57 protein-coding genes, 1 tRNA gene and 2 riboswitches (1 of these 60 running past the window's edge) are annotated in these 57671 nt (G+C 36.8%); of the genes, 8 read left to right on the top strand and 50 right to left on the bottom strand.

Features of this window, described 5'->3' with window-relative positions:
• From QE109_RS16295 to QE109_RS16285, 3 genes are all read right to left on the bottom strand, one after another.
• A protein-coding gene (locus QE109_RS16295; RefSeq protein ID WP_281095617.1) for a putative ABC transporter permease subunit crosses the window boundary here: on the bottom strand, positions 1–1558 show its 5' portion. The gene continues 50 nt to the left of window position 1, outside the view; the window shows 1558 of its 1608 coding nt (coding positions 1–1558); it begins with the start codon at positions 1556–1558; its stop codon lies off the left edge, out of view.
• Positions 1551–2270, bottom strand: coding sequence for an ABC transporter ATP-binding protein (locus tag QE109_RS16290; RefSeq protein WP_281095616.1), 720 nt, complete (start codon positions 2268–2270; stop codon positions 1551–1553). Before QE109_RS16290 ends, QE109_RS16295 begins: the two co-directional genes overlap by 8 nt.
• 142 nt (positions 2271–2412) lie before the next feature.
• On the bottom strand, positions 2413–2628 hold the full coding sequence (locus QE109_RS16285) for a DUF6465 family protein (RefSeq protein ID WP_281095615.1): 216 nt from the start codon (positions 2626–2628) through the stop codon (positions 2413–2415).
• Between the two features lie 203 nt (positions 2629–2831).
• On the opposite strand from QE109_RS16285, the gene QE109_RS16280 reads away from it, so the two are divergent.
• Both QE109_RS16280 and QE109_RS16275 read left to right on the top strand, forming a co-directional pair.
• Positions 2832–3326 carry a MarR family winged helix-turn-helix transcriptional regulator gene (locus QE109_RS16280; RefSeq protein ID WP_281095614.1) on the top strand — a complete coding sequence of 165 codons (495 nt, stop codon included), beginning with the start codon at positions 2832–2834 and terminating at the stop codon, positions 3324–3326.
• A 24-nt stretch (positions 3327–3350) separates the two neighbouring features.
• Positions 3351–4691, top strand: coding sequence for an MATE family efflux transporter (locus QE109_RS16275; RefSeq protein WP_281095613.1), 1341 nt, complete (start codon positions 3351–3353; stop codon positions 4689–4691).
• 112 nt (positions 4692–4803) lie between these two features.
• Here the strand turns inward: QE109_RS16275 and QE109_RS16270 are convergent, their stop codons facing one another.
• From QE109_RS16270 to QE109_RS16155, 24 genes are all read right to left on the bottom strand, one after another.
• Positions 4804–6030 (bottom strand): metallopeptidase TldD-related protein, encoded by a 1227-nt coding sequence (locus tag QE109_RS16270; protein WP_281095612.1) that lies wholly within the window; start codon positions 6028–6030, stop codon positions 4804–4806.
• Between the two features lie 24 nt (positions 6031–6054).
• Complete coding sequence (locus QE109_RS16265) at positions 6055–7389, bottom strand: TldD/PmbA family protein (RefSeq protein ID WP_281095611.1); 1335 nt, start codon at positions 7387–7389, stop codon at positions 6055–6057.
• Between the two features lie 265 nt (positions 7390–7654).
• Positions 7655–8950 carry a glutamate-1-semialdehyde 2,1-aminomutase gene (gene hemL / locus QE109_RS16260; protein WP_281095610.1) on the bottom strand — a complete coding sequence of 432 codons (1296 nt, stop codon included), beginning with the start codon at positions 8948–8950 and terminating at the stop codon, positions 7655–7657.
• A 51-nt stretch (positions 8951–9001) separates the two neighbouring features.
• Positions 9002–9961 (bottom strand): porphobilinogen synthase, encoded by a 960-nt coding sequence (hemB, locus tag QE109_RS16255; protein WP_281095609.1) that lies wholly within the window; start codon positions 9959–9961, stop codon positions 9002–9004.
• Positions 9948–12350 (bottom strand): hydroxymethylbilane synthase, encoded by a 2403-nt coding sequence (hemC, locus tag QE109_RS16250; protein WP_281095608.1) that lies wholly within the window; start codon positions 12348–12350, stop codon positions 9948–9950. Before hemC ends, hemB begins: the two co-directional genes overlap by 14 nt.
• Positions 12340–12888 (bottom strand): precorrin-2 dehydrogenase/sirohydrochlorin ferrochelatase family protein, encoded by a 549-nt coding sequence (locus QE109_RS16245; RefSeq protein WP_281095607.1) that lies wholly within the window; start codon positions 12886–12888, stop codon positions 12340–12342. The genes hemC and QE109_RS16245 overlap by 11 nt, the downstream gene beginning before the upstream one ends.
• Positions 12881–14113 carry a glutamyl-tRNA reductase gene (hemA, locus tag QE109_RS16240; RefSeq protein ID WP_281095606.1) on the bottom strand — a complete coding sequence of 411 codons (1233 nt, stop codon included), beginning with the start codon at positions 14111–14113 and terminating at the stop codon, positions 12881–12883. Before hemA ends, QE109_RS16245 begins: the two co-directional genes overlap by 8 nt.
• On the bottom strand, positions 14110–14934 hold the full coding sequence (locus QE109_RS16235) for an energy-coupling factor ABC transporter ATP-binding protein (RefSeq protein WP_281095605.1): 825 nt from the start codon (positions 14932–14934) through the stop codon (positions 14110–14112). Before QE109_RS16235 ends, hemA begins: the two co-directional genes overlap by 4 nt.
• The gene (locus QE109_RS16230; protein WP_281095604.1) at positions 14931–15614 is read right to left on the bottom strand and encodes a CbiQ family ECF transporter T component; all 684 of its coding nucleotides are present in this window, start codon (positions 15612–15614) and stop codon (positions 14931–14933) included. Before QE109_RS16230 ends, QE109_RS16235 begins: the two co-directional genes overlap by 4 nt.
• A gap of 49 nt (positions 15615–15663) precedes the next feature.
• On the bottom strand, positions 15664–15996 hold the full coding sequence (locus QE109_RS16225; protein ID WP_281095603.1) for an energy-coupling factor ABC transporter substrate-binding protein: 333 nt from the start codon (positions 15994–15996) through the stop codon (positions 15664–15666).
• 22 nt (positions 15997–16018) lie between these two features.
• On the bottom strand, positions 16019–16711 hold the full coding sequence (locus QE109_RS16220; RefSeq protein ID WP_281095602.1) for an energy-coupling factor ABC transporter permease: 693 nt from the start codon (positions 16709–16711) through the stop codon (positions 16019–16021).
• 41 nt (positions 16712–16752) lie between these two features.
• Positions 16753–17580, bottom strand: a complete 828-nt coding sequence (locus tag QE109_RS16215; protein WP_281095601.1) for a precorrin-6A/cobalt-precorrin-6A reductase — start codon at positions 17578–17580, stop codon at positions 16753–16755.
• A complete protein-coding gene (cobJ, locus tag QE109_RS16210; protein ID WP_281095600.1) occupies positions 17577–18293 on the bottom strand; it encodes a precorrin-3B C(17)-methyltransferase in 717 nt (238 codons plus the stop codon). The genes QE109_RS16215 and cobJ overlap by 4 nt, the downstream gene beginning before the upstream one ends.
• Complete coding sequence (locus QE109_RS16205) at positions 18290–19378, bottom strand: cobalamin biosynthesis protein (protein ID WP_281095599.1); 1089 nt, start codon at positions 19376–19378, stop codon at positions 18290–18292. The genes cobJ and QE109_RS16205 overlap by 4 nt, the downstream gene beginning before the upstream one ends.
• Positions 19362–20111: a precorrin-4 C(11)-methyltransferase gene (cobM, locus tag QE109_RS16200; RefSeq protein WP_281095598.1), complete on the bottom strand. Its 750-nt coding sequence runs from the start codon at positions 20109–20111 to the stop codon at positions 19362–19364. Before cobM ends, QE109_RS16205 begins: the two co-directional genes overlap by 17 nt.
• 1 nt (position 20112) lies before the next feature.
• A complete protein-coding gene (gene cobI / locus QE109_RS16195; protein ID WP_281095597.1) occupies positions 20113–20808 on the bottom strand; it encodes a precorrin-2 C(20)-methyltransferase in 696 nt (231 codons plus the stop codon).
• 36 nt (positions 20809–20844) lie between these two features.
• Positions 20845–21411, bottom strand: a complete 567-nt coding sequence (gene cbiT / locus QE109_RS16190; protein ID WP_281095596.1) for a precorrin-6Y C5,15-methyltransferase (decarboxylating) subunit CbiT — start codon at positions 21409–21411, stop codon at positions 20845–20847.
• Entirely contained in the window at positions 21401–22021 is a 621-nt protein-coding gene (cbiE, locus tag QE109_RS16185) for a precorrin-6y C5,15-methyltransferase (decarboxylating) subunit CbiE (protein WP_281095595.1), read from the bottom strand. The genes cbiT and cbiE overlap by 11 nt, the downstream gene beginning before the upstream one ends.
• Entirely contained in the window at positions 22018–23148 is a 1131-nt protein-coding gene (cbiD, locus tag QE109_RS16180; protein WP_281095594.1) for a cobalt-precorrin-5B (C(1))-methyltransferase CbiD, read from the bottom strand. The genes cbiE and cbiD overlap by 4 nt, the downstream gene beginning before the upstream one ends.
• Complete coding sequence (locus QE109_RS16175) at positions 23148–23801, bottom strand: precorrin-8X methylmutase (RefSeq protein ID WP_342637169.1); 654 nt, start codon at positions 23799–23801, stop codon at positions 23148–23150. The genes cbiD and QE109_RS16175 overlap by 1 nt, the downstream gene beginning before the upstream one ends.
• On the bottom strand, positions 23792–24178 hold the full coding sequence (locus QE109_RS16170) for a sirohydrochlorin chelatase (RefSeq protein WP_281095593.1): 387 nt from the start codon (positions 24176–24178) through the stop codon (positions 23792–23794). The genes QE109_RS16175 and QE109_RS16170 overlap by 10 nt, the downstream gene beginning before the upstream one ends.
• A 115-nt stretch (positions 24179–24293) precedes the next feature.
• Positions 24294–24474, bottom strand: a riboswitch (cobalamin riboswitch).
• A gap of 51 nt (positions 24475–24525) precedes the next feature.
• A complete protein-coding gene (locus QE109_RS16165) occupies positions 24526–25371 on the bottom strand; it encodes a mechanosensitive ion channel family protein (RefSeq protein WP_281095592.1) in 846 nt (281 codons plus the stop codon).
• An 18-nt stretch (positions 25372–25389) separates the two neighbouring features.
• Positions 25390–26091 carry an SDR family NAD(P)-dependent oxidoreductase gene (locus QE109_RS16160; protein WP_281095591.1) on the bottom strand — a complete coding sequence of 234 codons (702 nt, stop codon included), beginning with the start codon at positions 26089–26091 and terminating at the stop codon, positions 25390–25392.
• 92 nt (positions 26092–26183) lie between these two features.
• Positions 26184–29627: a pyruvate carboxylase gene (locus QE109_RS16155; protein WP_281095590.1), complete on the bottom strand. Its 3444-nt coding sequence runs from the start codon at positions 29625–29627 to the stop codon at positions 26184–26186.
• Positions 29628–29859: 232 nt separating this feature from the next.
• On the opposite strand from QE109_RS16155, the gene namA reads away from it, so the two are divergent.
• Positions 29860–30900 carry an NADPH dehydrogenase NamA gene (namA, locus tag QE109_RS16150; RefSeq protein ID WP_281095589.1) on the top strand — a complete coding sequence of 347 codons (1041 nt, stop codon included), beginning with the start codon at positions 29860–29862 and terminating at the stop codon, positions 30898–30900.
• 82 nt (positions 30901–30982) lie between these two features.
• Here the strand turns inward: namA and QE109_RS16145 are convergent, their stop codons facing one another.
• The 4 genes from QE109_RS16145 to QE109_RS16130 form a co-directional block, all read right to left on the bottom strand.
• The gene (locus tag QE109_RS16145) at positions 30983–31798 is read right to left on the bottom strand and encodes an alpha/beta fold hydrolase (protein WP_281095588.1); all 816 of its coding nucleotides are present in this window, start codon (positions 31796–31798) and stop codon (positions 30983–30985) included.
• A gap of 108 nt (positions 31799–31906) precedes the next feature.
• Positions 31907–33094, bottom strand: coding sequence for an MFS transporter (locus tag QE109_RS16140; RefSeq protein WP_281095587.1), 1188 nt, complete (start codon positions 33092–33094; stop codon positions 31907–31909).
• Complete coding sequence (locus tag QE109_RS16135) at positions 33094–34275, bottom strand: DUF3810 domain-containing protein (protein WP_281095586.1); 1182 nt, start codon at positions 34273–34275, stop codon at positions 33094–33096. Before QE109_RS16135 ends, QE109_RS16140 begins: the two co-directional genes overlap by 1 nt.
• Positions 34276–34278: 3 nt before the next feature.
• A complete protein-coding gene (locus QE109_RS16130; RefSeq protein WP_281095585.1) occupies positions 34279–34824 on the bottom strand; it encodes a GNAT family N-acetyltransferase in 546 nt (181 codons plus the stop codon).
• Between the two features lie 116 nt (positions 34825–34940).
• Here QE109_RS16130 and QE109_RS16125 point away from each other — a divergent pair, with 116 nt between their 5' ends.
• Entirely contained in the window at positions 34941–35990 is a 1050-nt protein-coding gene (locus QE109_RS16125; RefSeq protein WP_281095584.1) for a M42 family metallopeptidase, read from the top strand.
• Positions 35991–36054: 64 nt separating this feature from the next.
• Here the strand turns inward: QE109_RS16125 and QE109_RS16120 are convergent, their stop codons facing one another.
• The 8 genes from QE109_RS16120 to QE109_RS16085 all read right to left on the bottom strand — a co-directional run bounded on the left by QE109_RS16120 (position 36055) and on the right by QE109_RS16085 (position 42111).
• A complete protein-coding gene (locus QE109_RS16120) occupies positions 36055–37656 on the bottom strand; it encodes a MutS-related protein (protein WP_281095583.1) in 1602 nt (533 codons plus the stop codon).
• 121 nt (positions 37657–37777) lie between these two features.
• Positions 37778–38401 (bottom strand): copper homeostasis protein CutC, encoded by a 624-nt coding sequence (locus QE109_RS16115; protein ID WP_281095582.1) that lies wholly within the window; start codon positions 38399–38401, stop codon positions 37778–37780.
• A gap of 80 nt (positions 38402–38481) precedes the next feature.
• On the bottom strand, positions 38482–38736 hold the full coding sequence (locus QE109_RS16110; RefSeq protein ID WP_281095581.1) for an HPr family phosphocarrier protein: 255 nt from the start codon (positions 38734–38736) through the stop codon (positions 38482–38484).
• Positions 38737–38748: 12 nt separating this feature from the next.
• Complete coding sequence (locus QE109_RS16105; protein WP_281095580.1) at positions 38749–39222, bottom strand: PTS sugar transporter subunit IIA; 474 nt, start codon at positions 39220–39222, stop codon at positions 38749–38751.
• Between the two features lie 177 nt (positions 39223–39399).
• Positions 39400–39744, bottom strand: coding sequence for a glucose PTS transporter subunit EIIB (locus QE109_RS16100; RefSeq protein ID WP_281095579.1), 345 nt, complete (start codon positions 39742–39744; stop codon positions 39400–39402).
• 86 nt (positions 39745–39830) lie between these two features.
• Positions 39831–40673, bottom strand: coding sequence for a PRD domain-containing protein (locus tag QE109_RS16095; protein WP_281095578.1), 843 nt, complete (start codon positions 40671–40673; stop codon positions 39831–39833).
• A gap of 236 nt (positions 40674–40909) precedes the next feature.
• A complete protein-coding gene (locus QE109_RS16090) occupies positions 40910–41065 on the bottom strand; it encodes a hypothetical protein (RefSeq protein WP_281095577.1) in 156 nt (51 codons plus the stop codon).
• An 83-nt stretch (positions 41066–41148) separates the two neighbouring features.
• The gene (locus tag QE109_RS16085; RefSeq protein ID WP_281095576.1) at positions 41149–42111 is read right to left on the bottom strand and encodes a DUF4097 family beta strand repeat-containing protein; all 963 of its coding nucleotides are present in this window, start codon (positions 42109–42111) and stop codon (positions 41149–41151) included.
• 107 nt (positions 42112–42218) lie between these two features.
• Between QE109_RS16085 and QE109_RS16080 the strand changes: the two genes are divergently transcribed.
• The gene (locus QE109_RS16080; RefSeq protein ID WP_281095575.1) at positions 42219–43013 is read left to right on the top strand and encodes a C39 family peptidase; all 795 of its coding nucleotides are present in this window, start codon (positions 42219–42221) and stop codon (positions 43011–43013) included.
• On the opposite strand, the gene QE109_RS16075 is transcribed toward QE109_RS16080, so the two are convergent.
• From QE109_RS16075 to QE109_RS16055, 5 genes are all read right to left on the bottom strand, one after another.
• Positions 43003–43800 carry a M55 family metallopeptidase gene (locus tag QE109_RS16075; protein WP_281095574.1) on the bottom strand — a complete coding sequence of 266 codons (798 nt, stop codon included), beginning with the start codon at positions 43798–43800 and terminating at the stop codon, positions 43003–43005. The genes QE109_RS16080 and QE109_RS16075 overlap by 11 nt on opposite strands.
• On the bottom strand, positions 43778–44785 hold the full coding sequence (locus tag QE109_RS16070) for a putative ABC transporter permease (protein WP_281095573.1): 1008 nt from the start codon (positions 44783–44785) through the stop codon (positions 43778–43780). The genes QE109_RS16075 and QE109_RS16070 overlap by 23 nt, the downstream gene beginning before the upstream one ends.
• Positions 44786–44891: 106 nt before the next feature.
• Positions 44892–45395 carry a hypothetical protein gene (locus QE109_RS16065; protein ID WP_281095572.1) on the bottom strand — a complete coding sequence of 168 codons (504 nt, stop codon included), beginning with the start codon at positions 45393–45395 and terminating at the stop codon, positions 44892–44894.
• The gene (locus QE109_RS16060) at positions 45395–45790 is read right to left on the bottom strand and encodes a DUF4430 domain-containing protein (protein WP_281095571.1); all 396 of its coding nucleotides are present in this window, start codon (positions 45788–45790) and stop codon (positions 45395–45397) included. Before QE109_RS16060 ends, QE109_RS16065 begins: the two co-directional genes overlap by 1 nt.
• A gap of 103 nt (positions 45791–45893) precedes the next feature.
• Positions 45894–46065: riboswitch (cobalamin riboswitch) on the bottom strand.
• Positions 46066–46096: 31 nt separating this feature from the next.
• Positions 46097–46789: a B3/B4 domain-containing protein gene (locus tag QE109_RS16055; protein WP_281095570.1), complete on the bottom strand. Its 693-nt coding sequence runs from the start codon at positions 46787–46789 to the stop codon at positions 46097–46099.
• A gap of 151 nt (positions 46790–46940) precedes the next feature.
• Between QE109_RS16055 and QE109_RS16050 the strand changes: the two genes are divergently transcribed.
• Positions 46941–48272, top strand: a complete 1332-nt coding sequence (locus tag QE109_RS16050) for a Na+/H+ antiporter NhaC family protein (RefSeq protein WP_281095569.1) — start codon at positions 46941–46943, stop codon at positions 48270–48272.
• On the opposite strand, the gene QE109_RS16045 is transcribed toward QE109_RS16050, so the two are convergent.
• Together QE109_RS16045 and QE109_RS16040 are read right to left on the bottom strand one after the other, a co-directional pair.
• Entirely contained in the window at positions 48254–49870 is a 1617-nt protein-coding gene (locus QE109_RS16045) for a sensor domain-containing diguanylate cyclase (RefSeq protein WP_281095568.1), read from the bottom strand. The two genes, QE109_RS16050 and QE109_RS16045, sit on opposite strands and share 19 nt — an antisense overlap.
• A 16-nt stretch (positions 49871–49886) precedes the next feature.
• Positions 49887–50837, bottom strand: a complete 951-nt coding sequence (locus QE109_RS16040) for a UbiA family prenyltransferase (RefSeq protein WP_281095567.1) — start codon at positions 50835–50837, stop codon at positions 49887–49889.
• A gap of 69 nt (positions 50838–50906) precedes the next feature.
• Between QE109_RS16040 and QE109_RS16035 the strand changes: the two genes are divergently transcribed.
• Positions 50907–51746, top strand: coding sequence for a YitT family protein (locus QE109_RS16035; protein ID WP_281095566.1), 840 nt, complete (start codon positions 50907–50909; stop codon positions 51744–51746).
• Between the two features lie 89 nt (positions 51747–51835).
• On the opposite strand, the gene pulA is transcribed toward QE109_RS16035, so the two are convergent.
• Positions 51836–54631, bottom strand: coding sequence for a type I pullulanase (gene pulA, locus QE109_RS16030; RefSeq protein ID WP_281095565.1), 2796 nt, complete (start codon positions 54629–54631; stop codon positions 51836–51838).
• Between the two features lie 232 nt (positions 54632–54863).
• Positions 54864–56687: an APC family permease gene (locus QE109_RS16025; protein ID WP_281095564.1), complete on the bottom strand. Its 1824-nt coding sequence runs from the start codon at positions 56685–56687 to the stop codon at positions 54864–54866.
• A 120-nt stretch (positions 56688–56807) separates the two neighbouring features.
• On the opposite strand from QE109_RS16025, the gene QE109_RS16020 reads away from it, so the two are divergent.
• Positions 56808–56883: transfer RNA gene (locus QE109_RS16020), tRNA-Thr, on the top strand.
• 417 nt (positions 56884–57300) lie between these two features.
• On the opposite strand, the gene QE109_RS16015 is transcribed toward QE109_RS16020, so the two are convergent.
• Both QE109_RS16015 and QE109_RS16010 read right to left on the bottom strand, forming a co-directional pair.
• Positions 57301–57477 (bottom strand): hypothetical protein, encoded by a 177-nt coding sequence (locus QE109_RS16015; protein ID WP_281095563.1) that lies wholly within the window; start codon positions 57475–57477, stop codon positions 57301–57303.
• Between the two features lie 28 nt (positions 57478–57505).
• The coding region (locus tag QE109_RS16010) for an oligopeptide/dipeptide ABC transporter ATP-binding protein (RefSeq protein ID WP_425365123.1) at positions 57506–57671 on the bottom strand (166 nt) is incomplete at its 5' end.

Raw genomic sequence — 57671 nt, 5'->3', positions numbered from 1 at the left:
CGTAAGATGCTATAAATCCAATGATTAATATCACACTAAATACTGCAATTACAAATTGCCCTCCAACACTAGGTAGTAGCTTGAAAAGAACAAATCCAACTAGTCCAAATGCAAGTCTTGGCAAGAATGAAATCATCACGTTTAAGTTGTTCTTAACAGCTGCAGTTGGGTTAGACCAGTTTAGAAATGGGCGAGCTATATTGATAATTAGGTCTAAAGTACTAAAACACAATGTTGCAGTCAGTGCAAACGCTATTGACAATAAAATATCAATCAGACCAAGTGGAAAAATCCAGAAAGTAGCGATTGCAAGAATTAAGCTCGCACCAAAGCTCGCAATAAATGTCGATAATATCCGTGTAAGTAGGTTCTCATTGATCGAAATAGGGAGTACTCTTGTTTCCCAAAATGTTTTTCCCTCACGTGTAATCACTGTAGTTGATAAACTCCCCATGAGTACTGGTGCTGAAATTATACCAGTAAAGATGTATATTGCATAAGGTTTAAACATAGGATCTTTAAAGGTATCCAGTGTCATAAGTCCCATCAAGGAATAAATTCCAAACAATAAAATGGGGACAAACATCGTCATCACTGTATTAAGTAAGAATGTTGGATTGTGAACGATGATTCCCAAATGTCTCTTGATGAGTAAAGCACGTTTGGATGAACTCTTATAAGATACTTTACCTTTCTTGTTAATGTTGCCCTGGCTTGTCTGCTGGTTATATTTCAGCATAGCCCCTTTATAAAGATGTTTCGCGGTTAACTTCAATAAAACAATAAACCCTAGATTTAATAAGATGTAATATAGCATATCTAACCATGATTTAGTGATCATCTTTGTGAGCCAGACACTTGGTGGAAATTTATGCCCGACAAGTGCGATAATTCCATCAGAACTTGAAAAATAATTTTGAAGCGAAGCAGGATCCATTTGAACCCTTGTAAATAAAACCTGTATTCCTAGGATGATCACAATCAACAAAACATTACCTACAATCACCATGAGGTTTCTATTTTTTCTGCCACCTATAAAAGTCATAAATGGGATTACGACCAATGTTGCAAAAATCATAGGCATAACTGGGGTTAATACGATACCAAGTATACCTAGAAGCAACTCAACAGGTTTTAACCCGTCATATAATCCATAGAAGCCCACACTTGTACCAAATAGCAACAATGCCATGCCTAGTAAGTAAACATAGATAGCGGCTATTTTTGAGAAGATTATGGTATCTTCTTTGACAGGTAAAGTTGCTATAAGACTTAAGTCTTTTGAGTAGAAAAACAGTGATATTACAAGTGGTATCGCTGTAATGAAGATCAGTATAGTCGCTGCTACATAGACATATGTCAACGTCAATTCAGGCATACCTATTGCAGCAAATGAAACATAAACTTGTTTAATAATTTCGTAGGCCGGCAAAAATATAAGGAGTGGCAATATAATTATCAGCTTAGATAATAATTTGCTCTTCATGTTAAGTTGTTGCGAGTACTTACTCATGAAGTCCTTTATTTGAATTTTGGTAAGTGCATATAACTTATTCATCTTTTGTCATCTCCAAGAAAATGTCTTCAAGTGAAATCGATCTTTCTTGTTTGATTTCTTCAGGTGTTCCAAGTGCAATCAATTTACCCTTGTGGATAATCGCAACTCGATCGCATAAGTTTTCAACAACTTCTAGTACATGTGACGAGAAAAGAACGGTACCACCATTAGCACAATGCTCTTTCATCAAATCTTTAAGAATTTTATTTGAATGTGGATCCAATCCAACATGTGGCTCATCTAAGATAAAGATGCTTGGGTTAGGTATGAGCGCACCACAGATTAATAACTTTTGTCGCATACCATGTGAGTAGGAATTAACCGGCTGTGTCAGCGCATCATCAATTTGAAATGCCTTTGTATATTTTTCAATTCTCATTTTCCGGTCTTCTTTGTTTACGTCATACATATCAGACATAAAGTTCAAATAGTCTATGCCTTTTATTGCGTCGTAAATTTCCGGATGATCTGGTACGAAAGTAAAGTTTTTCTTAGCCTCAACCGCATCAGTTTTTATACTGTGACCACCTAACAAAATTTCGCCTTCTGTTGGCGCTATGATGCCAGTAATCATCTTTAGCGTCGTTGTTTTACCCGCACCATTGGGTCCGATGAAACCAAATATTTCGCCTTCTTTGATGTCTAAATTTAGTCCATCAACAGCTTTCTTATCGTTGCTATAGACTTTGGAAATACCTTTCACCTGTAACATATTTTCACCTCTCGTTTTATATTCTATTCATATTTTAGCCATAACTTATTAAAATACTCTTAAGAAATGATAAAAGGATAAAAGGTGTCAGGTCATAGTTAGCCAAATGGCTAACTATGACCTGACACCTTTTATCCTTTTCTTAGTTCAATTTGATGGCGCCGTTACAGGCATCACATATGTAGTATGCCGTTACAGCAGTCCCTTCAATGTTAATGTATACATTAACATTTTCCACTTGCTCAGTGTCGTATCCTTGCTCTACGCACTGTGCCTTAATCTTTTCAATGATTTCTGATTCTTTTAAACTGGCAAGATCAATGCCGCTTAGCTGTAGGATTACATTTCCTAATTTCATATAGAAAGCCTCATTTCATTGTTATTTTATATATATAATATAAGATTTACATACTATATATATTTTACCCATCTTTGTTAAAATTCAATCATCATTGTTAATCTTTTATTTTAGTTGACACTGCAACTAAATCGAGTTATTATAGTTGACGACGCAACTAATATAAGCAAATTATTATCCCTACTATTATTAAAGGAGCTATCATGAAGCAACAAAATACATGCCCAGAAATTGGTGTGAAAAAAGATGGTACACTCTCTGACTTTTCACAACTCGGAAAACTTATATCTATCCTAAATAGAGCGGGACAATCTTTTTTTGCACATCAAACAAGTGATTTTGATATAGGTGGTGGTCAATTATCACTTATATTTTATCTATATAAACATAATGGTGCAAGTCAGGATGAATTATCGCGAGCGCTTGAAGTTGATAAAGCGACAATTACGCGTTCTGTTCATAAACTAGAGAAAGAAGGCATTGTCAAACGTCAAAGAGATGAACAAGATCATCGCGTCAATCGTATCGTACTCACGGAAGCTGGTTTCTCTATTCAAAATGAATTAAAAGGAATAGCATTACTATGGCATGATACTTTGCTAGAGGGGTTTTCAAATGATGAAATAGTACAGCTTGAATTATTGTTCGGAAAACTTTTAAAAAATGCAAGAAATTATAAAAACAGTCAACTCAAGTAAATTACAAAAGATAAGGGTGAAATTATGTCAAACAATGAATTATTAAGAACAGAAAAAATAGGAAAATTGCTTTTCAAGTTTTCTTTACCAGCAATTGTTGGTATGTTGGTCAATGCACTTTACAATGTAGTCGATAGAATGTACATTGGCTGGTTGGGCCCTTTAGCCATGACTGGTATTGGCCTTTCACTTCCAATTATGACTTTGTTAATGGGACTTTCTATGCTAGTTGGAATTGGATCTGGTTCAAGAATCTCTATACGCCTTGGTCAGAATCGAAAAGATGATGCTGAACATATTTTAGGCAATGCAGTTGTGCTTCTTATCTTGATCATGGCAGGTGCTATGATTTTAGGGCTTACGTTTAAAACACCACTTCTTTACCTCTTTGGTGCAAGTGAAGCCACTATTGGTTTTGCCGACGAATACCTAACAGTCATCCTCATAGGTGCTATTTTCCAAGGACTCGGTTTTGGTCTAACAGGCGTTATGCGTTCTGAAGGTAGCCCTAAGAATGCAATGTATACTATGTTAATTGGTGCAATCACAAATATCGTACTTGATCCAGTGTTTATATTTGCTTTTCATCTTGGTATAAGAGGGGCTGCGATTGCAACTATCATCTCTCAGTTTGTGACAACATGTCTTGTGCTTTACCACTTTAGATATGGAAAGAGTAACTTAAAACTTCATCGTAAGAATTTTAAATTAGATAAAAATATTATTATCAGTATTTTATCTATCGGTATGTCACCTTTCTTTATGCAAGTGGCAGCAAGTATCGTAACAGTTGTCTCTAACAATGCTTTAAAAGCCAATGGAGGCGATATCGCTATCGGTGCAATGACTGTAATCAATGCAATTGCGATATTCTTCTTGATGCCTATTTTCGGCCTCAACCAAGGTACACAGCCTATTGTCGGGTATAATTATGGCGCAAAACAATTTGATCGTGTTAAGAAAGCGCTAAAACTTGCCATCATAGCCGGTACATGTTTCTCTACTACTGGATTTCTGATGACACAATTTTTAACGGTTCCATTGATCAAAATCTTCAATAGTGACCCGGAACTAATTGCTGTTGCTACTAAGGGCATGAGAATTTTCTTAGTGATGCTACCAGTAATCGGATTTCAAATTATCAGTGCAAACTATTTTCAAGCCGTTGGAAAAGCACCTAAAGCTATCTTTTTAAGCTTACTTCGTCAAGTAATTGTGTTAATTCCATTGCTGATCATATTACCTCAAATATATAGTTTAGATGGCGTTTGGTACGCTGGACCTGTTGCTGACTTTTCAGCTTCTTTAGTTACAGGAATCTTCTTATTCAATGAAATGCGTCATCTCGATGAACCACAAGTTTAAAATTATGTAGCAAACATAAACTAAAATAAAACGATTACTGATTGGATTCTTAAGTCTAAGAATTCAACATCAGTAATCGTTTTTTATATTTATCTTTAATTAATTGTTAGTCTTATTTGCTAATCGCCATATAATACCCTTCCATAGTAGATTCTTCACCATAATAAAGGGGATTTTCAAATGTTCCGATATAATCGTCTCCAAGCATTTTATATAGATTGGATTGAATATTGAATTCTGGCAGTTTTCCAAGTATTTTTTTTCCATCAAAAAGGAAACTCACTTGAACGGGTGCAGCAAAATCACCATCCGGTGTAAAATCACCACCAGACGAAATCACAACTAAAATCGCCTTTTTACCGTCAAGTGTTTTGACGATATCTTCACTGTCAATATCTAGCCTCAAAGCAGTTCCTGATAGTGCTGGCATACCATCGTATTCTCCTGATGCTGCTGATGTGTGAGGCAAATTGTACATTTTCGCTACTTTTTTATCGGTAAACACATTGACAAGCTTTCCATTTTCAACAAGTGCTAATTTTTCTTCTGGAAGTATACAACCTTCTCGATCAAAGAAAGGGCTAAATTTTTGCTTTGGATTTCCCCATTGGTAAATATTAACTTTCTCGTTAAATAGTTTTTCTCCGATTTTTCCATTAAAAAGTGATGATCCCGTTGCATATAGCTCACCGTTTAGTGATCTTGTTAACAAGCCTGTCAACGTATCAAATCCTATGAAAAATACAGGCAACTTCTCTTCGACTGGTAACTCAACTTTATTTCTATAAGCATTTAGAATCTCTTTGTTTTGATTCCAGAACTTAGACTCATCAAATGTTCTACCATAATATGCTAAAAAACCATCAAAGAGATTGGGACCGCCTTTTTCTTTGAGTATTAAACCAAGTTCAAAAGTAGCATCTTCATATTTAACATCTAAGCCTTCTGAGTTATACATATGCGTCCCCATCTGTTTGATGGAAACTGTCTCCGAAAAATCAAACTCACTATAATTTTCTCTAAGTTCTTTAAGGATATTTTCAGTATGTGACAGCAACGCCTCAGTTGTAAGAGGCGTTTGATTGTAATTTCTATGATCTACAGGTCCCCTTTGCAAATCAAATGGATACTCTATATCAGTTACAAGATTCTCGGTAGCGCGTTCAACTAAAACTTGGTCGTCCACTTCACCAATTGCGCCTGATATGCCGATCTTGCCATCCTCAAAAACCCTTACACCTTTTTTGACGATGTCTTTTGTACGAATTGCATCTATTTTAGCGCTTTGAATTTTAAGTGTTGTTTCTTTTTCAAATACGGTTATAAATTCCTTTTTCACTTTACACCTCCAATGGTAAAATTTCTACTGAACATTTAGACGACGAACTCTTGTATAAGGACCACCAAATCCAACTGGAAGCGGCCATTGTTCCATCTTGCCACAGCCTCCGCCCACAAAACTAAGCAGTTCAAACTCTGAGCTTAAGGCATCGACCTCTCCTAAAGTTTCAAAAACATTTCCTGTAACTACTGATATTTTCACTGGCTTTGTGATCTTACCATTTTCTATCATATAGGATCTTGAAGGTGCTATTGTGAAAGTTGACATCCCCGAACCGTGTTTAATATCTTCGATGTATATCCCATGTTCAATCTCTGCAATAATCTCTGCTAGGGGTTGAATTCCTTTTTCTATATATGTCGTTGTCATCCTAACAATAGGTTCAAACTCGAAATTCATTGAACGTGCATTACCTGTTAATCCCTCTTCTAAAGCGGTAGCGGTTGCAGTGCTATGAAGTCTACCCGTCAAACGACCATCAGTGACAATATATGTTTTATCTGCTTTATTGCCTTCATCATCATACGGCGTATAACCATTGCCACTTACGTTACCATCATCTATAATCGTTAAGCCTTTACTACCGACTTGCTTACCTATCGCCCATTCCTCTTTCATGGTTGGGTCACCCACCATAAAGTCTGACTCACTTTTATGACCAAAGCTTTCGTGAGTGAAAACACCTGTTGTAAGTGGACTCATAAGGACCGTATATACACCAGGAACTACTGGCTCAGCGTTTTTCACAAAGTCTACACTTTTAGCGATCTCATCTACAAAATATAACTTTGCATCTCTTAGTTCTTCAAAATTAACAGCAGCTTTTGACACTCGCCCTTGATCTTTTTTATCGCCATAAGCCAATTCAAGGCCGAGTCTTATCCCACAAGTTTGTTTGTCGAATTTTACATGTGTTCCTTTAGAGGTATAAATCGTTTTTACCGTGCGATTGTCCACATAAGATGATGTATGGTGCATTATAGTTTCATCTTTTATCAATTCAATATACTGTTTTAAAAGATTTTGCTTGTCCATAATGTCGATTTTCTCAACACTGTTAGATTCACATATCATTTTTTCATCTTTATTCACTTCAAACTTCGCGACGATTGGATGGTTTAAGATATCAGGATTAGGCTTTGCAATCTGTGCAAGCTCATCTATCTTTTCTTGGATGTGGTCAATATCTGTTGTTGCGCTATAATACCAACGTTCACCATCAAAAACCCTGATAAAGGCACCGATATTTCTTCTCACTTTTTGCTCTTGTAGTTTTTCTTTTTTGAAGCTAATTTTGGTGTCAAATGTTTCTTCAATACGTACATCTGTGTAAAGTTGATTTGAAAATTGATACATAGCATCCTCCTAATGTTAGATTGTTATCGAACTTAAACACATTATACAATAGTTTTATTAGATTTAGGTTAGAATCCCATCAAATGTTACAATTATTTTTTATGAGTATGTTCTATACCTATTGATATGTACTAGCCATAACACTAATAAAAAGCCCCGTCTAAATCACTAAAACAAACATCCAATGATGTAATCGTTTTAAGTTCCTTAGAGAGGGCTTTTTAGTCTTTGATGCCTTTGTAATTATAGCTTTATGAATATAGCATTATGAATATAGCTTTATCAAAGCTGCTTCAGCTTTTTCAACATATTGATCTAGGTGCCACTGTGTATGTGCCGTAGACAAGAAAAGACCTTCAAACTGAGCAGGTGGTAAGAGTATACCCTCTTCAAGCATACTTCTGAAAAATGCTGCATAAGCCTCGATATCACATGATTTCACATCTTCATAACTGCTAAGTGCTCCAGTTTTAAAGAACAAACACGGCATCGATCTATACCTTACAAAAGTTACTGGAAATTGATGCTTTTCAATCACCATTTTCATTTCTTTTTCAAGGTATTTTGCTTTATCTTCTAGTTCTATATAGATTTGAGGATTCGCTTTGAGGTGGTCTAACATCTTAATCCCGCAATGCATAGCAAGGGGATTACCCGATAATGTACCCGCTTGATATACCCCGCCGAGTGGCGATACGATGGACATGATCTCTCTTTTACCACCATATGCACCTACAGGTAAACCACCTCCGATTATCTTCCCGAAACAAACCATATCAGGTTCTACACCATAGACTTCTGAAGCACCACCATAGGCAAGTCTAAAGCCTGTGATCACTTCATCAAAGATCAGTACCACCCCGTATTTAGAACAAAGTGTGCGTAATGCTTTTATAAATTCTTCACTTGCAGGTACAACGCCCATATTCCCTGCAACAGGCTCTAAAATCACGCAGGAAAGCAAATCGCCTTCCGCTTTAAAAATACTTTCAAGTTCTTGTACATCATTGTAAGTCCCTACTAAAGTATCTTTTACAGTGGATTCTGGTACACCAAGTGACGTGGGAACGCCATATGTCAGCGTTCCAGAACCCGATTTTACAAGTAGTGCATCTGAATGCCCATGATAACACCCCTCAAACTTCAGTATCTTCGTGCGGCCTGTATAGCCTCTTGCTACTCTTATCGCGCTCATCGTCGCTTCAGTTCCTGAGTTTACCATACGCACAAGTTCAAGCCCTTTATAAGCATCTACAAGTTTTTCTGCCATTTCCACTTCAAGTGGGCTAGGTACACCGTAACTTATACCGCGTTTTATAACTTTGTTAAAATCTTCTTGCATAAATGGTGGCGTATGACCTAAAATCATCGGCCCCCATGAACCAATAAAATCAATATACGTGTTACCATCTACATCCGTTAAAGTAGAGTCCTTAGCACTTTCAATAAAGATAGGTTCTCTCCCAACCGATTTAAAAGCCCTCACAGGGCTATTGACACCACCTGGTATAACTGCTTTTGCTCTATCATAAAGTGACTTTGATTTCTCGTAACTATGCATAAAAACCTCCAAATTCATCAATTATCTTAACGCGTCAAACACAACTATTTCTTAGAGCCATTTCTCAACGAGTTCTTTAGAAAAATAAGTGATGATCAAATCAGCACCAGCACGTTTAAAACCAATCATCGTTTCATAGATAATGCTTTCATTTACCATGCCACTTTTAATGCCCTGTGATAATAGTGCATATTCTCCACTAACGTTATAAACGACCACAGGCACATTGACGGCTTCCCTAATCTTACTGACGATATCAAGGTAAATCATAGCTGGTTTTACCATCACCAGATCTGCACCTTGTGCGATATCTTCTCTCGCTACATCACCTGCACCTCTTGAGTTGTGATAGTCCATCTGATAATGGTCTCTTGATCCAAACTGAGGTTTTGAATCCGCAATGGCTCTAAATGGACCATAATAATTTGAACAGTACTTAAGTGAGTATGCCATAATTGGCAGATAGTTATATCCATTTTCATCTAAGATGTTTCTAATCCCAGCGATTCTACCGTCCATCATATCAGATGGTGCGACCATATCTGCACCCGCTTTTGCATGTGATAGAGCGATCTGACTGATCAACTCAACAGAGCGATCATTCTCAACTTCACCCATAAGATCTATCACACCGCAATGCCCATGGTCTGTATACTGACACAGACAGATATCTGTGATGACATAAAATCTAGCATCAAATTTTTTAATAACGCGTATCGCTTCTTGTACGATGCCGTCCTCTGCATAGGCTTGGCTACCCACAGCATCTTTGACCTTGGGAACACCAAAGAGGATAATTTTAAATAGACCTAAACCACGAAGCGTTTCAAGTTCTTCTGACAATCTATCTAATGAATATCTGTAGAGTTCAGGCATCGCTTCTGTCGCGGTCTTGACATTTTCGCCTTCGATTACAAAAACAGGCGTAATTAAATCTTCTTTTTTAAGTGTATTCTCTCTGATACTCACGCGAAGTGCATCTTGTATCCTATATCTTCTAAAGCGCTTCATCTTTTACTCCTTGTAAGCACGTAATCATGCCATCAATGGTATGTGATTGTGCCGTAATGATATTGTCGTAGCCATGTTTTACCAAAGTTTCTGTGGTAATCGGTCCAATAGACAATAGCTTAGTATTTTTTGCTAAGTGCCACCCATTCTTTACCAACATCTCATGAAAATGATTCACCGTTGAGGCACTGGTAAATGTAATAAAATCAAGTCCCTCTAAAGGTTTGCCTTTGACATGTACTTCTGGCATCACAGTATGATAAAGGTTTACACGTGTCACCTGACAGCTCTTTTCAAAATAGTGTTCAAGTTCCTCTCGAGCGTCTTTAGCCACCGGTAAAAGGATATGACTTTTATTTGATACCTCAGTAGACATAAGTGCTATGATCCCTTCTTGTGTATACTGACTTGGTATATGATCCGCTTTTATCCCATAGGCCATCAAGGCTTTTGCCGTTGCAGGTCCTATTGCTAGTATTTTTTTATCTGAAAGCGCTCTACTGTCTTTCCCATGCGACTGAAGTGTTTCAAAGAAAATCTGCACTGCATTTTCACTAGTAAACCATATATGGCTATATGACGCTAAATTTGAAAACACTTGTAATTGTGTATCGTCTAGCTGAACCCTTTTTATCTCAATCATAGGTAGTGCAGCTACCTCTGCACCAAGTGCAACTAATTTCTCAGTTAAGGTACTGGATTGTTTTGTCGCTCTTGTCACTAAAATTTGTTTACTAAATAAAGGTAACTTCTCAAACCAACTGAGTTCTTCCCTTAGTCCTATAACTTCACCTACTGCAAAAAAAGCAGGTGATGGGATGTCCTCAAATTCATGCACCTGTCCAAGTGTTGATGTCATCACTTTTTGTCTTTGTGTCGTACCACTAGACACTATCGCAGCTGGGGTGAGTGGTGATTTTCCTGCATCAATTAACGCTTTACTGATATTTTTAAAATTCGCGATACTCATCAGAAATACCAACGTGCCATCAAGACGTGACACTGCATCATAATCTATATGACTTTCTCCATCTTTAAACTGTCCAGTGAAGACATGAAATGAAGTGACAATACCTCTGTGTGTGATCGGTATCCCGGCATAACTTAATCCGGCGATAGGAGATGTAATACCTGGCACTACTTCAAATGGAATTTGATGTTCTTTTAGCTTTAGAACCTCTTCTCCACCTCTTCCAAATACATAAGGATCTCCTCCTTTTAGTCTAACGACGTTTTTATATTTAAGCGCTAAATCAACAAGCAATTGGTTGATTTCTTCTTGTGGCATGGCATGATTTGCAGCCGCTTTACCTACGTAAATTCGCTTTGCATGTTGTGGTACAAGATCCAAAAGCAGTGGCGATGAAAGTCGGTCATAAACGACGACATCACATGCTTTAAGCCGCTCCATCCCCTTTACTGTGATGAGCTTTGGATCTCCTGGTCCCGCACCAACTAGCGATACCAAACCCTTTTCTTCTCTATCATCATTCATATGGTTCATCATCTCTTTAGCTACAGATTTTCCAAGTGCTTCGGGGAATTCCTTTGTCCCCTTTTGTTTTACGCGGTAAAGCACTTTGCCCTCTTCATCTCCAAAAACAGCACTTAATTCAAGTTGTCCACCATGTTCAGTCGCATATGCACCGATAGGTACATGGCACCCACCGTTTGTATGTTTTAAAAAACTGCGCTCTGCGCGGACACACACGTCATCTTGATCATTTGCTATTGCGCTAAGCATCAGTTCGATTGCTTCGTTGCCTTCTTTAAACTGAAGTCCCAAAGCACCTTGTGCTGGTGAGGGTAACATCATCTCTATAGGAAGATACTCTGTTATAAGATGACCAAGCCCAAGTCTATGGATACCAGCAGCTGCAAGGATCACACCATCAAGCCCTTCTGTAACAATCTTCTTAATGCGCGTTTCAACGTTGCCCCTTATAGGGACAGGCACGATATCTGGTCTGTGCTCTAATAGTTGAAATAAACGCCTTTTACTACCTGTGCCGATCTTCGCACCATGCGGCAATGCATCAAAAGACAGGATCCCATCTTTTAGTACTAATACATCCCTTGGGTCTTCTCGCTTGGGGATCTTTGAAAGCTTGAGCCCCTTTTGAAATTCACTGGGTAAGTCCTTCATGCTATGAACAGCAAAATCGATGTCTCCATTTAAAAGCTGTGCTTCAATAGCCGCAGTAAATAGACCTTTATCACCGATTTTATCAAGTGGTATATCTTGTATTTCATCGCCTTTTGTGACGATAATTTTCATCTCTATCTCAGTATCTGGAAATCTATTTTTCAGTGTCTCAATCACCCAGCTCGTCTGGGTAACTGCTAAATTTGATCCCCGAGTGCCGACTTTTATGGTTTTATGATTCATGTAATAGCCTCCATCTCCTCATCACGTCATCATATGTCTCGTGATTTTCTTTCGCTTCTTTGGTCTGCTCTGCTAACCACTTGATCTCGCTTTGAACTTGATCGTTTTCAAGATAGGGTTTGATAATCGTACGCAAGTGTTTGGAGATATAAGGCGATTGTTCCTGGCTCGATATTGCTATAAGTGCTTTTTCATCCTCTAGTGTCACCATATCTGTAAATAGACTTGCTTCACCTTGGTCTGTGCGATTGTATAGCTTTGCAAATTGTTCACAACAAAGCGCAATATCAGCATTGCTTTTGTGGTTATCAGTACATATAATCACCAGATGCTGTTTCATAAAATGAATCCCATAGTGCTTATAATATGTTGTAAAGTCCATGTGGTAATCCACATCCATGACGTTCGGATCAACTGTTGTTATATTTGCACCAGCAGCGCGATATTTAAGTGCTTTTCGCTTGCCAACTTTACCAAATCCTACGATTAATACATTGAGTTTTGAAACTCTCATTGCAACAGGGATCATATTATTCATAGTGATAAAGCTCCTTTAACATCCCAACATAGGTTTCTCTCTGGCTTTTATCTTCTATGGCTTTAAGGGTCTCTAAAGGTGGCTTAATTAACTGTTTTAGCGAAGATTCAAAAAGAACTTCAAGCATTTCTCTATCTTTAAGCGTCACAGCTAAGCGCTTTCTATCTACACTTTTCATGGCTTCCTGAGTGATATTATCTATTGTTTGATGCCAGCTTTTCAAAATATGATCTACGTGAAGTTGATCAATCCACACCATGATATGCCTACTTTTCTCATCTAATCTTAGGATTACTTGACCTGTTAAATCGTGTCTTTTTTGATAATTTTCAGCTGAAATATCTTTTAGTTCATCTACATTCCAAAGTGTCACATGATCAAAGTCTCCCACTTCAGCATCTACATCTCTTGGCATCGCAAGGTCGATGATCAATGTATCAGTAGTAGGCGGTTTCATCACATCACTTCTGACGACAGTGTGAGGAGCTGCTGTGGTCGCTACTACTAATTGACTTTTTTCAATGCATTCGTACCGCTCTTCAAAAGACTTGATACGTACTTTAGGATGATTTAACACAAGATCGTCGAGTTTTTCTGCATGACGCACTGCGACATAGACGCATTTCACCGGTGAATCTAGTAGATACTGTATCGCTAGTCCACCCATCTTCCCCAGCCCAACCATGGTGACTGTGTGATGCTCTGTTAAATAGCCATTTTGCCCCGCTTTTTTAATGGCGATATAGCTTAACGACAGTGGATTCTCAGATAATTTAAGTTCTGTCTTAATGGATTTGGCAAACGACACAGCTTCTCGAAAGACCTTGTTTAGAATCTTAAAAGCAAATCCGTTTTCACTGGCATCACTGATGGCATTTTTGACTTGTCCTAAAATTTGATCTTCACCAAGTACGGCTGAATCAAGGCCGCATGTCACTTTTAAAAGATGCGATATGGCAAACTCTTGTGTATGCCAATAAAATTCGGGAAGGTCATCTCCAAAAGGTGCTTTAAGAATTGCCATGACGCGATCTGCATTATCTTGATAGGATGCAGCTGGTACGACAAAGTATATTTCAAATCGTCCACATGTGGACAATATACAAAGTTCTGATAGTTCAGCATTAGTTTTGATGTCAGATGCATCTAAATGTAGGTTGGCCATCTTTTCCCTTTGTGCAACTGTTGCGGTGTCATGGTTGATGCCTATTACATTGATTTTCATGATTTTTCCTCCGTATCAATTGATTCCTTGCGATTGACCGTCTTCATTTTCATCGCCAACGTATGAGGTTTTATCCCCATAGCTTCTGCTGCTTTTATCATCAAAGGTCTTTCTAAGCCCGCTTTTTTCATGATATGAGTTTGCTCCATAATTTCATCTGTAGGCCCTTTTGAGATGATGGTTCCTTGGTGCATCACGTAAACGGTATCGCACACATCGTAAATCAGTTCCATGTTATGACTTGATAAGATGACTTTTTTACCTTCTTCTGCTAACTGTCTTATGATTGTGATCATCTCACGTTGCATCATGGGATCTAGACCAGTTTCAGGTTCGTCAAGCAAAAGTACATCACATGAGAGCGCCAAAATCCCTGCTAAACTCACACGTTTTTTCTGTCCAAAACTTAGGTATTGTACTGGCGTTAAGAGAAAATCTTCACCATGAATCATCTTTATACATTGGTCGACAATCTGTTTAACTTCTGGTTCAGTTTTACCAATATTTCTCGGTCCCATGGCAATTTCATCAAAGATACCGTTATAGAATAGTTGTCTTTCTGGATCTTGAAGCACCATGTTAACGTGTTGTCTTAACTCTACCAGTCCTTTTCTGCTATATGATATGGGTTTATCTTTATATGTGATTTGTCCTTCTTGCGGTTTATATAGGCCGAGTAAGCACTTGAAAAGTGTGGATTTTCCAGCGCCATTCTCTCCTATAATGCCAATTATATTGCCTTCTGATGTATCAAATTCAACATTTTCAATCCCTTTTTTCGTCCGCTCATAGTGATATGAAACGCCTTGACATGCAATCATTTTTCCCTCTCATCTGTAAAAAATCTTAATTCCATTGACGCTTCTAAGTCACCGAGTCTTTCCATTGCCTTTATAAAAAGTGAAGAAGCAACGCTTATGACACTTTTGGTACTGTTTTTCACACCAAAGAAGCCAAATCTCAACTCTTGTGACAATACAAGTTCTGTCGCAATTCCAATTAAGACAAAGATAAAACGGTAAGTCAGTATAAAAAGTTCTGTGAAAGCATCTGGTATATGCACAAAGCGCATCCATTTGATCAATCCCTGAAGAGGGATGGTTAAACTTAAAAACATAAGTACATTTATAGAAGCCATCGCTCTTATGAGGGTCTGAACTGCTAGTTTCAAACTGTCTTCTGATATACCGATCCATAATCCTGCAAATTGAAAACCACGTATAAAATCGAAAGGAATCTCATGTGCTATAAATGGTACTAAGACCAAACAGGTGAAAAATACAAATCCAAGTGGCACCCTCACAATTTTTAAATACTGGATGGCATTCAATTGACTAATAACGAGCGTCAATGAGATGCTTATGACTATTGATCCCATGTAAAATATTAAGTTGTTGAGTAATAGCATCGTCACAAGCCAACATAAAATCAAACTTATTCTTGTGATATTGTATTTGTCATTCCATCTGCTCTGATATGCAATCGCATCAATGTGAATCATCTAAGTGTAACCATACTTTCTAATTATTCTACGTTTTAGTAGTGTTTTGTTAATTGTGTGTTGTCATACCCTCGTTGTTAGCTGATGGTTCAGCTTTTGAAACTGCAAGTTGTCCCTTTTTATAGCCAATAAAATAGGCAAGTACAGCAGCACCACTTGAAGCAAAGATAGTAAACATTAAACTCTCAATCTCCCCACTAGGTGGTGCCCAAAGTACTTCATACCATGGCACATAGCTCGGTGCCACTTCTTCGATCATGCCCAGTGCATTTTGATCTGTGCCAGAGTATTCTCCACTTGGGTTAAGTACCATGGGGATAACGATTAATGCTACCACCATTAAAAGCAATCCTATATTGAGTAATTTCTTATTTCTTTTCATGTTGTCTCCCCCTCCAATTATTCTAGTTAGCTTCCGTCTGTATACGGTCTGTCATTTGTGCATCGCTCATTAGGTTAAAGACAACTACCGTTAGTAGTCCCTCGGCTAAAGATATAGGCACTTGTGTCACCATAAAAACGCCTATAAATTTCACGACTGTCTCTATGATATTTCCTCCTGAAAAAGCTATCCCAAGCTGGATACTTGTTACTAAGTAAGTGGATAAACTTCCTACGAATGCAGCAATAAAAACCCTAATTTTTTGAGAAACACCCATTTTTTCAAGTCCCTTATAGAGTCCAAATGATACAAGTGGACCTACTACAGCCATAGAAAAAGCATTTGCCCCAAGTGTTGTTAGTCCACCATGAGCGATTAGCAAAGCTTGAAGTAACAAAACAACAGTCCCTATCGCCATCATCGGTAGCGGTCCGACGATTATTGCACCAAGTCCCATCCCTGTTGGATGCGAGCAACTACCTGCTAATGATGGAATTTTAAGTGAAGAAAGCGTGAAGGCAAAAGCTGCCATTAGCACATAAAGCATCCTGTTTTTAGGATTTAGTCTAAATTGTTTTGTGATATACCTTATTGAAAGGATTAAAAAAGGTAAAAATGCGATACTCCAAAACAGTGACCAAATCTGTGGTAAAAAACCTTCAGCGATATGCATGCCATAACTGAGTTGGATGGGTAAAAAAGCTATACTACTCATAAAATCCTCCTAGTTCAAAATATAATATAATTTATTTAACTTTATTGAGATCTATTAACCAAGAATTTCGATCTTAAAAATTGTTCTAGTGTCTCAATTGAATGAAATGTTGTACTACCATCGTTTAAAATGGTGTCTTCATCTTTTGATTCTCCTTTGGTTACCAACACGCCTTTAACAGGTGTCCCAATTAAAGACTGAAGATTTAACTCAGTTGCACTGCCGGCACCACTTTCTTTAAAGATGAAATGCGTAATATCAAATGCCTTAAAAAGAGCTTGGTTTAGTGCAGAAGGACAAGGTGCTTTGATGCCAATGATGTGATCTATCGGAACTTGTAAATCTGTGCACACTTTCATGGAATAAAGGCTAGGCATCACTCTAAAAAAACAACAGGACTTTGGAAAATGCGCATAGAACAACTCAATGTATTTGGTTCCTGTTATCAAGTAATGATAGTGTTCTCGATGTGCAGCTATTAACTTTTTAACGGCTTCTTCCATCACCTTAACCGAGGTCAGTTGATCACCTAACTTTTCTTCCCAGTTCACTAACTCATGACTTGCCATCATGGCTCTTTCTAATTTCACATACCTAATACCCGCTTGTTTGGCAGCAGAATGTGCTACGCGTTTTACCTCATATGCATGAGGGTGAGTGGTATCAATTAACATATCTATCGTATAATCTAAGATATATGTTTTTAGGGATTCCACTGTAAATCGATGCACTTCGCATGACGCTCCAAAAGCTTCGTATATCTGTTTCCCCAGTTCAGTTGCAACGGAGAGTTTAAAAGAAATATCCTTTTTCATAAGCCAGTGGCACAGCTCAGCACCTTCATGTGTGCCACCTAAAACGAGGATCATACTTGATAGCCTCGTGGGGTTACCATCTTATCTCCGATAAGTTTAGTTTCTTTGTTACCTACGATGACAACTGACGTCATATCGATCAAATCTAAGTTAACTTCATCAATTAAAAATACATGTGTTGACTCGTTTGAACGTCCTACATTTTTAGCAATACCCACCAAGATCGAATTGCCCTGCGCCTCTTTGATTAGCGATAAAGCTTGACCAATATAGTCTGGTCTTCCGTGACTTTTAGGGTTGTATAAACAAATTACAAAATTTGTTTCAGCTGCTGCTTTGACACGTCTCATAATCTGATCTATAGGTGTCATCAAATCACTTAAGCTGATATGACAAAAATCGTGCATTAGCGGTGCACCTAAAAGTGCTGCACCCGCTGTTGATGCTGTTACGCCAGGTATCACCTCTATCTCTTCATCTGTCTGTGCAAGCTCATAAACTAAACCTGCCATACCATAGACACCTGCATCTCCGCTACTAATTACTGCTACTGTCTTTCCAGTTTGAGCGATCTTTACAGCTTCTAAGCAGCGTTCAACTTCACCTCGCATCCCATTGCTTATAATTTCTTGCTGATCTAACATTGGTCTAATCAAGTCTATATATGTTTTATAACCAACTATAACCTCTGACTCTTCAATTGCATCTATAGCGGCCTTAGTCATCAAATTTTGTGAACCTGGTCCAATGCCTATTACCTTTATCATCTAATCAGCCTCCCTATACTAAATGTACTTCCGTTTCTTTTATATACTTTTAATGCCTTCTCATCTTGCGTATGATAATAAGCACATGTCCCTGCTACCGATCCTATACCGACCTTGCCTTTAACAAATTCAGAAGACTTGAATAGTGATTCATAAGGCAATAACTTGTCAACCTCATGTACCACAAATTCAACATCAAGTTGCTTAGCAAGCGTGCACATACAGAGCTCATCTTTTTTGAGGGAAATGGAAGCAATCTTTTGAATACAGCCTATTAAAAAACCCTCTTCTTTTAACGCAACTTCTAAACTATAGGCATAACTTTCAAAACTCAGTCCTTTTTTACTACCCGTTCCAAGAAGCAGTGATTGACTTTCAAGTACCAGCGTTTCTATATTGTTAGCGTATGGTAACACCTCTTCAAACCATCTTGTGGGTTCTCTTAGTGTAATCAACAACCTTATAACATGCGTATCAACTTCCTCATGACGCTCTGTCTGGGTATTATCTTTTAGCAGTATCCTATCCACATCAGCTAAATAGGGATCTAAACAGATTTCCACTTCACCACCATTGGCAAGATGCATGTTAAGTCTTTTCATAAGCGCTCGATGCGGCTGATAAGGCACGCCATATCGATTAAAGATCTCTTCAATTCCAGTAACACCTCTTTTATCCGTAGCAGTTGTTATCACAGGTTTTGAATGATATCTTTTTTCTTTTAATGCGCTCGACAGCGCACTGGCGATTCGATTCGCACCACCAATATGGCCTGAAAGTATCGGGATAACAAATTCTCCAAAATCATCAATTACAATAACTGCTGGATCAGTGAGCTTGTCGTTAATATAAGGTGCTATAGCACGTACTGCAATGCCCACAGCCCCTATAAAAAGAATTGCATTTCCCTTGCAAAAACCCAGTTGAAGCAACGCTTGTATATTTTCATGTACTGACTTATCGTAAATTAAGACTTGTGCTTGCTCATCACTAGAAATAATGACTTCTATATCTTTTGCGAGGGCTTTGCCACGGTTTGAAAAACTAAAAATAATCCAGTTTAAAGGTTTATCCTCTAAATTCATGTGCAAAATCCTTATCATAGAGTTTTGATGGATTAAATTCATAGCCTAAGCAGTTGCCTACAATAATCAAAGCTGTTTTAGTGATCTGAGCTTCTTTTGCAAGTGCATCAAGCGTCTCAATGGTGCCTCTTATGATCTTTTGATCAGGCCATGTTGCTTTATAGACCATCGCTGCTGGTGTCTGTGGTGGATAGCCACCTCTAATGAGCTGCGCCATTACCTCATCTACCATACCTGAAGACAAAAATATCGCCATAGAAGTTTGGTGTGCTGCATAAGATTCAATGCTCTCAAGCGTTGGTACCGGTGTTCTACCTTCCATACGCGTGATGATAAGACTTTGAGATATCTCGGGTATGGTATACTCTATTTCAAGTGCAGATGCCGCCCCGAGGAAACTACTTACGCCTGGTATTAACTCAAAACCAATCTCAAGTGCATTTAATGCTTCTATTTGTTCTCTTAATGAACCAAAGATGGAAAAATCACCTGTGTGTAATCGTACTACTTGACGGTCTTGGCTTATACCCTCGTCGCAGACTTTGATGATTTCTTCAAGATTCATAAAGGCGCTGTTATATATTTTACAGTTTGGTTTGCAATAATTTAAAAGTTCAGGATTAACAAGTGATCCTGCGTAGATCACGATATCTGCTTCACTTAATGCTCTGTGCCCTTTTATAGTCAATAGTTCAGGATCACCAGGTCCTGCACCTACAAATTTCACTTTCATGTTAAACCTCCTTATTGATCAAAATAGTTGTGAAGTAACTGAGTTCTTCTATGTTGACTTCTTCGAGTCCATAATAAACTTTCTGTGATGCCTTCCCAAAATTAGAGACGATCAAACAATCGTCCTCTAGATGATGTGCAACGATCAACGCCTTTACACGCTCAAAACTTTTATAGACTTTCATGAGCACCATAGACTTTTGCGTTGATAACAGTTCATCAAGTTCTTTAAGGTCGTCTACACACGGGTAGATCACTAGGGGCGTATCGCCTTCACATAATTGTTTGTTAAACCCTGAAGCAATTGCACCAAAAGATGTAATTCCCGGAATTGTTTCAACCTCAATCTCATCTCTTAATAGCTTCAATAAATAGCCATAAGTGCTATAGAGCATGGGATCACCCAGCGTTACAAACCCAACAGTTTTGCCTGATAATGTCCATGATTTTACTTCCCCTGCAATCTCTGCAATTGCAGCCATCATCATATCCTTATCGTTGGTCATAGGAAAATACCTTTTTTCCAGCGATACTAACTCAGGAATATACTCTTTACAGATATGATAGGCTTCACTTTCACCACCTGATCTTCCTGTTGGCAATAAGAGAATATCCAACTTTTCAAGTACACGAATCGCTTTTAGTGTTAAAAGTTCCGGATCTCCTGGTCCAACACCTATTCCAATTAATTTTGACATCCTTTTCTCCTTATGCATTAAGTTGTGCTTTTCAGTTTACTTATAAACACATTTGATCACTGTGCAAGGGTTAAGTGGCTTGAAATAATGATAGTCCCCTAAATTTTCAAGTCGACTCGCTTGTATCTGACTGGCTTCCAGCCCACTGTACTTTTCTGACTTTGAGACATATGACATGATTTCGTTCATACTCTCAAGGGTTATTACCGAAAACACTAAGATACATCCAGCTTGCATCATTCCTGCTTCTAGCCATGCCATAATCTCAGTAAATGCGCGACCAGTGCCTCCAACATAGATACGATCAAATTGACTTGGTTCAAGTAGTTGCTCTGTAGGTGCATGGTCATTAACGACTTTGATGTTTACATTATGCCTTGATGCATTTTCCAAAATCAATTCACATCCTGTTGTCGTTTTTTCAATTGCGATCACATTAGCACTTGGTGCAGATTTAGCGATCTCAACTGTCACCGAGCCTGTTCCTGCTCCAATTTCAAGAACTGATTGAGCAGATGCCAGTTCCAAATAACTTATAATGGTGCCACGAACCTCCATTTTAGTCATTGGATTTTTACCTCTGATATATACGTCATCCTTCATAGTCAATCACCACCACACAAAATTCATACTCTAAATGCTGCAATTTTGAAGCTCTACTAATCGTCATTCGTTCACTTGGATATGATAACCATTCACCAATATACAGCACTGGATCAAGTCCTTGAGAGATTAACTTTTCAGCTATATTCACAGGGGTCCATTTTTTATCTGTAAACAAACAAACTTTGCTTAAGTGCTGCCAAAGTTCCCAGTTAGGCGCTCTGCCATGTACGCTAGTGATCAATACATCGTGCATCGGGATGTCAATTTTACTGAACATAAGCTGAATACTGCTTATACCTGGCACTATTTTTATACTTTCGCTAGCAAACTGCTTTTTGATCCATTCGCCAATACCATAGATTGAAGGATCACCTGACGCGAGAAGTGTCACTTCACTGTTCTTAGTCAGCAACTGCTCTACTTTATCTTTTAGTTCATCTAGTTTTCCGCTATAAAGTTGTTTATATGTTGTACTTCTTAGATACTCATCTACTGTTTCCATCTGCCTTTTTGTTCCCACGACTGCTGTTGCTACTCTTAACTTTTGTAAGGCATCACTTGTCAAATAGTATTTATCACCTGGTCCTATACCTATTATCCGGATCACTTTTCTTGCCTCCTTCGGCTATCTCCAAGCAATCTACTAGACATGTCATATAAAATCACTTCAATATCAATCCCCTCAAATATAAACTGAAGGCATCGTTTTCTTGCTTTTTCAGCTAAAATCTGAAAGACCTCAAGGTAGGGGGTATTGTATAAGTAATTTGACATTTCATCAGTTGTATTTGCTAAGCTTATGTCTTGAAGTATATTAAGCGGTGCGCCTAAAAGTGCTAGTTCACTTACCACAATCTCCGCTTTTGCATCTGCAACTTTACTATGTGTATTAAAAATCCCACCAGCAAGTTTGATTAACTTTCCAGTATGGCCTATGAGGACAATATTTTGAAAGTCCAGCTTATCAGCAGCTTGTAGTGCAAAGCCTACATAATTTCCCATATGAACCACTTGTTCAGTTTTTACTAGATTTAAATCCGCGAGGTTGATGTTCTCAGTAGCAAACTTCTCACCATGAAGCCCAGGTACAAGGACAAGTGTCTTTACACCTAGCGCTTTTTTCTGTTTCATCTCAGTATAAATTGTATCTTTAAATGCTTCTTCACTCATGGGACGCACAATACCAGATGTACCAATGATAGAGATCCCTCCTATAACGCCAAGTCTAGGGTTAAAAGTTTTTGCAGCAGCGGCTTCACCATGTGGCACTTCTATCACCACATCGACCCCCATCTCATCTGAAAGTAATGGTTTAAGGTTGTCTTCAATCATTTTAAGAGGAACTGGGTTAATTGCATACGCACCTACGGGGATTTGAAGCCCTGGTTTTGTGACTTTACCAACGCCAACGCCACCACCGATAGAGATCTTTCCTGTATGATTCAAGGTTACTTTTGCACAAATCTCTAGTCCATGTGTCACATCTGCATCATCACCTGCATCTTTGATGACAACTGCCGTTATACTTGCTGTGTCGCTTTTAAAAATAGCCTCAATTGGAATTTGTAGCTTTGATCCGTTCGGTAGTGTTATAGCGATTTCTTCAATCTGGCTTTCTTTCTCTGTTAGTAAAGTGGTGAGTGCCGCTTTTGCCGCAGCTACTGCAGAGCTGCCAGTGGTATAACCTGTACGAAGTAATTTTGCATCGTCACTTAAAACTTCACTATGCGTCATTACACACCTCTACCAACAAGCTGATATAAGAGTGCGTTGACGATTGCTGCAGCGACGTTACTTCCGCCCTTTCGTCCCAGTGCTACTATACTTGGCATAGAGTGCTCATGTAGTAATGCCTTTGATTCTGCTGCTCCTACAAAACCAACCGGTATTCCAATTACCCCGATAACATCTTCAAGCTGTTCCTTTGAAGATTCTAAAAGCTGAAAGATGGCAGTAGGTGCGTTTCCTATGACAAAGACCTTTTTTCCTGGTGTTTGAAGTGCAATTTGTACTGCTGCCATAGACCGCGTAACACCTTGTTTTTTTGCCATTTGTGCAGTTAGATCATGAGAAATAAGGCATTCTAGTGACCAGGGTATTTTCTTAAATGCAGCTTTATTGATCCCCGATAACGCCATATTTGTATCTGTATAAATCGTCACTGGTCGCGTGAGTGCATCTTCAAATTTACGGATAAAATCTGCATCGATTTTCAAATTATCTAGATAATCAAAATCAGCAGATGTATGAATCGCTCTTTGATAAATCGCTTTGTAAAGTGGTTCTTCAACTGGATAACTAAGCCCTTCATCCTTAATGATGTCATCTATGATTTCAAAACTCTTTGTCTCAATTGCCATAGGTTTTTTGATGAAATCTATACGCATAGAAGACCAACCCTTTCTCCAATTAATGTCACTAGTTTTTCGTCAAAACCAATGTTGCTTAAAAAAGTTATTTTTAAGTCTTTATGTTTTTCTCTTAGTGCATCAAGTGCTTGAGGGATATCCTCTTTAATATGGTTACCGTTAAATAAGAATAGTGGAAATGCTACAATTTCTTTAACCCCATCTTCGTAAAGCGCTGTGATTACATCATCTAAAAGTGGTGCCATTAGCTGTAGATAACATTTTTCAAAACGCTCACTCGGAAATTGTTGTCTCAATGCTTCCATATATTGGTTCATGATCTTATCAGTCTCAGCGACTTTACTCCCATGTGCAATGATAAGTGTCGCTTTTTCCAGTAAATTTTTATTTTCCATATCTAACCTCCAAATAATCTTTTGCTTAAACTTATTTTAAGCAACAAAAAAGACACACCTATCGGTGTGTCCTAAATACAAAAATTGCGTATCAAGTAAATCTCCCACCGAGATTTTATGTTACATCGTCTTGGCAGGTCTCCTGGCTCAGATATCATCCTACTTTCTCGCCTTCCCAATAATCAGTGGCTTGTGAGATTTCGTACATCTTTACAGTAGCGGGGGCTGCTGAGGTTTTTCACCTCATTCCCTATTAACCTTTTGTAAACAAAAGGACCGAAAACGCTTATGAAGTTGTATCACCATAATAACATGTGTTTATTAATTGTCAAAGCCTTTTTTGATACTCATTGATGCATTTTGATTTGATCATTCGTCTTAAAAGCAATCAAAATTGCCTTCCATATGTCATTTTCAGTGACTCTAGCTTTACGAGTTTCACAAAGATAACGTACATCTAGTGCTATATAACCATCTTTTACGTTAACATAAACAATTGGCGTCAAATTTCTATAGTAAAGCATGTATTTTTTTGAAGCTTCATAGATACTTTCTTTAACGCCAGGCGTTAAATTGAGAGCATGTTGATTGATAATTTCGTCTAGCATTTTTTTTGCGACTTCCCAGTCACTATCTATCGTTAACCTCACTTCAATCTCATTCCAAATATAATCGAACCCCTTGTTCGCATTGGTAATAGAATGTATAAATATAAAGTTGTTAGGTACATGTACAATACGACCTGTACTTTGTTCACCAAAATCGATAGATGATACTTCTAACAAAACAATCTGGAAAAGCTTAATATCTATGATATCACCCGTCTGACCATTTACATTGATCCGATCACCCACTTCAAACGGTTTTTGAAAAACAATGATAAACCAAGCGGCAATATTGGTAAAAATTTCTCTAAGTGCAATGGCGATTCCGGCAGATATAAAGCCCATGTAAGTGGTTAAATCTAACTTCGATTCTGACCAAACCAAAAGAATCAGTACTATAAGAATCAGTGTAAATGTGAAAGAAAATCGTTTACGTAAATTATAATAAGTACTTGAATTTTTAACTGCTCTAAATAAAATCTTACTTGTAAATTGTACCACCAGTATATTGATGACAATCAATACAAATGAGATTAGCACTTTCTGTGCTGTTGTGTGATGACTGAGGTAACTGATTATTTCTTCCATTTACATTCCTTCTTATCCTTATTTGGGTCTACCAATTGTAATATCCGTCACATATACTTTGGTATCCATCGCGACTTTCACGATGTTTCTTGCTACATCTGCTGGGTCCATAAAATGATCTACATCATATCCCGAAGCTGAATCTTTCCAAAAATCAGTTTTCATCCCCCCTGGAAAGACATTGATCACTTCAATTTTAGTCTCTGTTAGTTCGTCTCTTAATGATTCAAGGTAACCTCTTGCACCCCATTTTGCTGCGTTATAGATCGTTTCGAACTTTTTCCCCTTTAATGCAGCTGTAGAAAGTACACTGATGATTCTCTTATCCTCATAAGGTTCGTTAAGCATGAAACCAACCATCTTAGACGTAAATAACATCAAACCAATCATATTACTTTTTAGTACTTTGTCAATATCTTCTTTGTGTATGTCACTTATTTTCCCATAAAAAGTTGTCCCAGCAACATTGTAGAGTTGTTTGATGGGCTTGCCTGAAGTTTCTAGTGTATCGATAAAGGCGTCTATGTCCTCCTCAATCGATATATCCAAACTATAAGATAGGACATCTGCTTTTCTTGAAATTTCTTTGAGTTTATTGGTTGCATTTTCTAACTTATCTACATTACGCCCTAGTATAATGACATGTTCATCCATTAAAATCAAGTGCTTTGCAATCTCATATCCGAGCCCTGAGCTTCCACCCGTAATCAAATGATACATATTGCCTCCCTTGTATAAGTAATTAGAATTCATCCTCATTAAATTCAACCTTATTGAATTTATACCCAAATGAAACTGCTATTCACAGTACCTTATTTTTTTTCTAATTTCATGAGCAGTTCTCCTGATTTAACTTGCATCCCTTCTTTGGCATAGATATCTGATATCACACCATCTGCCAAAACCACGACACTGGTCTCCATCTTCATGGCTTCTACAACTGCAACCACTTGATTCTCAACTACATCATCGCCAACTTTTACCATTACTTTTACTACTTTTCCAGGAATTGAAGAGCCTACTTCAAACTGGTTATCAGGATCTGCCATGATAGATTGTTGAACCACTGCTTCAAACTTTGAACCTCTGTCTTTGATGTAAACCTCTCGTCTATTCCCGTTGACATCATAGGTAAGTCTCACGCTTCCAACATTGTTAACTTTACCAATTTCAAGTAGTTTCACGATCAATTTCTTACCTGATGCGATTTCTACCTCACAAGTTTCACCCTCATACATCCCATGGAAAAATACATCTGATCCCACTCTTGAAAGATCACCATGTTCTGCTTTATATTTTAAGTGGTCTTCAAATACTTTTGGGTATAGTGCATAGCTCAAGACTTCATCCATATCAAAGTCACGCTTATACTTTTCACTTAGCATTTCTTTTATAGCGATAAAATCTTCATCTGGAAGTTGTTCACCTGGGCGACCAGTAATCGGTACATCACCCTTCAAGACAATTTGTTGAAGCTCTATAGGGAACCCACCATCAGGTTGCCCCATCATACCACTAAAATAAGCCACTACTGAGTCCGGGAAAGCTAGGTCAGAACCCTTTTCAATTAGATTCTCTGGTGTCAAATCGTTTTGTACCATGAAAATCGCCATATCTCCAACAGCTTTTGAAGAAGGTGTTACTTTGACAATATCTCCAAATAGATCATTTACCATCCTAAACATCTCTTTAACTTCACCAAAACGATGCCCAAGTCCAAAACTGTCTACTTGTGGTTTTAAGTTAGAATATTGACCACCTGGTATCTCATATTTATAAATCTCAGCGGAGGTCGACTTTAAGTCCGATTCAAACTGCTTGTATACAGGTCTAACATCTTGCCAGTAATCACTGATATTTTGCAAACTACTTAGGTTGAGATGTGTGTCTCTTTCTGTATTTTCAAGTGCAGCAACCACTGCGTTGAGCGCAGGTTGAGATGTAAGTCCAGACATACTCGACATCGCTGTATCTACGATATCAACGCCAGCCTCAGCAGCCATCAAGATGGTAGAAACGCCATTGCCAGTCGTATCATGTGTGTGAAGGTGCACAGGCATAGACACTTCATTCTTTAGTGCCTTCACGAGTTTAGACGCAGCATATGGTTTTAAAAGCGCCGACATATCCTTGATACATAGGATATGAGCACCCGTTTTTTCAAGTGCTTTCGCTTTATCAACATAATACTGAAGAGAGTACTTATCTCTGTAAGCATCTAAGATATCGCCAGTATAGCAAATACATGCTTCTGCAACTTTTCCAGTATTTAGTACTTCATCTATTGCGATTTCCATACCTTTTTGCCAGTTGAGCGAGTCAAAGATTCTAAAAACATCAATCCCTCTTTTTGCTGATTCTTTGATAAATGCTCTGACGACATTGTCAGGATAGTTTTTATAGCCTACAGCATTTGCACCTCTAATTAGCATTTGAAGAATAATGTTCGGGATTTTCTCTCTCACTAAGTCAAGTCTCTCCCATGGGGACTCGTTAAGGAAACGATATGCAACATCAAAAGTCGCTCCACCCCACATCTCAAGTGAAAACAAATCACTTGCATGATGCGCTGTTGCAGACGCTACTTTCTTGATATCTACCGTTCTCATCCTTGTCGCAATCAAAGATTGCTGCGCATCTCGCATAGTCGTATCTGTTAGTAACAATTTATTTTGACCGTGAATCCAATCTACAAGTCCTTTAGCACCTTTTGTGTCCAAAATTTGTTTTGTACCATATAAACTAGATTTAGCAACGTTTTTATCATAAATTGGGACTCTTGGGACATCAAATTCTTCCTTTTCACCCTTAGTGTGATTGACCACTTTTTCACCGATAAATGAGAGCACTTTATACTCTACATCAGCTTTTGCTGTAATTTCAAATAAAGACCGATTTTCTGCGATAAAGTTGGTATCACATTCTCCTTGGACGAACTTCTCGTGGTTGAGCACATTTATTAAAAAGGCTATATTGGTTTTAACACCTTGGATCTTCATCTCACCAAGTGCTCTTAAGGACTTGCGGATCGCATCTTCCCATGTCCTACCATGAGATGTTGCTTTGACAAGTAAGCTATCGTAGTACGGACTTATAACAGCACCAGTAAATCCGTTGCCCCCATCAAGTCTGATACCAAAACCTGAACCGGAACGGTACACATCAATCCGACCAGTATCAGGCGCAAAATTGTTTGATGGGTCTTCAGTTGTGATACGGCACTGGATTGCAAAACCTCTTGGAACAACACTCTCTTGATTTGGTATGCCCACTTCTTTAGAATCAAGTGCTAGACCTTGTGCAATCATAATTTGACTTTGAACGATATCGATACCAGTGAGCATCTCCGTCACGGTATGTTCAACTTGGATCCTTGGATTCATCTCTATGAAATAATGCTTGCCAGATTTGTCGACTAAGAACTCACAGGTTCCTGCATTTCGGTAGTTCACTGCTCCCGCAATTTTTAAAGCATCTGCACAAATTGCATTTCTTTTTTCTTCAGTCAAGGTAAATGCTGGCGTATATTCTACAACTTTTTGATGTCTTCTTTGTATTGAGCAATCTCTTTCATATAAATGTACCAAACCACCATAATTATCCCCCAACACTTGGACTTCTATATGTTTTGGACTTTCTAGGTATTTTTCTATAAAGACATCTTCAACTCCAAAAGCCTTTCTCGCTTCACTCTTAGCACTCTGGTATTCTCTCACCAAATCTTCAGCATGTCTAACAATTCGCATCCCTCTTCCACCGCCACCTGCCGATGCTTTAAGGATCACTGGATAACCACACAGATTTGCTGCTTCATGTGCTTCTTCATCTGTTAAAATAGGCTTCTCAATACCTGGAATAACCGGTACACCTACTTTGATCGCCACTTGTTTTGACTTGATTTTATCACCTAGACTGTTCATCATAGAAGCAGTCGGTCCGATAAATACGACCCCAGCCTCTTCACATTTACGCGCAAATTCAGGGTTTTCTGATAGAAACCCATAACCCGGATGGATGGCATCAACGCCTTTTTTCTTAGCGAGTTGAATGATTTCATCTATATTTAAATAAGCATCAACAGGACTCTTCCCCTTACCTACTTGATAAGATTCATCTGCTTTTGTTCGAAAGAGCGAAGCTTTGTCCTCTTCAGAATAAATGGCCACTGTCCGTATGCCAAGTTCATGACATGCTCTAAAAATCCTAATTGCAATTTCGCCACGATTTGCAACTAAGACGCGTTTGAATTTTTGCATTCTATACCTCCACAGACTTCTGTTTTTATATTCTATTATGCCATATGTTACGGATTTGTCACGAACTTTTACGATAAAAAATATTTTATATTACGGATTTTATAAAAAGTACATGATTGGTTTTTATGCACGGTATAAAGTTTATAGTTTTTTTACATTATCCTTGTTTTTCATATTAGTCATGGGGTATATTTATTTCGAAGCACAAAATAATATCAGGAGGTAGTATAAGATGAATCAATTATTTAGTCCGTTAAAAATCAAAGGTGTCACACTTAGAAATAGAATTGTCATGGCACCTATGTGTATGTATAGTTCAGATAACTATGGTTTTGTAAAACCATTCCATAAAACACATTATGAGACACGCGCAATGGGTGGTGTTTCACTTGTTATATTAGAAGCTACTGCTGTAGAATCTAGAGGGAGAATATCAGCAAATGATCTAGGGATTTGGAGTGATGCTCACGTTGATGGCCTTAAAGAGATAGTGGATGGAATACATCGACATGGTGCTCTCGCTGGGATTCAACTTGCACATGCAGGACGAAAATGTGGCGTCTTAAGTGAAGACATTATTGCACCCTCACCGATTAATTTTGATGACGAAGACTTATCATTAAGGATCCCTAGAGAGATGACAGAGCGTGATATTGTAGATGTTATCTATGCTTTCGAAGAAGCAACTAGGCGCGCAAAAGAAGCAGGATTTGACGTGATCGAGTTACACGGAGCACATGGATATCTCATCAACGAATTTTTATCTCCACTCACAAACTTACGCGAAGATAAATTTAGCTATAATGAAGCATTTGGTACGCGTTTTATAAAAGATATACTCTCTTCAGTAAGACAAGCTTGGCCAGAGGAACTTCCTATTTTCTTTAGAGTTTCTGCTGAAGATTATGCCGAGGGTGGGAACACCTCTTATACTATAAGTGATGCATTATTAACACTTAAAGATTCTGGGATTGACCTTATAAACGTAAGTTCAGGCGGCGTTGTACCTGCAAGAATTCATACTTTCGATGGCTATCAAACAAAATTTGCTGAGATAATTAAAGCACGCACACAGTACCCCGTTATGGCTGGTGGTCGTATAAAGACTGCACAGATGGCTGAGGAAATCATCCGCAACGAACGTGCAGAACTTGTTTTTTTAGGTAGACAACTATTGATCGATCCTTATTTTGCACTGCATGCTGCTGAAGATTTAAAACAAGAAATTGACTATACGCCAGTTCAGTATTCGAGATGGAAAACATCTAGATAAATGGTAACTCTTTTTAAGTAAAAAAATAAGAGAAAATAAAGACGGAATCAATCCATTCTTTATTTTCTCTTTTACTTTATGTTTAAAGTGATTGTTTCAATATAAACCCTAATAAGATAGAATTTAATGTTTCTGGTTTTTCAAAAATTGTAACATGACCACAGTCTGGAATAGTAATCAGTTCAGCACCTGAAATATGATCTGCAATAATTTTAGAAAATTTAACCGGTTTTAAGATATCGTTCTCTCCACAAATCACAACTGTAGGACATTTGATTTTAAAAAGCTCATTGGTCATATAAACATCATCTAAAAATGTCTTATAAAGTTCAACTTGTCCTTCAAAATAACTGCTAGGTGTTTCATTAAATGCTTTTGCCCGTTTTTCTAACAACAATTTGTTTTTCTTTACATAGCTTTCATGATAAATACTCGGTAGCATCCCATTGAAAAACAACTCGCCATTTCCAATTTCAGCTAAATTAAGCCATCCACTTACAAAATAACGCAGTACATCATCTAGCTCGCTTACTGAATTGATGATGGATAAGCTCTTAACACGCTCAGGACAATCAATCGCCATGCGCATTGATACTTCACCACCGTAAGAGGTTCCAATTAGATGTGCAGATTCAATCCCTAGAAATCGCATCAAATTTATGGTGTCCTCAACATGTAGCTTGAAACTATAAGGGCCTTTCGGTTTATCTGACTTTAATTGACCTCTAAAGTCGTGTAAAAGCACCCTGTAACCTAACTTCACAAAACTGTGGACTTGGTCCATCCAGCTTGTTGTTGAAGCCATGACACCATTCATAAAAACGATGGTTTCTTTCGCTTCTTTGTTTCCAAATAACTCGTAATACAAATTCAACCCATTGATCGTTGCAATTGACATAGTTCCTCCTCGTCACAATGAAAGTATTTGTATACTCGTCTCCCCTAAATTTATTGTAACATAATCAACTTTAATTCGCATATATTTTGAGTTATTTTAAAGTGTATTCTAAGTTTTAATTTTCGTTGCTCGATTCAAAAGCACAGTTAAAATCCCAAGTAAAATAACGCAGGCTAGCATAAACACAGGATATAATCCTATGCTTGTTCGCTGCATCACAACGCCAAGAAGTGGCGGAAAAACAGCAATGCCTACATAAGCAGATGCCATTTGATACCCTATCACACTCTGTGCTATTTTGTTGCCAAATCGCTTCGGTGTTTCGTGTACCATAGAAGGGAAAATTGGGGCGAAACCAAGTCCAATCAAGATAAATGCCATCATAGAAAGATGATCTGAAATATTGCCCACTAACAATATACTTCCAGCTAATGCAATTAAAATCCCAAGTGTGATCAGCTGTTTGTTACTAAGTTTAAACGAGATAAATCCCGCTAATATTCTACCAACTGTTATGCCTGCATAATAAAGGCCAACCCAACTCGCAGCTAAATTAAGTGTTAGCGCTCTTTTTTGTACCAAATAACTCGCACCCCATAAGCCCATGGCAAACTCGCCAGCACAATAAACCATAAAAATCAAAAGTGCAAAGGGAACACCTGGTCTAAGGAATATACGTTTTGAATCTGTATGGTTTTCGTTTAACACTTCCGTTTCTTCATCTGCTTTATTAGCCTGCTCTGTAGCATGTCGCTTCCAAAGCGGTAAACTCAAGAAGATAATCGCTGCTAAAAAGAGCTGTATGAGAGCAACCACAAGGTATCCTTTTCTCCAAGACCCTGTACTTGCAATGATAAAGCCCATTAACAAAGGACCTGCAGTTGCACCAACGCCCCAAAACGAATGAAGCCAGTTCATATGGTGTGCTTTAAAATGAGTTGCCACGAAGTGATTGAGAGCAGTATCAACTGATCCAGCCCCAAATCCAAGTGGTAACGCCAAAAATATAAACCATATAAAAGAAGGCGCCAGAGAATAACCCAGTAAAGCAAATCCAGTTAAAAGACCACTCATCAGTGTAATCTTTCCCTCACCAAATCGCTTAATTAATTTTCCGCTTAATAAACTACTAGAAATTGTACCTACCGTTACCACGATAGATATGATTCCCGCCGCATCTAGTCCCATCATCCATTCTTGTCTAACAAGTGGCCACGCAACACCTAGTAAAGCATCTGGCAATCCCAGACTGATAAATGCGAGATAAATAATCATTAATAAAATCAAAGTTATCACTACTTGCCTCCTATCATTTGAGGCTTAGCGACCTCTAAATAATAACCGAGTAACAGATCTACCATTTTACCATAGCTTCTAACCCCATCTTCTTGACGATTGGTTTTTAAGTAAGTATCATTTACTTGATCTGCTACTTCTGTTGTTTTTCCTCTATAGTCATCCCAAAATCTTGAGTAGCTGATGATATCTTCACTCACACCATCTGAATACGTACTTCTAATTCTCATGGCTTCATCAGCATCCAGTGCATAAAGTGCATTCATGGTATGGATTAATGCTAAAATTGTTCCAGAATATTGAAAGTCTTTATCCGGATGAGCGGTTGCAGCTAGATAAGCGATAAAATTCGCTTCATCCTCTGGGGCAATCCCTCTTTGATGCGCCATTTCATGCAAAGTCGTTGCAGGTAAAAGTAGATCTGGCACTTCTATATTGACATTTGCTTCTGAAGTGTAAGGAAAGTATACGCCTGTTATACCTGTGTAAAGCATAGGAGCCGATGCCAAGATAGGCTTTGGTTTTCCATATAATCCACTTAAGAATTGATATCTTTTACTGAGCTGGGTATAACCATCACTTGCTCTAGCAAAAATCTGTTTGTATCCTCCTGGAACCATCATCACACCTTCATCTGATAAAGACTGATAGGGTCTCAATCTATTTGCTTCATCTACTAAATATGTAGTGAGTTCAACTAATTCTTCTTTAGTATATGGCCTTACTTCAAATCCCATTGTATCTGCAACAGATTGTCTTTCATAATTAAATCCCCACATCACCATAAAGACCACATATAAAATACTGATATATTGAATGATACGAAAAACACTTCGAAAAAATCCACCTTTAAAGATTTTTACCAGTAAGATCATCGCCACTATAGGTAACGCAAGCACATGTCCATAAAGTACAAACTCTCCTATCGAAAAGTTAAAAACACCCGTTATCACACTGACAAGTTCTATCATCCATTTGTTTAACCCCTGTGCATAATACTTTTCGAAACTTACGGAATTATTGCCAATACTCATGGAAATACTGTACACAAAAGCAAGCAAAATAAAAGGCATAAATGAAAATAGCCAATTTTTTCCTTCCCATTTTTCTCGCTGAATCCTTCTACTACGACGCATTCGAACCTTTTTATCATTTATTTGTTTTTGTTCATCATTCATCATCACTTATTCCCTCATAATTCTCAGTGCATAAAGAATCATCTCTTTAGGCTCATCAAGCTCTGGGTCAACATCATTCGCAATTCCTTTTCTCTCAAAATTATATCGCATCAACAATTTAATTGATGGTAAATTCAACTCATGTGTTACAGCGTGTACTTCTTTAATTTCCAGTTGATTTTTAATAAAGTCAATTATGCCACCGATTGCTTCGGTTGCGATTCCTCTATTGTAGTACTCTGGGAGTACCTCATAACCCATTTCAGCAACTTCTTTTTTAGCATCAAAATTCCATAGACAAATTGTACCTACAAAGTCATACCTTTGAGTTTCTTTATCCCTTAATTCAATACACCAAAAAAAAGCCTCTTTGTTCTTGATATCTTTCAAAACGGACTTAATAAATCGCTTTGCTCGCATTATGTTTTCATAAGGCGGAATATCTACATATTTAAATGTCTCTGGTGCTGATCTCAGTTTAAAGATGGACGCAGCATCTGCTTGAGAAATGTATCTTATTTTCAAACGGTTGGTCTCTATAATCTGACCCATATATAACCCCTTTATTTCGGTATGCGAAATTATTTTATTTAAGTCTACTTTTTACATGTTATAATAAATATAATTGAATCTATTATAACATAAGTATACATTATTTGGAGGTGTTTATGGATCTTAAATTAATCGAATCCCTTTCCAATGCCTTTGGTCCATCGGGATTTGAAGAAGATGTTATCAGTAGTTTGAAAGCATTTACTTCAGAATTTGATGTGAATGTGGATGAAATGAACAATGTCTATGTAGGGCTCAAGTCAAATACTGGCAACAGACCCGTGGTGATGCTTGATGCACACCTTGATGAAGTAGGATTTATGGTGCAAAGCATTTTACCTAATGGGTTAATCGCTATGGCAACTTTAGGCGGTTGGGTACCAAGCAACATTCCGGCACATACTGTGCTGATAAAAAATGCTGCTGGAAATTTAATCAAAGGGATCATCGCATCAAAACCCCCTCACTTTATGTCTGAGAAAGAAAAAAGTGCGCCTCTGGATATCGACCAGTTACTTATCGACATAGGCGTTACCAGTCGGTTAGAAGTTATTGAACATTTTGGCATACAAGTGGGCGATCCTGTTGCACCTGATGTTACTTTCAGCTATAATGCTGAAACAGGAATACTCTTTGGAAAGGCTTTTGACAACAGGGTTGGTTGCGCTGCGGTTATCGAAACTTTAAAGAGGCTCAACAACAAAACACTAAACGTTGATGTAATTGGTGCACTTGCCAGTCAAGAAGAAGTTGGCACACGTGGTGCACATGTCACGAGTCAAGTTGTGAAACCAGATTATGCGATTGTATTTGAGGGGTCTCCAGCAGATGATCTTTATTTTGACGCATTTACATCACAATGTGCTTTAAAAAAGGGCGCCCAGATCCGTCATCTTGATTCAAGTTATGTGAGTCACCGTAGGTTTATAGACTTCGCTAAAGCTATTGCTGATAAAAACGACATTAAATACCAATCAGCAGTAAGAAGAAAAGGGGGGACAAATGCGGGTAGAATCCACACTACAGGTAAAGCAGTACCCGTTTTAGTGCTTGGAGTACCCTCAAGATATGTTCATACTCACTACAACTATTGTGCCATGGAGGATATTGAATCCACTGTCTCACTAGCAGAAAAGACCGTTTTACAACTTCATGATAAATGGTGATGGTTAAAAAAACAAGAGCTTACTACATAATAGTATCACTCTTGTTTTTTACTTAATCTATATTTTAATTTGGTTTATTCCATTTGCCTGTAATCAGATAATCTCCTGCAGTCTGATCTGCAGCATCTACAATATCTTGCTTAAAGCCCATAAGTTTTAAAAGCTTAATTGCATTACGGCTAGTAGCTGCACCCTCTCTCAATTTATAATCAAAGTGCATCTCATTTTCATCTACTTCTTCTTGAAAGTGAAAAGCTTCAAACTCACTGCTGAGTAAGTTGCATAGTTCTAAGTCGTGTGTCGCAGCGATTGGCAATACCATCTCTTTATTGAGTGCTTTTAATATCTGAGTAGAAGCTGCAATCCGCTCAATGGTGTTAGTTCCTCTCAGCACTTCATCTATCACACATAAGATTCTCTTGTCTAATTCACTAGCCATTAGTACTCTTTTCAATGATTTTATCTCTGAAATATAATAACTTTCGCCAGCTAAAAGATCATCTGAAATTGCCATTGAACTATAAATTCTAAATGAACTTGCCGAATATGACTTGGCTAAAGTCGTACAGATAGTTTGTGCCAGTAATTGATTGAGTGCAATTGTCTTTAAAAATGTTGATTTCCCAGATGCGTTTGATCCTGTCAATATAATGGCTTTCTCAGTCTTAAAGGAGTTAGGAACACAATCCTTTAATAGCGGATGACATAATACCTCACTTTCGATGAATGGTTTAGTAGTCGCACCATAATCAATCACTGGGACGCAATAATTCTCAACCTGCTTTTGAAATGAAGCAATTGCAATTGAAGCTTCGATTCGCCCTAGGAACTCATGCAGTTTAAAAATATGTTGGCTATTTTGCCCAATTGTGTTTTTCAAGATCTCGTAAGTAATCAAATCAATCAATAAATAATTTGAAAGCACCTCTGCGATTCCATTACCTGCACTTAGCGACACTCCACCCACTCTTTTCATACTTTTAAGTGCTTTAAATGATTCATCTAAGGGGTTTAGCATCGCTTGCAGTTTGGGGTCATTTATCTTTCTTATACGATGTGCGGTTACCACCATAGAGACGGAATAGTTTACTGTTTCAAAGTCAGTATACATGCCCCTTTTACGCCATTCGCGAATCATACTATTGGCAATTACAAAAAATAAAGTTGCAAATACACCAGTTTGACTAAAAGCTATAAATAAGGTAGCTATTGAACCAATTAAACCAAAAGCCAATGCCATATAGGCAATCAAATAAAGTGGATTTCTTTTTCCCGCATTAAAAGTACGACAAACTTTTGCTTTTCTATTTCTTCCGAGTTTTGCCAAAAGTACCGATAGATCAACGCGAAGTTTCTCATTAGTGTTCATAAGTTCTATGAGAGAAGCACGTTCTTGATGTTCAAGCTCCGTCTCACAAGGTCTTTTAAGTAGATAATATAGTACTTGCTCCCCGGAAGTTGAAAGTCCCATATTGATTTTCTGAAACACTTGATCTAATTGAAGATCGTTAGCAGTTATATCATCCACTAAAAATGGATCTAATTTTTTTGTTTTTCTAAAGTCCAAATATTCTTTGATACTCTCCATATCTTCAGGCTGATATTTAAGTTTAGAAGGCTTTCCAAAGTTGTTACTGAGACGTTTTCTAAGCTGTTTTAATTTCATAGTGCACCTCTTATTCGTTCGAAAATAGCGGTCAATATTTAGCACGCATCTAAGTGTTTTTACTTAATCTCTGGATCGATTGTTAAACATCGAACGAACTAATTGTATCAAAATTTTACATTTATTTCAATAAACCTACTATTTTTGTGCCATGCACCTCAGTTGTGCCTGTTTTATCCATAATAACTTCGTAATTGGATGCATCGACACCGCCTCCTGCAACTATGATGATTCTGTCATCAGCTTGTTTTACAAGCTTAGCCAGGTGATCTGTATTATCCATTGCCGAGTGCTTTCCACCTTTGGTAAGCACTCGGTCGATACCTAGCTCTATAAGATATTCTAGTGCCTCAGCTTGGTTTTCGATATCATCAAATGCCATATGACATGTAATTTGAAGCGGTTTAGCTATTTCAACTAATGTTTTCATCGTCTGTATATCTAACAAGTTTTCCGGTGTTAAAACACCAAAAACCACACCACTTACACCTATCTGTTTACACATCTCAATATCTAGTTTCATGATATCAATTTCTTCTTGGCTGTATACAAAATCACCACCTCTAGGTCTTATCATTACAAGTGTCGGAATACCTATTTTATGATGCACCAAGGAAATCGTACCATAACTAGGCGTGGTTCCACCTTCTGCTAAATTTTCACAAAGTTCAAATCTATCGGCACCTTTATCAGCTGCAATTTTTGATTCTTTGAAACTGCCCACACAAGCTTCTCTTATGTTCATATGATCCTCCACATTATAAAATCGACAGTGTCATCACTGCCGATTCTTTCATTATTGAGCTTTTATATGTTACACATATATTAATCAATTATATGATCTATGATCTCTTTAATTTTAAGTTCCATTTGTTCACTTTGATCGCCAATTGCCTCGATTTTTACTTGCTCTGCTTCTTGAAGTCCCATGCTCATAATACTCATAATTGATTTCCCGTTATACTTTTTATCTCCCTTGTAAAGGTTAATTTCACCTTGATACTTTGAAGATATATCTGCGATCATACTCGCAGGTCTTGCATGTATGCCATTTTTACTTTTTACTATAGCTTCTACCATCTTTTTCACCTCTTAGTTATTTATTTCCACCGTTGCAGCTATTTCGGGGTTAACGCCATAATTCACATGCATTGATTTCACTTTTTCTTTATTGGTCACAACGACTGGCGTCATCACTGACTTCGCATTTGCTCTTACAAACGCCAGATCAAATTTTATAATAGGTGTTCCAGCTTTTACCTTTTGATCTACTTCTACAAATCTTTCAAAACCTTGACCTTTTAAGTCAACCGTATCAATACCGATATGGACAAGTATCTCAAGGCCAGAATCTGTTACGATACCAAAGGCGTGGTTTGTAGGAAATATCTGAGCAATGACACCATCCACTGGCGCAACTACTATACCATTTTCAGGTTCTATTGCAAAACCATCACCCAGCATTTTCTGAGAAAATACTACATCTGGTACTTCTTCAATAGAAACTACTTTACCCTTTAACACAGGTAAAAAATCTTCACTTTTTTTCTTAAACAATCCAAACATTCGTCATCCTCCTTATGCTCTATATCACTTATAAATTATTAGTCATTTAAAGTATCAATTCCACTACGTATTACTATCATACTACTCCAAATTACTCTATCAAGCCACAACGAATTTGTAGCTTGATAGAAGAATCTGCTATGCAGCTTCTTCTATTTTAACAATTCTAAATAATCATTACTTAAACTTTTTGATTTCTTCTGCGATAAGTTCAGCATGTGTGCCAACAACGATTTGAACATTTTTATTGTTTGGTTTAATCAAACCTGCTGCTCCAAGTCGTTTACAAGCTGCTTCATCTACAATAGACGCATCTTTAAGTGTTAATCTTAATCTAGTGATACAAGAATCTACTTCAACGATATTTTCTTTACCACCGATTGCGTGATAATAGCCTCTTGCAACTTCTGATATGCCAATTTTTCCAACCACTGTTTCACCTTCCTCTGTTACTTTCTCTATGCGATTGAGATGAATCTCATAACCCGCTACTTGTAAGGTACTAAAAAAAGCATGAATCAAAAAAGAGATATCTTTTTCGACTCATGCCTGATCGGATCAGTAACACGTCTAGGGATAAATAATTATAAACTGGTGATTTCATTCATTTATATGCTTCTTTTTAAACGGTCAATATGAATTGCCATAAATCCTACTTCATCTTCTGGGACGATAATATTATAATCATGCTCTATTTTTGTCTTAAGGAGCAGTGCAATCTCGAAACTCTCTTTTAAGTCTCTTTTTAAGGTGTCTAGCAAAGGGTTAGTGACTTTATGTCCACTCTCAATTCTTTCTATTGCACCCCGAAGATGATGTACCAATCGACTGTAAGTTAAATCCTTCGGAATTTTCATCTGTATAGCTTCTTCAATAATGCTTACTAACTCTTTGATAATTCTCGTGTTTTTCACTGATTCTTTTACATCTTTTTGCTGCCTTGCTGCACTGATATGAAGTGCAATAAAGGCAACCTCATCTTCAACGATCTGTACACCTAAATGCTGTTGAATCATATTTTGAGCGGTTAATCCCACTTCATATTCTTTAGGATAGAGCATCTTTATTTCATCCAAAAAAGGATTGTGAATCTCCATTCCCGATTTAATCCTTTCAAGTGCAAAACCAATATGATCTGTTAACACAATGTGTATCCTATCACTTAATGGACCGATTCTTTCGTTTGCCATATATATGATTTCTGAACATACTGAAAGCACTTTCTCATCAAGTTGCTGAACCAAATCTAAGTAATCTCTTTTTAAACGATCATCATACGTTAAAAAATACTTCTCAATTTCTTCCGGTGAAATGAACTGAACTTCTCCATTTTTCCGGCCAAAACCAATCCCTTTTCCAACCAAAACCGCTTCGCCCTTGGTCTCTTGGTTAAGCACCAATATCGCATTATTATTATATATTCTAAGCACTTGATAACTATTCTTCACCATACACTCCTATGGACAATTCTTGCAATAATTATACCCCAAAATAAATAAAAGCACGAACAAAAAGCAACGCTTTTGGTTCATGCCTGATTAAACAGTAACATACCATATTCTTTACAACTTTATGTTAACAGAGTGTAAAAATCCTGTCAAGTACAAATATCGGTACATGTAGATAGTTTTTTTTGATAGCAACTCACTATTTTACATTTTCACTGTATCATTCAAACTGCTTTCATCTATACTTTCTTACTAGAGCCTACTTGTTTTTGATTTCTCTTAGACTTAGAGCTTATGCCTTTCCCTTTGTCAGGTCTAAAGCTATCCTGTCTCTGTTGTTGCTCTTTTTTCTTTTCTAGTAACTTTTTCATCATTTCCATATTTTTCTCTGACATGGTGTTGCTCCTTTCATCGTGCTAATACTATTTTAATCCATTTTAGCTTAAAAAGGAATTCAATTATTTATATATGACAAATATTATTTTGCATATAATATTGTTGCATCACCAACTGTAACTGTTAGATCTATTTTAAAAATGCTTTTGTTACCATCAAGCAAATATTCACCTTTTGACTTTTCAAACGGTATATCTTCAAGATCTAGGCTTGAAGTAAATTCTGTTATTGAAGGCTTAACGCTCATCTCATGGTTTTGGGGTACTGAGATTGTCACATCGCCTACGCTAGATTTCACATCAATTTCTACTTGTTTTTCAAAGTTCCCCTTTGATTCTAATTTTACATCTCCTACATCGATATGAGCCGTCAAAGTAATAGCTTCTTCATAATTTCCGTCTAGACTCGTCTTAATTCTTCCAGTATTCGTTTCAAGTTTAATGGTTTCAAGCGCTTTTGCACCTTTGTCTACACTGACATTAAGGTCACCAACATCTGAGGATATTGATATGTAGCTTAGTTGATCTTGACTCTTAGTTGCAAACAAGTTAATATCACCGACATCAGAATTTGAAGTGATCTCTGTAAAAGTGATATCTTTTGCATTGATGGTCATATCACCGACATCTAAGTTAGTATCAAACTTAACTTCAACACCTTCTGGAATCATTATCTGAGTTTTGCTCGTTTGTGATCCTGCTATAATATTCACTTTTTTGTCATTAACAAATGTAATGATCAGTGTATCTCCTTTTTCTTTGTACTCAACCGTTGCAAGCAACTCTTTTCGATTTGCAGCTTGATCGTATTTTAACTGAAGATCATTAGAAACATCAATTTTCACATCTGATACAGTCAAATCTAAATTGAGTTCAATTTTATCATATCCAGATAAATCCTTTGAATAGCTGATTTTTTCATCTAGTGTATTGTCAAATGCATTTTGAAATGGCGATTGATCATCGTTTTCCTTTGTGAAGTACGAACATGCTGTTATTGAAAGTGACATAAAAATAATCGTTATTATTGCTAGCGTTCTTTTCATATAGATTCTCCTCTTTTGTTGTGGTACTCTTATTATGTATTATAATTCTTAGTATAGGGTTAGAGATTCCTTAAGTTTTATTTAACAATCAGATTTTGGAGGCTTATATGAAAAAGAACTGGACTAGGTTCGCCTTGCTTCTCACTGCGATTTTATTATTAGGTTTTTTCACTGGGTGTAGCACTGTGGATACGCCTACTGCAACGACTGAAACAGTACTTATAGCTGATTCGACTGCAGAAACCGAAATTGCAGATGAAATAAATAAAGTTCACCTCGATAAAATTAAAGCCTCACTTTCTAAGTGGGGGCTAGGTCAAAACCTTATTTCTTATGTTGGAAATAATAGAAACTATGAGTGGTATATTGATCAAGCCCATACAGGGCTCCACTCAGATGCAAATTGCGGTCCTGCTTCTGTTGCTATGGCAGCTCGCTGGGCTAACCAAGATACCACTGCAACAGCTGAGGTAGCACGTGATGCCTATAGGTCTTCAGGCGGATGGTGGTACAGTGATGATATAAACAACGCTTTAGACCTATTCAATATTGATTATGAAGTGATTCAAATTGATGATTTGTATGATTTAAGAGCTATTATTGATTCTGGTTCCATTGCGATTATCAACAATAGCATGGGATATATCCCAGAAAATACTGATGAAGCTGCCCGTGTCAATCGTTTTTATAGCTTTGATAGTGGCCATTATTTAATCATAAAAGGCTATCTTCTTGTTGATAATTATACGTATTTTGAAGTTTACGATCCAAACAACTGGGATTTTACTTATTCAGATGAAACACCTAAAGGAAAGGACCGTTACTATGAAGCAACAGTCCTTATGAATTCAATTGAGAATTGGTACCCTTATGCTGTTGTTATCAAAAGTGTTATAGAATAAAAGCGACCACTCTAAGTACTTCAAAATAATCACTTGTTTTAAACTGAAGTGTATGACTATTTATCTGGGCAATCCCAGGATAAAAGGATTTTCTTTTAGCATAAGTATGCTCTTTGTATTCTATCTCAAGCACAAAAGACTTTGGCAGTTTAATTTTAGCAGTTGATAAATCTTGACTGAGTGCAATTTTTGCAGTCTTTCGAATTTCATCAACTGCTTTTTTTTGAGATATGCTTATTGTTGATGCACCATTTCCCTTTTTAACAGCCACACTTTTTAGGTTGGGATGTAATTGTTGAGCCGACTTACAGAGATAATCATCACCAGATACAAATACAGTAGGTACACCTTCTAGTGCTGCTGCATAACTATATAGCATAAATTCACTTGCATATTCACCATTAAGTTTTATCGCTTTGGCATTACCTGTCATCGTATGGGCTAAAGGATTATCGCTATTTCCAGCAGGCGCATGATAGCCTATAAACATAGCCGCATCAAAAGTGGTATCAATTCCATCCACCATGGAATATGGATGTCCACTCCAATTCCTAATGACACTAACACATTCTGGTAGTATTGATAAATCTATATTAGTACCCGTGTTATGTGCATCTCTAACTACAATTTCCGTCGCTCCAGCTGCAATTGCACCCTCGCATGCAGCCAAGACTTCGTTTGACATTTGTTTTGCATACTGTGCATAAGTAGGATGGTCCTGTCTACATTCTTCCCATAAAGTAGTGCCCGTAACGCCTTCCATATCAGCGCTTATGAATATTTTCATGCTTCTCCTCCTCATTCAGTTTACGTTGTCTTAGACTTCTATTTCTTGTAAGGTGCATTAATCCAAATTGTTTAGTCGTCGCATTTGGATAGTTTTTGAAAAATCGCGCACTTGACTTGTTTCGTGCTCTTCCAAGCAACTCTGAAAATCGCTCAAGTGATTTTTCGTTTTCGCTTTTCCATTTTCGACCCTTATCTGTCATATCTTCTAAGAAATCACTAAACACAGTAAAATTTTCATACTTTTGATAGATGGCATTCTTTCTAATATTAACTTTAGCTTCCTCGACAAAATCCACAAAGTTATTGCGTTGTTCTATGATATTTTCAGATAGACTATCTGATATATTATCTTTTAATTCCTCAATGTTATCTCCAATTTTTTCCAATCGCTCTGAGATCTGAATGACGATCTCTTCTGAGGCATCATGCAACCTAATTACCAAACCTCTAAGGCTTATAAGCTCAACTAAAGTAAATGCAGCGTCTATCATAAGAATCACATAAGATAACGACAAGAAAACCGTCATAACATTGATGTCAAAATTCTCGTAAATTTTCATCACAAAAGGATTCACAAATTTCCAGAGTACAAATCCTCCCAGCCCCCAAAACATTGAGACATCAAGCGCAATTCTACCTTTTACATTGAAGCGATGACTTGTATAATTCCACCATCTCGTTTTAAACATTATTTCCATTAAAAGCGATGTTACATATTCCCACGTCGTAGCCACCAAAGAGATAAATACCATTGCAAATACAGCATTAATTGCAGGATGCCACACAAGCTTTGTTTCAATAAACCCCATTGCCAAAATCACTGTAGTCACTGCAAAACCATATATGGGGATAAAAGGTCCTCTCAAAAATCCCCTGTTAACAAATTTGTGTTCTTTTATAGATACGTATGGTGTTTCCCAAAACCATCCAACAATTGAATAGATTAAAAACATCCAAGCAATTTCTGTTAATTGCCAAGTCATATTGTTTCACCTCTTTGTATATAATCATGTTTCAATTTTAATATAACATATTTATTTCAGTATAAAAATCGAAAAATCCCCAAATCATATGATTGGGGATTTTAATTTACATGATATGCATTTTTTTCTTTGCCAATTGGATCGTTTGGGTCAATGGTTTGTATAATACTAAGACAATGATGAAATTTGAAACACCATGAATAATATCAAATGGGATACCTCTGATCCAGTACGGTATAGCATACCCAATGCCATAAAACAAGGATTCAAACAGAGCAAAAAAGAGTCCAAAAAGAAATCCAAAAATTGCTGCAACAATTGCAAATCCATATTCTGAATTAATTGTTCGTTTCAATACATGTGTAATGAGGATCAGAATCGGCCATAGGATATAATAACCGAGCAACCATGTCCCAAATCCATATATCAATATTTCAGTTGTTGTAAAAACAACTGACGTTAGTATAGAACGTTTTAATCCAAAAATAACAGTATAGATAATAAAAAGAAACGTAATGATTTCCACATTGGGTACAGCACTTAACACAAACTTTCCCGCTGTAAGCGATGCAGAAAGTATAGCGATTAAAGTGATATCCTTTGCTTTCATTAGAAACTTCTCAATTCAAATCTGTACGTATCTCCATCTGCAACAGGTACGTCTTTAACGCCAACCATTGCATCTTCTCCATTGATCAGAACATGAAAGTACTCACTTGTTGCATCTGCTTTATAACCTTCAAAACCAGTGACCATAGGGCCAAAAGATGAGTCTTCTGATTCAAATTTCACTTTGTCTTTTAGCTCGTTAAGTAAGTCTAGTAAAAAATCTGCATCTGTTTTAACTGTGTATTTAGTATCAATATTTTGTGATTCAACATAAATTTCAACTGTAACTTCTTTTGAACCTTCATTTGCTTTAGGTCCAAAAAACTGATTGTAACCAAATAAAGCGACTACCGCTAAAATTATCACTAATCCTATTGCTAAAATCTTCTTATTCATTTCATTCTCCCTTAATTTTATTTGCCTTAAAATAAAAAAACTCATTTCCCGGAAGATGGAAAAATGAGTCGATTAACGCATCATTTCCATCCCACCCCCAGGGGATTTAACACATTTATGGGCAGGTCTACCGGCTTTGCATCTTCCGCCACTCACCCTTCCCGCTTTCGCAGTGGTATGTGAGTTTTGTCCGCTTCACGGTTGCTGGGACAGCTCAAGCTTTCACTTGATTCCCTTTTAAGTCAAATCTGACACCTCATAAAAACTATTTACTTGTATTAAGTACACACTCATTATAAAAAAATGTTATGGCAATTGCAACTCTTTTTTAGGTTCAAGCATCTGAGAAAACACAATTTCACCATTTGCATGTGTTTGTATCAGCTCATGTGCGTAAGCTATCGCCTTATCAAAATCAAATTGATCTTCAAACCCAAATATGCTGAGCAAGATCATCTTAGTATCTTTATCTACATTAGTCCGTGCGGAATCTGATGTGGTTGAACCAAATGCACCTATACCGTCACTGAAAACAGGAAAACCCTCTAAATTTAAAGACTGATTGCCCAAACTCAGATAGCTTTCACCTGCTTCTCCTGCTCTAAGCATAACATTTCCACTAATTTTATCATAATCAAACGTACCTACTGGGCAATGAAATTTTAAGGAAATAACATTAGATAAATCTACTACATTATTGATCGGCTCAAGACCTTCATCTTTAAGGATTCTTCTTAAAAGCTTTTCAGCAGACAACCTGTATTTAGTTGGATCTTTTCCAAAAGCACGATAAGCTTGACGCCCTGCTTTAATCTCTTTTAATTGACTGATTTGCTCAACTTTTAGCGTTTCTTTCAAAGATGTAAAAAGTTGATTCATCACTTCTATTAGCGGTGTTTTGGATTTTTCAGTCACCACTTTAGCAACTATAATTCCCAATTTAAAATCAGGTAATTTTTCGGTATATGCCTGGTCAATAACTATCTCTTTTTCACTCATGATTTACCTCCGCATAAGATTCATTGAATTATAATGCAAGTATATATATAATTAATATATCATAGATATTATAAAGTTTATGTCCTACAAAACAATCTATACAAAAAATGATTCATATTTTACCATATGTCACTTACAAAATGGAGTATATATGTCAAAGCAGATGAAAACTTACCTTTTAATTTTCATATTATTAGCATCCGTAAGTTTAGTGATCATTTTTGATCGCCCACTCTATCAAGGAATTGCCTTAACTTGTTTCTTGGGTTTTTTCTTAGTCTCTGATAAAGTAAGATTACCCAAACTAATCGCAGCAAATACTAAGTCTGTATACAAAACAATGCTTTTAATGTTTCTAATCAGTATTACTTTGCCAGTTCTTATGGCGGCTGGTGTTCTCCCTACCCTAATTTATCACGTTTCGCAAATGATGCTTGGTGGTAATTTGCTTTTGGCTGCCTTTCTAATTTCGACTTTTTTGTCTATGATATTGGGCTCAGCAATTGGGACCTTAACTATATTATTGCCCTTATTTTCATCTATCGCCATCCAATCTGGGATCTTCTATCCATGGGTGATAGGGGCATTAATTTCAGGAGTTTACATAGGAGATCGCTGCTCTCCTTTATCATCTGGCTTACATCTGCTATCAACTGTAACAGAGACCAATTACCTTAAAAATATACGCTATTTATTGGCAAGTGCTATTATTCCTTTTATCGTGACGCTTTTGATTTTGTGGAACTTAGGAGGCGCTTCACTTATAACGCAAGATATGATTCAATCAAACGATCTACTCATTGTTCAATTTGACATTACATTTTGGAGATTGTTACCTTTGTTTTTAATGATTGTCTTATTGCTCTTAAAACAACCCATTACACGTGTTCTTTTAATTGTATTTGTTACGTGTTCTGTGATGGCAATTCCTTCGTTTGAAAATATACCGGATTTTTTATCACTTCTATACAGCGGGTATCACATTCCAGATCATGCCCTATCGGATTTTATTAAGACCTCCGGTTTTAAACAAATGATAAACGTCATATTTGTTATTTTCTTTAGTGGCATTTTAAATAGCCTATTAGAGGCAGACCATCTAATAGGCTATATCATTAAACCCTTTATTAAAAATGCCTCTTCACCGCGTAAATTGCTTGCAAATACAGCACTATTGAGCATCGTCTTGAGTATGGTAACTTGTAGCCAAGCAATGACCGCTATGATTAATGGCAAATACCTTTCTCAGTACTATGATGAAAAGCTAATCAAAAGAGAATTTTTAGTTCTCATGACTGCAAATGCTGGTCTCAACGTCGTTGCATTAATCCCATGGAATGTTAATGGTATTATGCTAAAACAACTTACTGGTGTTGCCCCACTTGAATACTTACCTTTTAGCTTTTTTGTGTTGTTATTAACATTTTTAAGCATCAGCATTTACCCTATGGTTATACAAAAGTTCTACTCTTCATCAAATTGACGTTTCCAAAGTGTTATTCCCTGTATCAGCTTCGCTCTAACTTGTTCAGCTTCAATATTCTTCATTTGATACATTCTTTTTTCAGCTTGTTCTAAAGTTTCTGTCATTGAATCATCACTTTGAACTTTTGTTGCATGCCCAAAAGCTACAGATATATGGATATTATTAATCTCCATACTTTCAGTTTGATTCTTTATCCTTTCAAGCATTGCAGCTCCTTCTTCACTATTCGTTTTAGGAAGTAATACTACAAACTCGTCTCCACCGAGTCTAGAGATAATTTCGTCAGCTCTAAAAACTTCTTTCATCACTTCAGCTACACGCTGCAAAAGTTCATCTCCTGCTGAATGTCCAAAAGAATCATTGATAAGTTTCAATCCATTTACATCCGCAAAAATCAATGTAATTGGGAGATTCCTTTCGACGTCTAATCTCGTCAATTCTTCTATGAAAAATCTTCTATTGTATAATCCTGTAAGTTGATCATGGTAGCTTAGATACTCCATTTTTTGTTCAAGTTCAAAGCGTTCAGTAATATCACGGATCAAAAGATGAGATACTTTTTTTCCGTCTATTAGTACACGTGTTACTCTTATATCAGCTAAAAATGATTGTTGCGTTTTCGTTTTCATCCACCATTTAAAATTAAGGTCTTCTTGATTTTCATAATTCTCTACGGCCCTTTTTAAACCTTCAGTATCACCCTCATCATTTGTATCATAAAATGACCACAACCTTTTTCCGATAAGATCTCCCTTTTGTTCATATCCCATTAACTTCAATAAACTTATATTACAGTTGATGATTTTTCCTGAATCTTCTAACAAGATGGCATCTATAGATTCATCAAAAAGCATTCTAAAAGTGTATTCACTTGCACTGATTTTCTCATTTAAGCTCATAAGTTTTTTGTTTGCATTATTAAGCAATTGCGTTCTTTGTATTACTTTATTTTCAAGTTCGTCGTTTAATTGACTCACTTTTAAGCTCTCTTTTTCCAAAAGTTTCTGGTAAAAAAACTGACGTCTTTCTGAATACTCAAAAAAGTAAGTAGCGATAAGCCCCATGATCATCACACAGACAAAGAGGATCAATGAGTCAAAATTCACATCAGATGGTATAACAGGATAGATAATTGAAGTCACCCAGTACAGGATAACAAGTGGTACTATGCCTATAATTACATTAACAAATCTAAGTCTTGCTAAAATTGTAAAAAAAACAATTGCAAATAAAAAACCGTACTTGTAAGAATAAAATCCCAGTGAAGATCCTGCAAAAGTCAGTACTAACATGCCAACAGCACCTGTAAAGGCAACAATCCACATAATCAATTGATTGTATCTAGGATATTTTGGAGAAAGTGTAGCAAGTAATGCAAGTAACGCGATAGGCGTATAAATGCCAAATCTTACGATCCAGAAAAAGGCCAGTAGATTTTGAACTTCACTAATATCTACAAGAGCAAAAACAAGATAAAAGGGGATGCTCAGCGCATATAAAAAACGATGTTGTATAATATTCTTTTCACTTGTTTTTATACGATACTCACATTCCATTCCAGGATCAGTATAAGTCAATTTAAACAGATTAAGCATGTACTCACCTCCTCTTTTATTTGAATTTCATAAAAGCAACCATCAATAAATTAGTAAATAGTACACTCGAAAAAACCAGAAAATTCTTTACTGCGTATTTAAAAGTGATTGCCTTTACTGGATTTAAAGTGAATTTTCTTGTGTTTTTATATACAATTGGCATTGAGATAAAACTGATGAAAACAAACCAAGGCAAATTACCTGTGATTAAAGCAACAAATAAACTAAGGTATGCCATGACAATATTAATTTTAAATAAAATGATGCTATTTTTCCTGCCGATTGATAAAGGTAAAGTGTAACGTTTATTCTCAAAGTCTTCTTCCATATCACAAATATTGTTGGCAAGCATTATATTACCGATAAAGAGCATTAAGGAAAAACTTACAAATAGAAGACTGGCTACTACATCAAGATGAATTTGCATCAGCAAAGAACCCTGTTCATAGTTGACTGTCCCTAAAAGTCTAGCAGGTACTTGTATATAAAAAGCTATAAATGGAATTAGCACCCCCATAAAAAAACCACTAAACAACTCGCCTAGTATCGTTCTAGATAGTGGCAAAGGACCTGCAGAGTAACTGATACCTACTGCAAAAGAAAGACTACCTAGCGCTAATACCACTAAATCAGTATACAAAACTAGCCCCAATCCTAAGAATATACCTAGCAAAATCAAAGCGATTAGTATACGAAGTGCAACATGAGGTGCTAGCTCTCCAGAAGAGATTGGATTGTGTTTTTCATAATGATACCCTTTTTTTAACAAAGCACGCTTATAATCGTAATAATGGTTTAGTCCTGTTGTTGCCATATCAATACAAAGCAGAGAAAACATCATTAAAAAAAACCTTTCAAATGAAATGCTACCTAGTGTATAATAAGCGATAGTTGTCCCTATAAGGAACGGAAGTAAACTAGCTACTTTTGTTCTAAGTTCTACAAGATTAAAAAAAATTCGAATCATACCGAGTCTCCTTTTGAATGGTGAATTGAATTATGGGTACATATTATTTATGAAAATATTGGAGGATATATGTCTCAATTTAAAAACTATTTGGCAATTACTGTTGGGGTCATAATTGTAGCCCTTGGCATTTGTTTCTTTTTGATACCTGCCAACTTAGCAACAGGCGGAATTACTGGACTTTCTATGATTATACACGACCTAATACCCACTATGAGCATCGGTCAAATACTTTTAGTATTAAATGTCATTCTTTTTGCAGTGGGATTTATTACTATTGGTAAAGAATTTGGCGCAAAAACCATTTATGCAAGTTTTTTATTAACTGGTACCATCTACATCTTTGACACTTTCTTTAAAATCAAAACACCTTTAGTTGATGATCTCCTTGTCAATCTTATCGTTGGGATTTTGATACAAGGTGTAGGTCTTGGTATTGTTTTCAATCAAGAAGCGTCAACTGGTGGCACAGATATTATAGCAAAAATTCTCAACAAATACTTCCATTTGGAAATAGGAAAATCTTTGCTCATTGCTGATTTTGCAGTTGTAACACTTGCAGCATATAGTTTTGGTATAGATTTAGCTATCTATGCTTTTCTTGGTATCGTAATGAATGGTTTAATTATTGATATGGCAATTGAAGGCTTTAACCAAAAACTCAATGTCTCTATCATCTCCAAAGAGAGCGACATAATTCAACGTTTTATCGTTGAAAAATTAGAACGTGGTGCTACGATCTACACTGCTAAAGGCGCATATACAATGCGAGATAAAGAAATTGTCACTTCTGTAATGGACAAGAAAGAATTTATCAGTTTAAAGGGCTATGTGAAAAGTGTTGATCCAAATGCTTTTTTGATGGTATCCAATGTCAGAGAAGTTCTTGGTGAAGGTTTCTATAGATAATTACATCTACTATAAAATAAAAAGCAGTAATAACTGAATCGGTTATTACTGCTTTTTTACTAACTAAGATGCATTTATATGATTCCCGTCTATTTAAACTTCTTTTTAGACGCTTTTCTAATCGCTTTCAGTTTATTTCTTTTAAGGTATATAAATCCTATTACTATCGCTACAATTACAACAATCGCTATAGAGACTATTATAATCCAAGTTGGACTGTCTTTCTCAATGCCCATATCAAGTTCAGTATCAGAAAGCTCATTTAAAGTGCGTTCTAAAATCAATGCAGAACTCGCTGGAATTTGAACCGTTCCACCTTGTATAATGTTTATTCCATCTTTATTGGCATTTTTATCATTAACCAAAACTTTAAAATTTCCCTCTGGTACTTCGATGGTTTGCGCTTCTAATTTGCCATTAAATAAAACAATTAATTCTTCGTTAGTAGAACCTCCAGCACCCTTTTTAATACTATAACCCACCATTTGATCTGGTAACGTCACAAGTGAATCCGCTGTTTGATCAAAGAATTTCAGATTATCTTGTACCTCTTCCTTAGTTCCCAAACTGAAGGCAGGATACGCTTTTCTAATTTCTATCAATCCCTTATAATAATTAAATGTTTCCAGATTGCTCTCTTTTAATGTCCAATCAATCCCATTGATTTCATCTGATGATTTATAACTATTTTCAACTCCATTTTTTGTTCTTAAGAAATCTACACCAGCATGTAGGAATGGCATTCCTTGAGAGGTTAAGACGATGGCATTACTTAGCATGTCCATGGCAATTTTCTGATCTTCAGTTGCATCTGGATTAGTAACTGATATTTTGTCCCATAAGGTTAAATTATCATGTGCAGAAACATAATTCACCGATTGCGAAGGGTTTTCGGCCCAAGCTTTCTTAGAATAATTAACTTTCTTATAGTCAATTTGATCGTGTGTAGTTGCACCTACTATCCCAAATTTAACGCTTTCTTCAAAACCAATCGCACCATTTGCAAATCCTGCTTCTGTAGGATTGAAAACATGTCCTTTTATACCATCTCTAAAATCATCATCAAAGGCACCAATTCTCGGTATACTTTGTATATTAGCTTTAACCAAACGCTTTGCCTCTGGAAGTGGTGAACTCCCCCCTGTCCATCCTTCTCCATAAAGAATGATATTCGGGTTGATTTTTCTCAGCTCATTATCAATTAAACGCATCGTTTCAATATCGTGAACACCCATTAAGTCAAATCTAAAACCATCAATATGGTATTCACTCACCCAATGTTTAAGAGAATCTACCATCAACTTTTGCATCATGGTTCTTTCACTTGCTGTTTCATTTCCCGTACCAGAAGCGTTTGAATACTTACCAGCAACCATACGGTAATAGTAGTTGGGAACTAACTTGGTTAAGTTTGAATCTGCTGTTAATGCAGTATGGTTATATACAACATCCATAATAACCCCAATTCCCTCGTTATGAAGCCCCTGTATCATTTGTTTGAGTTCGGCGACACGTACTTCGCCATGATAAGGATCACTGGCATACGAGCCCTCAGGCACGCTGTAGTTCTTCGGATCATATCCCCAGTTAAAGGTATTCTCCTCCAACTTAGTCTCATCTACAGAATTATAATCAAACATCGGTAAAATTTGAACATGTGTAATACCGAGCTCTTTAAGATGGTCCAACCCTGTAGATACACCATTATCTGTTTTGCTTCCTTTTTCAATTACCCCAAGAAACTTCCCTTTGTTTGAAATATTAGAGTTTACATTTGAAGAAATATCTCTAATGTGCATTTCATAAACGATCAAATCATTGGCTTTGATATATATAGGACCTTTATCTTTTTCCCAGCCACTAGGGTTAGTTTTAGCCATATCGATTACCATGGAGCGGTCGCCGTTGACTCCCGCTGCATGCGCATAAGGATCATAAGTCTCTGTCTCGCTATCATTTGATATGATCGTATACGTATAATAAGTACCTTTTAAATCTCCATTTACGATTGTCGTCCAGACACCTTGACCACTGTTTTGCATCACAACTTGGTCCAGCTTATTGCCGCCATCACCTTTATCATATAAATTAAGAACCATACCATCTGCGGTAGGTGCCCAAACTTTAAAAACGGTCTGTGATGCATTGTAAATCGCACCAAGTTCACCAACATAAGTGTAGTTGTTGATAAAATTATCAGTGTCATAAAGACCACTTTGTTCTATCATGATCGGTTCATAATTCAGATATTTTGTTTCGTATTTGGTATTGAAAGCTACATTTGAATCCAGTAAAATCACAAACTCAGTTGACAGCTCACCACTTCCACCGCTCACTGCTGTTGGTAAAATCAAAGTTCCTTCTGAATCAGTTACAGCAAAATCGCTTCTTAAGTCTGCTTTCGCAATTGGTTTAGAAGTTACAAGTTTTAGTGTAGTCTCATCTATAAAATCTGCTTTTAAAAACTTAGGAGATAAATCAATCTCTCCAGCGTCATAATATATATTTTCAGAGCCCTGTAAAAGGAAAAACTCAAGTTCACCTTGATCATTGATCTTATCTAAGCTGACAAATCGATCTGCATCGATATCCTTAGCTTCCCATTCTCCTTTTCTTACAATAAATCCAACTTCGCTAGCATCCCCTATATCTTCCAAAGTGAAGTTCGCTACTTGTCCAAATTCGTCTGCTTCGCTAAAAGCAAAGCTTTGACCTTCACTTCCCTTTGCCCATACCCATAAATTCCATCCATCATAATTTTCATCAAAGCGATGATAATGTACCGTAATTGTCAATGGATTTTCCACTGCAAATGTCATATCAGATAATGGCATCAAACCAAAAACCAGTACCATGATTATGAGTAAACTTAATCCTTTTTTCATGTCTTTATCCCCCTATAATTATGTATTACTTTTATACACCACATTTAATGCAGCACAACAAAAATCAATTAGTGCAATCGGTTGCATTAAATTCTCTTTTACATTATACCAAATAAACCAATCAGACTCAAAGTAAATCATTGCTCAACACCTCAAATATTTACTTGCAAATAAATAAAAAAATCAAGCATTCTTAGCATATTCATACTTAAGATTGCTTGATTTATGTTCGTTACATCATTTGACCATTTTTCATCATAGCAGCTACAAAAAACGCCATTACTGTTATCAGATAGAAGTAAAGCTCAATCCCAATAAAAAATGAAAAATGTAAAAATCTATTGTCATAATAATAATGCTGTTTGCGCCACAAGGCATATATAAACAATGACCCTAGTGCAACAACAGCTGGAACGACTACAATTGTTATATTGTTACCAAAAAACCATGGATAGATTTCAGCATAAAATCTAAAATCAGAATTTGGACTGGCTACAAGTATAATACTGAGAACTATCGAAAACGCAATTGAAAGTATAAGAATAATCTTCCCTTTCACTTTTGAGTCTCCTGGAATCCAGCGGTTATAGATATACATAAGGATAAGGAAAGCTATAATATACCATGAATAACTGGTGAGTGCTATTAAGAAAGAAAAAGTACCTAAAAAAGCAACACTAATAACTGCAAGTACTGAATAACTCAACAAACTCATAACATCAGGTTTAAGCTGTGTCTGTGCATATGCAATCCACTCTGGGGAATTACCAGCGATGGTCAATATGCCTTTTTTATCTTCTTTATCTACCCATGTGAGTATATCTCCTATTGGTGTCTGAAAATAATCATAGCCAACAGGATAGCGACGCGTTAAAGAAATTCTAGTATTTTCTATCAAGCGATCCTGCTCGCGTGTAAAATAAGATATATTAGTATACGTGCCACCCTTTGTCTGAGGATAACGTGACAATCCTTTTGATGCATTATCCAGTGTCTGTTGTGTTCCCAAAATATAACTTACTTTTGGTCCGTCAACTTTTGCGATTACTGGATCTAAGCTTGTGCGTACATGATAAAAAAGTTTAAAACTTTCTATATCTAGGTCGGCTTCTGATAGCTGCCACACGCCCAAAATTGTAGGTGCGCCAGGGCTCAAATGGTCAAATATACTTGCTACCAGAGTTATCATACCTTTTTCAACATAGATATCCTTAAAGTATCCATAAGTTCTTTGATCTTTAACCTGTGCAATCTCTATATCAATTAACTTGTCATCTTTAACCGTCAATAATCTTCCACCATCTCCAGCATTTAATGTCGCATAGATTTCATCGTGATCGCTATATATGCATAACCTTTTAAGGTTATCATAGTTGGCTAGACTTGTTATTTCTTCATTTCCCTTATAGAGAATTGTAATTTCATCGTCTCCAGCAATTACGTAATTACCTGAAGCTGCAAACTGCTCTGAATGGTTACTAATTAATGTTTCATTTTCAAGCGTTCTAGATGTAGGATCAATTCTCACACGGTATAGGTCAGTACGATCACTGTAATATAAGTAATTATAGTCCTGCGTCTGAGTAAGCTGAATGACTTTCACTTTAGAAGCTATAATGGATGAATCAGATAGTGGATATTTCACTTCATCAATGAGCTCACCATATAGTGTGAAAAATTTAATCTGAATACTTGTAGAAGTTGTGTATGCAAGCACAATTTCATTGTTATTTGGCGCTAATGATTGACTAATCAACCTATAATCTGTTGGTAAGCCTTCTGCAATATCTAGCCCAACCGACCAATTCTCCGACGGTTGATTAGAAGTTATATTCCATTCACTCCAACCATGAAACAATAGTACAAAAATCGTAAATAAAATAAAGTAGACGCCCCACCGCATGAAAAATTTAGGTTTAGCCTTTCTTGCTTTTTTCTTAGCTATTTTTTTTGACTGCCAAAGGTGTTTAGAACTTCCATTATCATTATTATTCTTATAGCCCATTACTTCATCATGCGTTCTATCTATTTTTTCTTGTTGATCCAACGTCCGCATTTAATCACCCCTAAAATTTACTTTGTTTTCCCCAACTTTTCTGACTATTTAAGTAGCACTACTAATATTGATTATTGACTTGTTTTTTCACAAAATATCCTTTATAATAATTTAGGATGTGCCGTCGTAGCTCAGTAGGTAGAGCAACGCCATGGTAAGGCGTAGGTCAAGAGTTCGAATCTCTCCGTCGGCTCCAGTAAAGAGAACACTTTCAACTGATCACTGAAAGTGTTTTTTTTCGTTTTCTAATCCTTTTTCTAATCCTTTTTTGAAAAAAATGAGACAGTTATATCGATATAACAAAATAAGCCTTTTCAAAAATGGAAATTATTCTAACTTTTATAAGCCATTTCAGATTTATGTACACTATTTCTATTGTAAGTTTATCACAATAGACTTTGACCCACTATAAAAAAAACTATACATAATATTAAGATAATTTCACAATTCACATATGAATTTATCTTCTCTACCATCATATCAGCTAAATTTATAAGCGTCATTAGAACTACATTAAAAAAGCCGAATCCCCAATATATAGTAAACAACTACTATATACTGAGTATTCGGCTTTTAAATTTATGCTTTAATTTATGCTATAAGAATATAAACTCTAGAACATAAGCCATGCTATTAGTCCAAAGAGCGCAAAAATTCCAATTAACACTGGGATCATAGTTATAGCTGCAGCGATTGTAAGTGCGAGAAAATCTCCTTTTTCAAACTCTACATCTCTTTTATCAGGTGCTAATTCTTTTTTTGCCATTGTCTCTCTAAATTTCTTAAACATCACTATGTTCCTTTCTTAACTTAACTTCTTAAATTTCTCCAGCAAAGTGACATGCGACGTGGTGTCTAGGTGTCACTTCTTTTGTTGGCGGAACCATCTCTTTACAGATATCTTTTGCATATGGACATCTTGTATGGAACTTACATCCTGCCGGTGTGTTTACGTTACTTGGAATCTCTCCAATAATCGCTTCC

This window comes from Fusibacter bizertensis (assembly GCF_029914245.1).
Classification (GTDB): domain Bacteria; phylum Bacillota; class Clostridia; order Peptostreptococcales; family Acidaminobacteraceae; genus Fusibacter_C; species Fusibacter_C bizertensis.
Note: the sequence above shows the minus strand (reverse complement) of the source record. Positions and strands in the feature narration are given on the sequence as shown.

What these genes read in the sequence shown, in the direction of transcription:
- QE109_RS16085 (WP_281095576.1), bottom strand. Translation starts at nt 42,111, where the DNA reads ATGAAAAGAACGCTAGCAATAATAACGATTATTTTTATGTCACTTTCA.
- cobI (WP_281095597.1), bottom strand. Translation starts at nt 20,808, where the DNA reads ATGTCAAAATTAATTGGAATAGGTGTTGGACCAGGAGATCCGGAACTT.
- QE109_RS16215 (WP_281095601.1), bottom strand. Translation starts at nt 17,580, where the DNA reads ATGATCCTCGTTTTAGGTGGCACACATGAAGGTGCTGAGCTGTGCCAC.
- QE109_RS16035 (WP_281095566.1), top strand. Translation starts at nt 50,907, where the DNA reads ATGTCTCAATTTAAAAACTATTTGGCAATTACTGTTGGGGTCATAATT.
- QE109_RS16290 (WP_281095616.1), bottom strand. Translation starts at nt 2,270, where the DNA reads ATGTTACAGGTGAAAGGTATTTCCAAAGTCTATAGCAACGATAAGAAA.
- QE109_RS16225 (WP_281095603.1), bottom strand. Translation starts at nt 15,996, where the DNA reads ATGAAAAGAAATAAGAAATTACTCAATATAGGATTGCTTTTAATGGTG.
- QE109_RS16165 (WP_281095592.1), bottom strand. Translation starts at nt 25,371, where the DNA reads ATGGAAGAAATAATCAGTTACCTCAGTCATCACACAACAGCACAGAAA.
- QE109_RS16245 (WP_281095607.1), bottom strand. Translation starts at nt 12,888, where the DNA reads ATGAATAATATGATCCCTGTTGCAATGAGAGTTTCAAAACTCAATGTA.
- QE109_RS16070 (WP_281095573.1), bottom strand. Translation starts at nt 44,785, where the DNA reads ATGACTTGGCAATTAACAGAAATTGCTTGGATGTTTTTAATCTATTCA.
- QE109_RS16230 (WP_281095604.1), bottom strand. Translation starts at nt 15,614, where the DNA reads ATGATTCACATTGATGCGATTGCATATCAGAGCAGATGGAATGACAAA.
- cobM (WP_281095598.1), bottom strand. Translation starts at nt 20,111, where the DNA reads ATGAAAGTGAAATTTGTAGGTGCAGGACCTGGTGATCCTGAACTATTG.
- QE109_RS16060 (WP_281095571.1), bottom strand. Translation starts at nt 45,790, where the DNA reads ATGAATAAGAAGATTTTAGCAATAGGATTAGTGATAATTTTAGCGGTA.
- hemB (WP_281095609.1), bottom strand. Translation starts at nt 9,961, where the DNA reads ATGAAGCGCTTTAGAAGATATAGGATACAAGATGCACTTCGCGTGAGT.
- QE109_RS16275 (WP_281095613.1), top strand. Translation starts at nt 3,351, where the DNA reads ATGTCAAACAATGAATTATTAAGAACAGAAAAAATAGGAAAATTGCTT.
- QE109_RS16055 (WP_281095570.1), bottom strand. Translation starts at nt 46,789, where the DNA reads ATGAGTGAAAAAGAGATAGTTATTGACCAGGCATATACCGAAAAATTA.
- QE109_RS16220 (WP_281095602.1), bottom strand. Translation starts at nt 16,711, where the DNA reads ATGAGTAGTATAGCTTTTTTACCCATCCAACTCAGTTATGGCATGCAT.
- QE109_RS16265 (WP_281095611.1), bottom strand. Translation starts at nt 7,389, where the DNA reads ATGTATCAATTTTCAAATCAACTTTACACAGATGTACGTATTGAAGAA.
- QE109_RS16110 (WP_281095581.1), bottom strand. Translation starts at nt 38,736, where the DNA reads ATGGTAGAAGCTATAGTAAAAAGTAAAAATGGCATACATGCAAGACCT.
- QE109_RS16065 (WP_281095572.1), bottom strand. Translation starts at nt 45,395, where the DNA reads ATGAAAGCAAAGGATATCACTTTAATCGCTATACTTTCTGCATCGCTT.
- hemL (WP_281095610.1), bottom strand. Translation starts at nt 8,950, where the DNA reads ATGCATAGTTACGAGAAATCAAAGTCACTTTATGATAGAGCAAAAGCA.
- QE109_RS16235 (WP_281095605.1), bottom strand. Translation starts at nt 14,934, where the DNA reads ATGATTGCATGTCAAGGCGTTTCATATCACTATGAGCGGACGAAAAAA.
- hemA (WP_281095606.1), bottom strand. Translation starts at nt 14,113, where the DNA reads ATGAAAATCAATGTAATAGGCATCAACCATGACACCGCAACAGTTGCA.
- hemC (WP_281095608.1), bottom strand. Translation starts at nt 12,350, where the DNA reads ATGAATCATAAAACCATAAAAGTCGGCACTCGGGGATCAAATTTAGCA.
- cbiD (WP_281095594.1), bottom strand. Translation starts at nt 23,148, where the DNA reads ATGACGCATAGTGAAGTTTTAAGTGACGATGCAAAATTACTTCGTACA.
- QE109_RS16175 (WP_342637169.1), bottom strand. Translation starts at nt 23,801, where the DNA reads ATGCGTATAGATTTCATCAAAAAACCTATGGCAATTGAGACAAAGAGT.
- QE109_RS16135 (WP_281095586.1), bottom strand. Translation starts at nt 34,275, where the DNA reads ATGATGAATGATGAACAAAAACAAATAAATGATAAAAAGGTTCGAATG.
- pulA (WP_281095565.1), bottom strand. Translation starts at nt 54,631, where the DNA reads ATGAAAAAAGGATTAAGTTTACTCATAATCATGGTACTGGTTTTTGGT.
- QE109_RS16170 (WP_281095593.1), bottom strand. Translation starts at nt 24,178, where the DNA reads ATGGAAAATAAAAATTTACTGGAAAAAGCGACACTTATCATTGCACAT.
- QE109_RS16115 (WP_281095582.1), bottom strand. Translation starts at nt 38,401, where the DNA reads ATGAACATAAGAGAAGCTTGTGTGGGCAGTTTCAAAGAATCAAAAATT.
- QE109_RS16155 (WP_281095590.1), bottom strand. Translation starts at nt 29,627, where the DNA reads ATGCAAAAATTCAAACGCGTCTTAGTTGCAAATCGTGGCGAAATTGCA.
- QE109_RS16095 (WP_281095578.1), bottom strand. Translation starts at nt 40,673, where the DNA reads ATGGTGAAGAATAGTTATCAAGTGCTTAGAATATATAATAATAATGCG.
- QE109_RS16105 (WP_281095580.1), bottom strand. Translation starts at nt 39,222, where the DNA reads ATGTTTGGATTGTTTAAGAAAAAAAGTGAAGATTTTTTACCTGTGTTA.
- QE109_RS16090 (WP_281095577.1), bottom strand. Translation starts at nt 41,065, where the DNA reads ATGTCAGAGAAAAATATGGAAATGATGAAAAAGTTACTAGAAAAGAAA.
- QE109_RS16040 (WP_281095567.1), bottom strand. Translation starts at nt 50,837, where the DNA reads ATGATTCGAATTTTTTTTAATCTTGTAGAACTTAGAACAAAAGTAGCT.
- QE109_RS16045 (WP_281095568.1), bottom strand. Translation starts at nt 49,870, where the DNA reads ATGCTTAATCTGTTTAAATTGACTTATACTGATCCTGGAATGGAATGT.
- QE109_RS16205 (WP_281095599.1), bottom strand. Translation starts at nt 19,378, where the DNA reads ATGAATTTAGAGGATAAACCTTTAAACTGGATTATTTTTAGTTTTTCA.
- cobJ (WP_281095600.1), bottom strand. Translation starts at nt 18,293, where the DNA reads ATGATAAAGGTAATAGGCATTGGACCAGGTTCACAAAATTTGATGACT.
- QE109_RS16080 (WP_281095575.1), top strand. Translation starts at nt 42,219, where the DNA reads ATGAAAAAGAACTGGACTAGGTTCGCCTTGCTTCTCACTGCGATTTTA.
- cbiT (WP_281095596.1), bottom strand. Translation starts at nt 21,411, where the DNA reads ATGAAGGATGACGTATATATCAGAGGTAAAAATCCAATGACTAAAATG.
- QE109_RS16120 (WP_281095583.1), bottom strand. Translation starts at nt 37,656, where the DNA reads ATGAAATTAAAACAGCTTAGAAAACGTCTCAGTAACAACTTTGGAAAG.
- QE109_RS16125 (WP_281095584.1), top strand. Translation starts at nt 34,941, where the DNA reads ATGGATCTTAAATTAATCGAATCCCTTTCCAATGCCTTTGGTCCATCG.
- namA (WP_281095589.1), top strand. Translation starts at nt 29,860, where the DNA reads ATGAATCAATTATTTAGTCCGTTAAAAATCAAAGGTGTCACACTTAGA.
- QE109_RS16280 (WP_281095614.1), top strand. Translation starts at nt 2,832, where the DNA reads ATGAAGCAACAAAATACATGCCCAGAAATTGGTGTGAAAAAAGATGGT.
- QE109_RS16285 (WP_281095615.1), bottom strand. Translation starts at nt 2,628, where the DNA reads ATGAAATTAGGAAATGTAATCCTACAGCTAAGCGGCATTGATCTTGCC.
- QE109_RS16130 (WP_281095585.1), bottom strand. Translation starts at nt 34,824, where the DNA reads ATGGGTCAGATTATAGAGACCAACCGTTTGAAAATAAGATACATTTCT.
- QE109_RS16145 (WP_281095588.1), bottom strand. Translation starts at nt 31,798, where the DNA reads ATGTCAATTGCAACGATCAATGGGTTGAATTTGTATTACGAGTTATTT.
- QE109_RS16025 (WP_281095564.1), bottom strand. Translation starts at nt 56,687, where the DNA reads ATGCGGACGTTGGATCAACAAGAAAAAATAGATAGAACGCATGATGAA.
- QE109_RS16050 (WP_281095569.1), top strand. Translation starts at nt 46,941, where the DNA reads ATGTCAAAGCAGATGAAAACTTACCTTTTAATTTTCATATTATTAGCA.
- QE109_RS16075 (WP_281095574.1), bottom strand. Translation starts at nt 43,800, where the DNA reads ATGAAAATATTCATAAGCGCTGATATGGAAGGCGTTACGGGCACTACT.
- QE109_RS16160 (WP_281095591.1), bottom strand. Translation starts at nt 26,091, where the DNA reads ATGTATCATTTGATTACGGGTGGAAGCTCAGGGCTCGGATATGAGATT.
- QE109_RS16015 (WP_281095563.1), bottom strand. Translation starts at nt 57,477, where the DNA reads ATGTTTAAGAAATTTAGAGAGACAATGGCAAAAAAAGAATTAGCACCT.